The following is a 56,785-nucleotide window of genomic DNA, read 5'->3' on the forward strand; positions in this document are numbered from 1 at the left end:
CGGACTTCTTCCGCGTCGTCGTGGAGGACCTGCTGGCACACGGCGAGATCCACCTGGCCGACGACTCCGGCGTCGTCCTGGTCGTCCCACCCGACGCCCCGGACCCCACCCCGGGCGAGCTGCGCCGCCATGAGAGCCGGTTGCGCGCCGCCACTGCGGAGTGCGGTGACCGGGCCGTGGCCATCGCCCGGCTGCTGGACGAGCACCATCCGCGCGACCGTGCCCACTCCTATGTGGTCTTCAACGCGGTACGCCCCGCCCGCCAGGGGCGCGGGGTCAGCAGCGCGATCCTGCGCCAGGTCACGGCCCTCGCGGACGCGGTGGACGCGGGCTGCTATGTCGAGTGCAGCAGCCCGGAGAGCCTGGAGCTGATGGTCCGCCATGGCTTCGCCCCGCTGCCGGTGGTCCCGCTGCCCGGCGGTCCGGTGCTCCGCCCCGCGTGGCGCGAGCCGCTGCCGACCGGGCGGCCCACGGCGGCACAGACAGCGAAAGAGGCAGCGGCCCAGACGGCGGCAGAGGCAGCGGGGCAGCCGGCCGAGGCGGTCGGATGAGCACGGCCGTGCGGTCGGCGCCGCAGACCATCCGGGACTGGTCGCGCGCCGTGGACGGCATCGGACCCGGCAGCCCCGCCCCGGCGTTCCCCTTCGCGGAGGCGACGGCCGCCGTCCGGGCGCACGGCACCGCCGAGCTGCCCGCAGAGCTGGCCGAAGCCCTGGTGGACGCCGCCCGGACGGCGCGCACCCGCGCCGGGGAGCCGCCCGACGAGAGCTGGTTCACCGACCGGTGGCTGCGGTCCGCCACCATGACGGCCACCGCCACGCAGTCCTATGAGGCGTACACCATGTGCGGCCTCTTCGAGCAGTACTGCCGGTCCGGCCCTGCCGGGTACCAGCAGCACGCACGCCTGCTGAGCGCCGCCCTGACCGCCGACCTGATCCGCCATGAACTCGACGCGGCGCCCAGCGACCGACCGGACGCCCGCACCGCCGCCGCCACCCGCCTGACCGGCGACCTGTGCCAGGCCATCCGCCCCGGGGGCGCACCGCCCCGGCCGCTCGGCCACGACGCGGCGCTGCGGCTCTGCACCCGGCTGATCCACCGGCTCTGCCGCACTCAGCCGCCCGTGCTGCGCCGCATCGTGGACTGCACTCCGCTGCCCGCCACGACCGAACCGGACGAGTACCTGTTCACCCGGTCGGTCCAGATCATGGAGGTGCTCTCCGCCGTGGCGGCCGAGCAGGCCGGCGAGGCGCGGAACCGGGGCCCGCACCAGCCCTCCGGCCTGCCGCCCCGGCTGCACGCCCTCGCCGACACCCTGCGCCATGCGACCCGGCTGTTCCACCTCCTCTGCACCCTGGACGCCGGGCAGTTCGCGCATATCCGCGACGCCACCTACGGCACCGGGGCGTTGCAGTCCCCGGCCTTCGCCGCGCTGGAGCGGTGCTGCCGGGGCGAGCAGGCGCTGCGGCCGGAGACCCTGGAGGCGGTGCCGCTGGACCGCTCACCGCTGCCCGAGATACCCCTGCGGCAGGCCCTGGCCGCCCTGCGGACCCGGCTGGACCCGGAGGCCGCCGCCCGGCTGGACGAGGCGGTCACGGCCGTGGACACCGCCTGGGTGCGCTGGAAGCGCACCCATCGCGGGGTGGCCCGGCGGATCATCGGGGACGTCCCCGGAACGGGCGGAACCGACGGCCTCTCCTATCTCAACCGGCATCTGGACACCCCGCTGCTCACCCACCACGACTGACAGGAGGCACCGGGTGGACCACATGAGTCCTCAGGAGTTCCGGCAGTTCGGCCATCGCACGGTCGACTGGATCGCGGACTACTGGGAACGCCTCGAATCCCTCCCGGTGGCGCCGGAGGTCGCGCCGGGACAGGTACGCGGCCTGCTGCCCCGGCACCCGCCCGAGCACGGGGAGCCGTTCGAAGCGCTGCTGCACGACCTGGACGGCATCGTCGTCCCCGGTCTGCTGCACTGGCAGCACCCCCGGTTCCTGGGCTACTTCCCCGCCAACACCTCCGGCCCGGCCGTCCTGGCGGACCTGCTCTCGGCGGGCCTGGGCGTCCAGGGCATGACCTGGTCCACCAGCCCGGCCTGCACCGAACTGGAGCAGCACGTCCTGGACTGGCTGGTGGAGATCCTGGGGCTGCCCGACCGCTTCCGCTCCGACGGCAGCGGCGGCGGCGTCATCCAGGACACCGCCTCCAGCGCCCTGCTGGTCGCGCTGGTCTCCGCGCTCCACCGGGCCGGGAAGGGGATGGTCCGCCGCGAGGGCACCGGCGGTCGGCGGTTCGGCCTCTATGTCACCGGCGAGACGCACTCCTCGGCGGTCAAGGCGGCGATCATCGCCGGGCTCGGCGAGCAGAGCGTACGCCAGGTGCGCACCGACCCGGCCACCCTCGCGCTCGACGTCTCCCACCTGCGGACCCTGGTCATGCGGGATGTGGCCGACGGCGTCACCCCGCTGCTGGCCGTGGCCACGGTCGGCACCACCTCCACCACCGCCGTCGATCCGGTGGCCGCCATCGGCGAGGTCTGCCGCCGGCACGGGATCTGGCTGCATGTGGACGCCGCCTACGCGGGCGTCGCCGCCGTCTGCCCCGAACTGCGCTGGCTCAACGAAGGCGTCGCCGAGCACGCCGACTCCTACTGCACCAACCCGCACAAGTGGCTGCTGACCACCTTCGACTGCGATGCCTTCTGGGTCGCCGACCGGGCCTGGCTCACCGAGGCGATGACCATCCTGCCCGAGTACCTGCGCAACGCCGCCACGGAATCGGGCCTGGTCACCGACTACCGCAACTGGCAGGTCCCGCTGGGGCGCCGGTTCCGCGCGCTCAAGCTCTGGGCGGTCATCCGCTGGTACGGCGTCGAGGGGCTGCGCCGGCACATCCGGCAGGGCATCGGCCTCGCCGCCGAGCTCGCCGAGTGGATCCGCGCCGACGAGCGGTTCGAACTCGCCGCGCCGCACCCGCTCTCCCTGGTCTGCTTCCGGCTGCGCACCCCGCCCGACGCCGACCCGGACACGGCCAACCTGCGGCTGCTGGAACGCGTCAACGCCTCCGGCACCACCTTCCTCACCCACAGCCGCATCCACGACCGGGTCGTGCTGCGGATCGCCGTTGGCGGCACCTTCACCCAGCGCCACCACGTGGAGCAGGCCTGGCAGTGCCTGGCCCAGGAGGCATCACGCATCCTCCGCTCCACCCCGGCCTGACCGCGCCGGCACGTGGAGCACTATGCAAAATGAAAATCACGATGCAGGAAACGAAACACCGTCGAACGAGCAATCAACAGGCTCAAGCAGCCGCGGGCCGTGGCCACTGATGCGACCTAGCCGCCGCGCGGTCCTGCGGGCTGCCTTGCCCGCAGGGCCGCGCCGGGGCAGGTGGTCAGGCGGTGGGCCACTCATGGGCCAGCACCGACCAGACCTCCTTGTCGTGGCGGACGCCGTTGTGGGGGAAGTACTCGCGCAGCACGCCGTCGCAGGTCATGCCGACCCGCTTGGCCACATTGCCGCTGCGGGTGTTGGCGGTGGAGGAGAGCCACTGGACCCGGCTCATGCCGCGCACGGTGAACGCCCAGTCGATCAGGTGCCGGACGGCCCGGGTGACCAGCCCCCGGCCCTCGCCGGCGGCCTCCGTCCAGACGCCTATCTCGCAGACCCCGCTCGCGGCGTCGAAGGTGACGAACATGACGCCGCCGACCAGCACCCCGTCCAGCCAGATCCCGTAGATGCGACCGCCGTCGGCGGCCTGGCTGTCGGCGTACCGCTGGAGGGTGGCCCGTGCGGAGTCCAGGTCGGTGGAGCGCGACGCCCAGGGGATCCACGGGTCCACGGTCGGCCTGGCGCGGTCGATATGGGCCAGAAACTCCGGCGCCTGCCACGGCTCCAGCGGCCGGAGCTGGGCATGGTCGTCGAGCGGGATGGCGAACACGGGCAACCTCCGTACGTAACAAACGTTCGGTATGTAATCTAGCGCCATGCCGCCCGCGAAGACAGACCATGCCGCCCGCCGCCGCGACGTCTCCGAAGCCGTCTGGAAGGTCATGGCGTCCCAGGGCTTCGGTGGACTGACCCTGCGCGCCGTCGCCGCGCAGCTGGGCGCGTCCACCGGCCTGGTGACGCACTACTTCCCCAGCAAGCAGGCCCTGGTCGCCCATGCGCTGGCCATCCTGGAGGAGCGCACCGAGCAGCGCCCCCGGCGCGTCCCCCCGGCCGAGGGCATCGCCGCCCTGCGGACCGCACTGCTGGACATCCTCCCGCTGAGCGCCCCCGACACCGTCAGCAACCGGATCTGGGTCGGCTCCTGGGACACCGCGCTCGCCGACCCGCAGCTCGGCGCGGACCAGGCGGCCCGCGACGACCGCTCACGAGCCCGGCTGCGCCGCCATGTGGAGGCGGCGCAGCAGCGCGGCGAGCTGCCCGCCGACGCGGACCCGGAGCGGCTGGCGGTGATGGCCCTGGCCTTCACCCATGGCCTGGTCGTCCAGGCACTGTTCAGCCCGGCCCTCTTCCCACCGGAACGGCAGCAGCAGCTGGTCGACGACTTCCTCGCCGCACTGCGCGCCCAGGCGGTGCCCGGCGCGGGTTCCGCCGGTCAGGGTCCGGAGATGATCTCCCCGTTGTAGCGCCCGCCGAAGCAGTACGCGAGCCCCTGCGGGGAACCCATCACCTTGCCGCCGCCTTCGACGCAGATATGCGCCGGTACGGTCGTCGGCGCCGCCGGGACGGTCGGCTGGGCGGTCGCGGGGACCGCACCGAGGCCGAGCAGGGCGGCGGAGACCGCCATCGGGCCCAGAATTCGTCGGATCCGCATGGTGACTCCCCTGGTAGGCGATGCGTGTCCAACACCTTCACCGTATTCGCGCGCACGGCGGGATGCGATGCGGGCCTGCTCGGCGGTGAGTGCGACCCAGGCGGCCGTGGGGCAGGCTGGGAGGGGAGAAGGCGCGCGAGCCCGTCAGTCATGCAAAGGTCGAGTCCATGGCCCAGAACGAGGAGCCGCCGGAGCCGCTACCGGGCACGCCGGAGCTGTACCCGCCCCTGGACCCGCATCTGCTGGAGATCGCCGAGCAGCTCCAGGAGCTGGCGCGCGCCCAGGGCAGGTTGCAGTCCCTGCTGGCCGCGATGCTCTCCATCAGCCGCGACCTGGACCTCCAGATGGTGCTGCGGCGGATCGTCACGGCGGCGATGGAGCTGAGCGGAGCCCGCTACGGCGCCCTCGGCGTGCTGGACGAGACCGGCGAGAAGCTGGTCGAGTTCATCCCGCTGGGCCTGAGCGAGCAGCAGCGGGCAGAGCTGGCCGGGGTCGACCTGCCGCACGGGCGCGGTCTGCTGGGACATCTGATCCGCCACCCCGAGCCGCTGCGGGTCGACGACATCGCCCACCACCCGGAGTCGGTCGGCTTCCCCGTGGGCCACCCGCCCATGCACACGCTGCTGGGCATCGCCATCAGCGTCCACCACCGCGTCTATGGAAACCTCTATCTGTCCGACCGGCGCGACGGCCAGCCCTTCGACGGCCAGGACGAGGCCGTGGTCGCGGCGCTGGCCGGCGCCGCCGGCGTCGCCATCGAGAACGCCCGGCTCTTCGAGCAGGCCCGGGCCAGAGCCGAGCAGTTCCAGCGGCTGCTCCTGCCCAGGCTGCCCGACCTGCGGCCCTTCACCGCCGCTGCCGCCTACCGGCCCGCCACCAGGCCCAACCACCTCGGCGGCGACTGGTACGACGCCCTGCTGCTGCCCGACGGAGCCTGCGCGGCGATCATCGGCGATGTCGTCGGCCATGACCTGGAGGCCGCCGCCGCCATGTCGCAGACGCGCAATATGCTGCGCGCGCTGCTCTACGACCGGGGCGCACCGCCCAGTGCGGTCCTCGCCCAGCTCGACCGCACCCTGCACTCCATCACCGAGGACCCGGTCACCACCGCCTGCCTGGCCCGCATCGAACCCGACGGACCGGCCTCCTGGGCGCTGCGCTGGAGCGTCGCCGGGCACCTCCCGCCGCTGCTGCTCACCTCCGACGGGCATGCCCGCTACCTCTTCGCCGATCCGGACGTCCCCCTGGGGGTGGACACCGCACGGCCCCGCCATGACCACACCCACCCGATCCCCGCCGGGGCCACCGTCATCCTCTTCACCGACGGCCTGGTCGAACACCATGACCGCGCCATCGACGCCGGTCTGTGCACCCTTGCCTCCCTGGCCGCCGCCCACGCCGACCAGCCTCTCGACCGCCTCTGCGAGGCGCTCGCCGACCAGCACCCCAGCGACGGCCATGACGACCTGGCCATCCTCGCCCTGCGCACCCCCGGACCCGGGTGACCACCCGCAGCGGCCGACGATCCCCGTACAGCGCGAAGACTTGACGGCATGTCCATGCCCTGTAAAGTCACAGCCTAAATTATGCCGTGAACAAAGGGGGGCGTGCCTCCGTCGTCCTGTCAGGAGCGTGACGTTCCCTGCCATCCCATGCCAAGGCCCGGCTTCCGGCATGCCCGGCTTCCGGTGTGCCCGCGCGCACCGGAGCGGCCCTGCCGACCCTGACCCGGCCCGCATGGGACGGCCCGGCCGTCCCGCTCCGACCTGCGGCGGAGGCATCCCCGACGCCCCCTCACCTCGGGCTGTCGACGAGGTCGTTCACCGCCCCGTACGCCCGGCGCCCGCTCCCCCTGCGGGGCGCACCCGGGCGTCCTCAAGCAGAAACGGATTGTGAGAGCCCATGAATCGGACCCGAGTAGCCCTGGGCATCGGGGTGGCCTCCCTGGCTGCTGCCACGGTGACGGCGCTGCCCGCACATGCCGCCGACCCCACCGGCCAGATCACCGGGTACGGCGCCAAGTGCGTGGATGTGGCCGCCGGGAGCAGCGCCAATGGCACGGCGGTGCAGCTCTACGACTGCAATGGCACCACCGCGCAGCAGTGGACGGTCGGCTCCGACGGCACCCTGAAGGCGCTGGGCAAGTGCCTGGATGTCACCGCCGCCGGTACCGCCAATGGCACCAAGGTGCAGCTGTACGACTGCAATGGCACCGCCGCGCAGAAGTGGACCGCGAGCGGCGGACAGCTGGTGAACACCGGCTCGGGCCGCTGTCTGGACGCCACCGGGCCCAGCTCGGACAACGGCACCCGGTTGCAGATCTGGGACTGCACCGGCGGCTCCAACCAGAAGTGGACCCTGCCCACCGGCGGCGGCACCACCCCGCCACCGGCCGGCGCCATGGCGGTCGCGCCCTATCTGTACAACGGCTGGGGCAACCCGCCCGACCCGACCACCATCATGTCCGCGACGGGCGTCAAGTGGTTCACCCTCGCCTTCGTCCTCAGCAACGGCTCCTGCAACCCGCAGTGGGACGGCGGCCGACCGCTGACCGGCGGCGTCGACCAGACCACCATCAACAGGATCCGCAGCGCGGGCGGTGACGTCATCCCGTCCTTCGGCGGCTACAGCGGCAACAAGCTGGAGTCCTCCTGCACCAGCGCCGCCGCGCTGGCGGGCGCCTACCAGAAGGTCATCAGCGCCTACGGCCTGAAGGCGATCGACATCGACATCGAGGCCGACGCCTACAGCAACGCGACCGTGCAGCAGCGCACCGTCGACGCGCTGAAGACCATCAAGGCGAACAACCCCGGCATCACCGTCTACGTCACCTTCGGCACCAACCAGTCCGGCCCCGACAGCAGCCTGGTCAAGAAGGCCGCCGCCGCCGGTCTCACCGTCGACAGCTGGACGATCATGCCGTTCGACTTCGGCGGCGCCGGCAAGAACATGGGCACCCTCACCCAGCAGGCCGCGGAAGGTCTGAAGAACGTCCTCAAGAGCGCCTACGGCTACACCGACGACCAGGCGTACCGGCACAGCGGCATCTCCTCGATGAACGGGATCACCGACGACAAGGAGACCGTCACCGTCGCCGACTTCCGCACCATCACCGGCTACGCCCAGCAGCACCACCTGGCCCGGCTGACCTTCTGGTCGACCAACCGGGACCGCCCGTGCGCCGCCGGCTACCCGAACGACGACACCTGCTCGGGCGTCTCCCAGCAGGCGTGGGACTTCACCCGGGCACTCACCGCCTACACCGGCTGACCGGCGCATTTTCCCCGTGGTCCCGGCGCAGCCGCGCCGGGACCACGGGGCGCTCATGCGCCGACCCCTCACGCGCCGATCCCCTCACGCGCAGATTCCCCTCACACCCAGGAGGACCCTCTCCCATGCTCCGGACCAGCACGGCAGGCTCGCTGCCGCGCATGCTGACCCGACTGCTCGCGCTCTGCGCGCTGCTGCTGGGGCTCGCCGCGGCCCCCGGCTCCGGCACCGCCCAGGCCGCCTCGGCCTTCAAGGTCATCGCCTTCTACAACGGCACCTATGACGCGGCCCACATCAACTTCGTCCAGGAAGCCAACCGGTGGTTCCCCCAGGCCGGCGCACAGTACGGCTTCACCTACACCGCCACCAACAACTGGGACCAGCTCAACACCGCCAACCTGAAGAACTACCAGGTGGTGCTCTTCCTCGACGACGCGCCCCACTCGGCCGCCCAGCGGTCCGCGTTCCAGCAGTATGTGCAGGGCGGCGGCGGCTGGATGGGCTTCCATGTCTCGGCGTTCACCACCGACCCCGGATCGTGGTCCTGGTACTACAACGACTTCCTGGGCACCGGCTCGTTCAAGTCCAACACCTGGGGACCGACCTCGGTCACCCTGCGCACCGAGGACCGCACCCATCCGGCGACCTCGGACCTTCCCGCGACCTTCACCTCCTCGGTCAGCGAGTGGTACAGCTGGACCAAGGACCTGCGGCAGAACCCCAACATCGACATCCTGGCGTCCATCGACCCCTCCAGCTTCCCGGTGGGCACCGACCCCAACCAGTCCTGGTACAGCGGCTACTACCCGATCCTGTGGACCAACCGCGCCTACCGCATGCTCTACGCCAACTTCGGCCACAACGCGATGGACTACGGCACCAACACCGGGCTGTCGTCGACCTTCGCCAGTGACACCCAGAACCGCTTTGTGATCAACGGACTGCGCTGGCTCGCCCGCGTCGACACCACCACCCCGCCCGGTGGCGGCACCGCGCGGACCGGTGCCATCACCGGGTACGGCGCCAAGTGCGTGGATGTGGCCGCCGGGAGCAGCGCCAATGGCACGGCGGTGCAGCTCTACGACTGCAACGGCACCACCGCGCAGCAGTGGACGGTCGGCTCCGACGGGAGCCTGAAGGCGCTGGGCAAGTGCCTGGATGTCACCGCCGCCGGTACCGCCAATGGCACCAAGGTGCAGCTGTACGACTGCAATGGCACGGCCGCGCAGAAGTGGACCGCGAGCGGCGGACAGCTGGTGAACACCGGCTCGGGCCGCTGCCTGGACGCCACCGGGCCCAGCTCCGCCAATGGCACCCGGTTGCAGATCTGGGACTGCACCGGCGGCTCCAACCAGAAGTGGACCCTGCCGGCCTGACCCCGCCGACGCCCGACCGCGTCGACGCCCGACCGCGCCGGGGGCCGGTCAGCCCCCGGCGCGGTCCAGCGCGGCCAGCTGCGCCGGGCGGGCCTGCCCGATCGACCCGGCCAGCGCCCTCACCGCCGCGTCGCCGCCCGCCTGCTGCTCGGATTGGGCGAGCCGGGCGGACTGCTCCAGGTACTCCCGCAGATTGCGCAGCACCAGCTGGTCGAACTCCGGGCCGGTCGCCGCCCGCAGGGCGCGCTGCTCCTCCGGGTTGAGCATGCCGGGCATGTCATGGCCCTCGTGCACATTGGTCTCCGGCAGCCCGGTGCGCCGGAACAGGGTGCGCAGCCGGTCCAGTTCGGAGGCGCAGTCGGGGGCGAGCCGGGCGGCCAGCTTCCGGACGCCGGGGTCGGCGGCCCGCTCGGGGGCGAGCGCCAGCATCCCGCCGATCTGGTCGTCCATCGGCATCATCAGCTGGACCCAGGCGAGGTCGGTGGGGCTGAGCCCGCCCGGCCCGGCCTCGGCGGAGGCGTCCTGCGTGGCCTGCGTTGGCTGCGTGGCCTCGGCGGCCTCGGCGGCCTCGGCGGGCGGGGGAGCCGGGGTGCCGCCGTCCGCCGAGGCCGCGCAGCCCCCGGTGGCGGCGGCGAGCAGCAGCACCGCTGCGGCGACGGCCTTCATGTCCATCCTCTCCACTGGTCCATTGGTCCACCGGTCGACGCGGGGTGGGACCGGGTTCGCCGGTCCCACCCCGCCGGGTGGCTCGGTGCCACCGGGGCTTACGGGTTGCCGTTGGCCCCGCACTTGATGATCGGGTTGATGCAGTTGCGCACCCGCCGCTCCAGTTCGTCGGTCGGCCACGCATTGAAGAAGTCGCCATGCATGGTGTAACCGGGTCCGGAGGCGAGCCGGAACCGCGACGGGTCGCCGTTCACCGGGTACCGCAGCACCTGGCGGAGCTTGGGCACCGGGACGGGGTGGGTCGCCGGGCAGGTGCCGTTCACCGGGTAGGCCATGTGGCTCTGGTGGTCCGGCGAGTCCAGGTCACGGCCGTTCCAGCACTGCGGGAAGTCCAGGTACGACTCCAGCATGGTGCCCGCCGGGCAGCGGACGAAGTCATGGGACGCCCCCGCCTCGTTGGCGTGCAGGCAGGACCAGCGGGAGATGGTGCGGTCGTCCGGTCCGGTCGCCTTGGCGTTGCCCGCGACCACCCGCAGGCCCTTGGGGAAGGGCTGGATCTGCGCGATGACGTCGTCGCGGACACCTTCGCCCAGGTAGTAGAAGGTGGTGCCGGTCGGCTCGACGGGCTGGTTGTCGACATAGAGCGTCGGCACCCAGTACGAGGAGAGGTCGATCACCGGATCGCAGGTGCTGGAGGCCTTCTCCAGGTCACCGAGGTTGGTCGCCGCATTGGTCACGGTGTTGCCGAAGAAGCTGTGCATATGCGAGGCGCCGGGCAGGTTCGGGAAGACGATCGGGTCGTCGGGCAGCCGGTGGGTGAACGGGCACTCGGCGAGGAACTCCGCCACCCGCACCGCACCCGGTGGCACGGTCGGGGGCGGTGTGCCGGTCTGCTCGCCGTAGACCTGGAACTCCCAGAGCGAGATGCCCCACTGGGTGGCCCGCTGGGTGGCCAGCAGCCGCACGTAGCGACCGCTGCCCGAGACGTCGAGGGTCTGGTTGCCGCCGGTGCCGTCGGTGACGGTCCGGATCGTCGTCCAGGAGGAGCCGTTGCCGGAGGTCTGCAGCTGGAAGCCCTTGGCGTAGGCGGTCTCCCAGTTGAGCACCACCTTGGTGATGGTGGTGGTGGTTCCCAGGTCGACCTGGATCCACTGGTTGTCGCTGGGGGCGCTGGACCAGCGGGTGCCCAGATTGCCGTCGACGGCCGCGGCTGCGGGCGTGCCGGCGTTCTCCGTCGAGGAGACGGAGACATTGCGGCCCTGCGAGACCAGGGTCGGGGCGGCCTGCGCCGCCGTGGAGCCGCCATAGAGCATGGATGCGGTGAGACCGGCCAGAGCGAGGCCGGTCAGCAGGTTGCGCCACCGCCGTGTCGAGCCACGGCGGCGTGCGCGGAATGGGGTGATCACAGCTCTCCTTCGGGTGGGGTGGAGGCCAGGAGCCACAGGGGTGAGAGCGCTCTCTCAACGGACGGTAAAGGGGTCTCCAGGACCCCGTCAAGTAGCTGGGCGAAGGCTCCTGAGAGCGCTCTATCGAACCCTGGTGTTCAACTACCGTCCGGCGGCCGGGTCGCCGCTGCCCGCCGCCCGCAAGGTGATGCGCGCGGCGTAGTCGGGCATCCGCTCCTGCGGCCGGGACGCGGGGGAGCGGTGGCGGTCGGGGAGCTGCCCGCGCGGGACGCGGGTGACGGCGATGGCCGCCGCGTCGTCGGTCAGCTGTCCGCGCACATGGGCGAGGACGTCCTCGCGCAGGCGCTCCAGAAGCTGGTCGGGGGCGCAGCCGTGCCAGTCGGCGAGCCGTTCGGCGAGGGGGTAGAAGGCGCCGGAGTCGTCCCGGGCCTCGATGATGCCGTCGGTGTAGAGCAGCAGCAGGTCGCCGTCCTCGAAGGCGAACGCGTCCAGGGGGTAGTCGGGGTCGGCGAACTCGCCCAGACCGAGCGGGGGCGCCGGTTCCCGGTGGGCGAGCGGGATCACCGTGCCGTCGTGCAGCAGCAGCGGAGGAGGGTGTCCGCAGCTGATCAGGTGGATGTGCCGACCGTGGTCGGGGATGTCGAGCAGCGCGGCGGTGATGAAGCACTCCTCGTCCTCGTCCAGTCCCCAGCGGACACTGGCGTCCAGGTAGGTCATCAGGGCGGGCAGGGCCGCCTGCTGGTGGGCCGCTCCATGGAAGGCGCCGAGCAGCAGGGCGGCATCGCCGACGGCGGCCAGCCCTTTGCCTCGGACGTCGCCGATGAGCAGCCGGCTGCTGGTGTCGGTGCGGGTGGCCGCGTAGAGGTCGCCGCCGATGTGCGCCTCGGCCTCGGCGGCCAGGTAGACCGAGGCGATCTGGAGCGGGCCGATCCTCGGGGGCAGCGGCCGCAGCAGGACCTGCTGTGCCGCCTCGGACACGGAGCGTACCTGCTTGAGGACCCGGGCGTGCCGGTCGCGCAGCACGGTGAAGATCACCACCACCGTCGAGGCGGCGGCCAGGGCGGCGATCTCGGCCTGCCGGCTCTCCGTCCCGAGGACGCCGTGCAGGATGGCGACGATGATCCGGGCGGCAACGGCCAGCGCGCTGATGCAGGCGGTCAGCCGGGGGCCGGCGAAGGAGGCGGTGACCGCGGGTGCCACGACCAGCAGGGGGCCCAGTTGGATGTCCGGGCCGGTGAGTGCGTCCGCGATGGAGATCGCCGCGATCAGCGCGAGCGGCAGCGTCGCCAGCGCGTGGGCCGGTCGCCATCGCGCTCGCATGCCTTCAAGGCCCCACGACAGATACACGCGCTCGCATACCCCCACCGCCGTCGGCACATGCGGCAGCCGTACGGTCGCGCTGACCACCAGTGGTCCCGGGCCGGGCCTCCTGCGTGTCGCGGTCACCGGCCGGGGCGCCCCGAAGCAACCGGCCGCTCGCGGCTGTCCGGGTGGGCTCCGCCGGCCGGTGCCGGGCCTTTCCGGCGGCGGTGTCCAGGCCTTCCGGGAAGGCGGCGGCACCGCGCCGACCAGCGCCTTCCGCGCCGCCCGGCCGTGACCGGACCGGCCCCGCAACAGCGGCGGCGGTGGCCGGAGGCCGGGCAGGTGTGCGGCGAAGCGACGACGTCGGCCGGGTCGCGGACGGGCCATGATGGACGGATGACCACGCGCCGCGAACCGAACCCGGATGCCACCGGACCGTCGCTGTCGCAGCTCCTGCGGCTGATCGACCCCGGGATGCTCGACGTGCTGGCGGCGCCGCGCGGCACCGACATCCCCGTGGCCGACGTGGTGCTGCACGATCCCGGCGAGGACCGGGACGAGGACCGGGCGGCATCCGGCCTGGTCCTGCTGGTGGTCGGGGTGGAGGCCGCCTCGCCCGACGCCGAGGACGTACTGCGCGCCGCCGACCGGGCCGGAGCCGCCGCCGTGGTGATGCGGCGCGGCACCCGTGGACCGAGGGCGGCGCTGGTCGCGGCCGCCGAGAGCGGGCGCACCGCGCTGCTGACCCGGCACCCGGACCGGGACTGGACGGAGGTGCTCGGCCGGCTGCGGACGGCTCTGGCGCACAACGCCGCTTCCGGTTCGGCCGCCGTGGCCGGGCTGCGTCTCGGCGACCTGTCCGGGCTGGCCAACACGGTGGCGGACCTGGTCGGAGGTGCGATCACCATCGAGGACCCGCAGTCGCGGGTCCTGGCGTATTCGCGGATGGACCACGAGCCGGACCCGATGCGCAGGCTGACCATCCTGGGCCAGGAGGTACCCCGCTGGAGGGTCGCGGAACTGCGCGAGAGCGGCTTCTTCCAGGCGCTGTGGAGCACCGACGACGTGGTGCGGCGACCCGCCGACGACCGGTACGCCGAGCGGCTGGCCATCGCGGTGCGCCACGGCAGCGAGGTGCTCGGCTCGCTCTGGGCCGCCGCCGACGGCCGCCCGCTCGCCGAGGGGGCTGCGGCGGCGCTGCGCACGGCGGCCCGGGCCGCCGTACCGCACCTGGTGCACCACGAGGCGTGGGGGCGGGCGGCGGCCCGGCGGCGGGAGGAGGCGGTGCAGGCCCTCCTCGAAGGGCGCCCGGACGCGGAGCAGGCGGCGCGCACCGTCGGGGTGGCCCCGGACCGGCCGCACACGGTGCTGGTCGCGGAGGCGTACGACACCCGGGCGCTCGACGCGGCAGCCGCCCCGGCCGCCGACGGGGCGGCGGAACAGCGCGTGCTGGATGTGCTCGCGCTCCAGGCCGCCGCCTACCGGCCGGGGTGTGTGACCGCACGCTCGGGCCGCCGCCTCTTCGTGCTGGTCCCTGCGGGCGGCAGCGCGGGCGGCGGCGCGGGTGGCAGCGCGGTCGAGCCCGCGCGCCAACTGGTGGCCACGGCCCGCTCGGTGCCGCACACCGTGGTCTTCGCGGGCGTCGGACCGGTCGCGGCGAGCCTGTCTGAGCTGCCCGCCTCGCGGGAGGCGGCGGAACTGGTGGTGCGGGTCCTGCGCGGACGCGCCTCGGCGGTGGGGGCCGCGTCGGCGGTGTCGGCGTCTGCGGTCTCCGACGACGTCGCCTCGGAGGTGGCCCTGCTGAAGGTGCTCGACCGGGTCGAGCCGTTGTGGCAGGCCATGTCGGGGCCGGTGCACGCGATGGTCGCGCACGACCGCGCCCACGGCTCGGAGTACGGCGCGTCGGTCACCGCGTACCTGCACGCGTTCGGCGACACCGGCGCGGCGGCGCAGCGCCTGAATGTGCACCCCAACACCCTGCGGTACCGGCTGCGCCGCGCCCGTGAGCTCTTCGGCGTCGATCTCACCGACCCCACCGGCCGACTGCTGGCGGACATCGGGCTGCGGCTCGCCCCTCGCCTGGAGTGAGACCGGGGGAGTCCAGGAGGGCGAGGCACTGGTGATCGTTTTGCTGTCCGGGCCGCCAAGCGTGCTGCCAAGGCCTGGTCGCGCCGGATGAAGACGCACCTCCCTCCGCACGGTGAAGCTGTCCTTACCGCTCGCAGCAGCAGGCACCGCCCAGGGCGCGCGGGCTGCGGACGCTCCCTCCCGACCGATGTATGAGGTGTGGTTCACATGAGTTCCGGTTTGGCCCAGCGGCGGCGTACGGCCCGCGAAGCGGCGCTGACCCGCGCTGTCGATGACGGTCTGCTGGGCCCGCAGTCGCCCCTGATCGGCCTGCTGGACGTGGACGGCGTACTCGCCGCAGTCGACGCCCTGCACCAGGCGTTCGACGGACCGGCCCCGGTGCAGCACACGTTCGCGGCCAAGGCGTGCGGCCTGGTTCCGGTGCTCCGCCTGCTCGCCGAGGCCGGCATGGGCTGCGAGGTCGCCTCCCCGGGCGAACTGGAAGAGGCGCTCGCGGCCGGCTTCACCGTCGACCGGCTGGTCTTCGACAGCCCGGCGAAGACCGTCGAGGAGCTGGAGTTCGCTCTCGCCCACGGCATCGCGATCAACCTGGACAACTTCCAGGAACTGGCCCGGGTCGACCGCCTGCTGACCGGCCGACCGGCCGCCGGACCGGTCGGACTGCGGGTGAACCCCCAGGTCGGGGCGGGTGCCATCGGGGCGATGTCCACGGCCACCAGCACATCGAAGTTCGGTGTCGCGCTGCGTGACCCGGGCGCGGTCGAGGCCGTGGTCGAGGCGTTCGCGCGCCGCCCGTGGCTGAACCGGCTCCATGCGCACGTCGGCTCCCAGGGCTGCCCGCTGCCGCTCATCGCCCAGGGCATCCGCGCGGCCTACGAGCTGGCCGAGCAGATCAACACCACCCTGGGCCGCCGCCAGGTGACCGGGCTGGACATCGGCGGCGGGCTGCCGGTGGACTTCGGCAGCGACGAGGACCGGCCGACCTACGCGGAGTACGTCGCCGAACTGCGCGCCGCCGTGCCCGACCTCTTCGACGGCCGCTACACCCTGGTCACCGAGTTCGGCCGCTCGCTGCTCGCCAAGAGCGGCACGATCGCCTCCCTCGTCGAGTACACCAAGTCGGCCGGCGGACGCCGCATCGCGGTCACCCACGCCGGCGCCCAGGTGGCCACCCGTACGGTCTTCATGCCCGACGCCTGGCCGCTGCGGGTCGGCGTCTTCGACGCGGCGGGGCGCCCCAAGCAGGGTCCGACCGAGGTCATGGACATCGCCGGACCGTGCTGCTTCGCCGGGGACCTGACCGCCGTGGGACGGGAACTCCCGGCCGTCGAACCCGGCGACGTGGTCGCGCTCTATGACACCGGCGCCTACTACTTCTCCTCGCACTTCTCCTACAACTCGCTGCCCCGCCCGGCCGTGTACGGCTACCGGGTGGACGCCGCCGGACAGGTGCGCTTCGCGCCCGTACGCGACGCGCAGACCCTGCGCGAGGTGGTCGAGGAGAGCGGCGCCGCACACGTCGACGCCCTGGTGGCCCTGCTCCCGGGGAACGGATCGCTCCCGGGGGACGGATCGGACCGGTCGGCGGAGGCGACCGCGTGACCCGTGTCCTGATCTCCGCCGACATGGAGGGGGCGACCGGCACGGTCTCCCCGGCCGACCGGAACGGGCCTGCGCCCTGGCCGGGGTGGTCATGGCGGCCCCCGCACCGTACGCCTGGAGGCCCCCGACGCCCGCGAGGCACTGCGCCGCTTCCGCGCCCGCTGCTACGTCATCATCGTGGCCGTCGAGGCGGTTGCGGGCGCCGCGATCCTGCACGCCTGGATCGGGCTGCCGCTCTGGGTGCTGGCGATGGGTCTGATGGCGATGATGACCGCTACCAACCTGCTGTCGGTGCGGTCACCGTTCTTCCCGTATCCGACCTGGGTGGTGATGGCCGGCTTCGCCGCAGTCCTGGTGGCCATGGCGGTCATCGGCGACCAGCGCACCCAGCTCTTCACCAGCCTCGGCAGCCTGGCCGTCGTCCTGCTCGCCTACACCGTGCGCCGCGCCCGGGGCCCCCGGCCCGAGCCGACCACCGCCGATGACGCCGATGACACCGGCGTCGCCGATTCGACGGTGAAGGCCGTCGCCGACTCCTGACGGAGGTGTCCGGGGGCCGCACCGGCCCCCGGCGCGGGTGATCTCGTCAGGTAGCGGTGGCCGCCCCGCGCCGACCGGAGACGGGGATGAGGGGCACGGCCGCGTGCCCCTCATCCCCACCGGCCGGACCGGAGCCGCTACGGCTGTGCCGCGCCTGCGGCCGGTGCCGTGGCACGGCCTTCGGCAGCGCCGTCCGCAGGCCCGTCGGTCTGGGCGTCGCTGAAGGACATCACCGGCGGCCTGCGGCTGAACAGGCGGGTGAGGAAGAGCAGATAGAGGAATCCGGCCCCCATCCAGCAGAGCCCCACGGCGAAGGTGACACCGGTCAGGCTGGTCCACAGCCAGAGGGTGAGGACGAACCCGACGAGCGGTAGCACCCCGTAGGAGAGCAGGTCGCGGCGCGAACGCCGCCCCTGGTCGACCAGGTAGTGCTTGACCACGCTCAGGTTGACCACCGAGAAGGCGATCAGGGCACCGAAGTTGACCATCACCACGGCGTTGTCGAGGCTGATGAAGAGCGCGACCAGCCCCACGGCGGAGACCACGGCGGTGGCCGTGACCGGGGTGCGGAAGCGCGGGTGCAGGGCGCCGAACACCCGCCGGGGGAGGACCCCGTCGCGGCCCATCGAGTAGAGGATCCGGGAGACGCTGGCCTGGGTGGTGACGGCGGAGCCGAACGCGCCGGCCACATAGACCGCCACAAAGAACGAGGTGAAGGCGGAGCCGCCCAGCTTGGCCATGATGTCCAGGCCCGCGCTGTCGGGGTCGGCGAAGGACGGGTCGGGGTGGACCAGCGCGCCCATCCAGGAGACCAGGATGAACAGCAGACCGCCGACGACCGTGGTGAGCAGGATCGCCCGGGGGATGGTGCGGCGCGGGTCCTTCGCCTCCTCCGACATGGTGGAGACCGCGTCGAAGCCGAGGAAGCTCAGGGCGAGGATCGCGGCCCCGGAGAAGGCCGCCCCCATACCGGCGCTGCCGGGGACGAAGGACCCGAACGGCGCGGCGGCGCCATGGCCGGAGACATGGTGGACCGAGAGCGCCACGAAGACGACGACCAGGATCCCGGCCAGGGCGACGACCAGCATGCTCAGCCTGCTGATGGAGTCGACCCCCAGCACATTGAGGACCAGCGCCAGCACCAGCGCGGCCAGCACGAAGACCTGCTGCGGCACAGCGGGGAACTGGCTGTGCAGATAGATGCCGATGAGCAGGAAGTTGATCATCGGCAGGAAGAGGTAGTCCAGCATCAGCGTCCAGCCGACCATGAAGCCGACATGCCCGCCGAAGGTCTGCTGGGTGTAGGTGTACGCCGACCCGGCGGTCGGGAAGGCGCGCACCATCCGGCCGTAGCTGAAGGCCGTGAAGAGCATCACGACCAGGGCGATCACATAGGCGGCCGGGAGGTGGCCGTCGGTCACCCCGGTGACGGCGCCGTACGTGGTGAACACCGTCACCGGAGCCAGGTAGGTCAGGCCGAAGAGCGTCAGCCCCGGCAGCCCCAGCACCCGCTTGAGTCGGGGCTGGGCGGTTGTGCTGGTACCCGTCATGGACGGTTCCTTCCAGGGGGGTTTCGGATTGCGGGGTGCCGGTGGTGCGGGTCGGGCGGTCATGAGTCCGCCGCGTGGGTCCGCTCCCCGGCCAGCCAGGTGCCGAGGACGGCGATGTCCGGTACCTCATGCGGATCGCAGGCCCGGGGGTCGCGGTCGAGCCACACCAGGTCCGCGACCTGACCGGGGGCCAGGACGCCCCGGTCGTCGGCCATCGCCTGGTGGGCGACGCCCGAGGTGTAGCAGCCGAGCGCCGCCTCCATGCCGATCCGCTCCTCCGGCAGCCAGCCGCCGCGCGGCTCCCGCTGCGGCGTCTGCCGGGTGACGGCGACCGGCAGCCCGGCCAGCGGCCGGTGGTCGGTGACCGGCCAGTCGCTGCCGAACGACACCCGGGCGCCGCTGCGCAGCAGCGATGCCATCGGGTACTGCCGGTCGCTCCGGTCGGCGCCCAGGCGGGGCATGGTGAGGTCGCGCATCACCGGGTCGGCCTGGAGCCAGAGCGGCTCGACATTGGGGATGACGCCGAGTTCGGCGAAGCGAGGCAGGTCGGCCGGGTCGACCAGCTGGACATGGGCGATCACCGGGCGGCGGTCCCGGGGGCCGTTCACCTCGGTCAGCTGGGCGAGGGCGTCCAGCGCGGTGCGGGTCCCGGCGTCGCCGATCGCGTGCAGATGGGCCTGCATGCCCAGCCGGTCGACCTCCACCAGCGCCTCGCGCAGGTCGGCGGCGGGCCAGACCGGCATGCCCCTGGTGCAGGGGTCGTCGGCGTACGGGGCGAGCAGCGCCGCCGTGCGGTTCTCGATGATCCCGTCGACAAAGAACTTGACCGTGCGGGCCGTGAGCCGGGGGTGCCCCGCCGCCTCGACCCGGTCCCGGTCGGCCGCGAACTCCGCGAGCTGCCCGCGCCACCGGGACGGGTCGGCCCGCAGGGCCAGATTGACCCGGGTGGCCAGTGCGCCCCGCCGGGCCGCCTCCAGATACCCGTCGACCGCGTCGTGCTCGACCCAGGCGTCCTGGATCCAGGTGACACCGGCGGCGGCATAGGTCCGGGTGGCCACGGTCAGCGCCCGTACCCGCTCCTCGGTGGTGCGGGCGGGGGCGGCGTCCAGGACGGCGTCCACCGCGTCCCACTCCACCATGGTGCCCAGCAGGGTCCCGTCCGGGCGGCGGGCGAACCGGCCGCGTGCGCTGTCCTGTACGGAGTCGTCCAGACCGGCCCGGCGCATCGCCTCGGTGTTGCACCAGAGCGTGTGGTAGTCCCAGGCGCGGAGCGCCACCGGCCGGTCGGGCACCGCCTCGTCCAGCCAGCGGGCGTCGAAGAGGCCGTCGGGGGCGAGGGTGGAGTCATAGCTGCCGCCGAGGATCCAGTCGCCGTCCGGGTGCTCGTCCGCGTAGCGGCGGACCTCGGCGACGATCTCCGCCACGCTGCGGCACGGCCTGATCCGGGGGCCGAGCGATTCGAACCCGCCCTGGTCCGGGTGGCAGTGGCCGTCGCCGAAGGCGGGCATCAGCAGCCCGCCGCCCAGGTCCAGGACCTCGTCGGCCGCGTCGGTCAGCGCCTCCGCCGCCGCGCCCAGGGCGGCGATCCGGCCGTCCCGTACGGCGAGTGCGGTCGGTCTCGCCGCGTCCCCCGGCAGGCCGGCGGGACCGCCCGGACCGGTCTGGCCGGTCTGGCCGGTCTGGCCGGTCCAGAGGGTGGCGTGGCGGAACACGGTGATGGGCATGGGGTGGCTCCCGAAGCGAATGCCATTCGTTTTAGTGGACGCAGGCTAGACTCACGGAGCGACGTTTGGGAAGAAGGGTGCGGCACATTCGATGAGCGCCGGCACACGAGGGGTGGGACGCCCGAACACCCCCGTGCTCGACCGCGGAGCGATCGTGCGCGCCGCGCTGGACCTGCTGGACGAGGCGGGGGCCAAGGGGTTCTCGATCGCCCTGCTGGCCCAGCGGCTGCGGGTGCGGCCGTCGTCCCTGTACAACCACGTCAAGGGCAAGGACGACATCCTGGCGGGCGTCCGCGAGCTGGTGACCGCCCCGATCGACGCCGGGGCGTTCGAGACCCTGCCCTGGGACGAGGCCCTGGTGAGCTGGGCCAGGCTCTACCGGGCGGCCTTCGCCGCCCATCCGCAGACCATCTCCCTGCTGGCGACGATCCCCGTCTCCGGTGCGCACCGCACCCTGCGCATGTACGAGGCCGTGGTGCGCGGACTGGAACGCGGCGGCTGGCCCACCGAGGCCGTCATCCCGGTCCTGGTCGGGGTGGAGTCCTTCATCCTGGGCTCGGCGCTCGACCTGGTCGCGCCGCCCACCATGTTCGACCCCGGCCCGGACTCCCCCGAAGTGCCCCGGTTCACCGCCGCCGTACGCGCCCGCGACCAGGCCGCCGACGCCCAGCGGCGGCCGGCGGCCGACCTGGCCTTCGAGGTCTCGCTGCTCGCGCTGGTCCACGGCCTGCGGGCACGCCTCGCCGGGGAACGCGCCGACCGCACCGCCGACGGCGGCGCACCGCCGCTCGGGTAGCACGTCGGCCGCCACCACCGCTGCCCGGCATACGATCTGACGGGCAGTCGGACCGGGCCGAGTGGACGGCCCGGACGGCAAGGCCCGCACCCGGAGGGTCCCCGATGTCCACCGAACCCCTCGCCACGGCGATCGAACGGCTCCCGCTCGTGGACCACCACGTCCACGGCGCGCTGCGCCATGACGTCGACCGGGCGGCGCTGGAGCTGATGCTCACCGAGTCCGACCGGCCCGGTCCGCCGGGGACCACCCAGTTCGACTCCCAGCTCGGCTTCGCGGTCCGGCGGTGGTGCGCCCCCGTACTGGGCCTGGAACCCCACGCCGCACCCGAGGCATACCTGGCACGGCGCGGGGAGCTGGGAGCCGAGGAGGTCACCCGCCGGCTGCTCGCCGCCGCCGGCGTCGCCCAGTACCTGCTGGAGACCGGCTACCAGGCCGACGACCTCCTCGGCCTCGACGGCATGGCCCGGGCCTCCGGGCGCCCGGTGGGCGAGATCGTCCGGCTGGAGTCCGTACTTGAGGACCTCGCCCGGACCGGGGTCGCCGCCGCAGACCTCCCCGCGCGGTTCCATGAGGCGCTGGCCGTACGGACGGCGGACGCCGTGGGCCTCAAGAGCATCGTCGCCTACCGCCATGGCTTCGACTTCGACCCCGAGCGGCCCACCGACCGCCAGGTCGTCTCAGCGGCCGGCCCCTGGCTCCGCGAGGTCGAGGCCACCGGCACCGCCCGGGTGGCCGACCCGGTGCTGCTCCGCCACCTCCTCTGGGCGGGCGTCGACCGGGGCCTGCCCCTCCAACTGCACGTCGGATACGGCGACCCGGACGTCGAACTGCACCGCTGCGACCCGCTGCTGCTCACCCGGTTCATCAAGAACGTCGAACCGTACGGCGTCGACCTGCTGCTGCTGCACTGCTACCCGTTCCACCGCAACGCCGGCTATCTGGCCCAGGTCTTCCCGCATGTCTACTTCGACGTCGGACTCGGTGTGAACCACACCGGGATGCGCTCCGACGCCGTCGTGGCCGAGTCGCTGGAGCTGGCACCCTTCGCCAAGATCCTCTTCTCCTCCGACGCCTGGGGCCCACCCGAGCTGCACCACCTCGGTGCGCTGCTGTGGCGCCGTGGGATGCTGCGCGCCCTGACGCCGTGGGTCGCCGGCGGTGAGTGGGCCGCCGCCGACGCCGTCCGGGTGGCCCGCCTGATCGGGCATGACAACGCACGGCGCGTCTACCGGCTGGCAGATGACGGGTGATCACGGCCGTCGGCGGCCCGGCGCCGCCCGTCGGTGAGGTCGGCGGGCGGCGCGGGGTGGGGTGGTGGGGGTGTGGGGGTTCAGCAGGTGAGGTTGGAGCCGGGGGTGGTGCCGAGGATCTGGGTGAAGCGCTGGTAGGCGTCGATGCGGCTCTGGACCTGGGCGGGGTTGCGGCCGTTGCATTCCAGGGAGCCGTTGATGCTGCGGATGGTCTCGCCGAAGCCGCGGCCGTTGACGATGGCGTTGTGGGGGGTCATGGTGCCGGGGCCGGTCTGGGTGTTCCAGTACCAGAGGGCGGTCTTCCAGGCGACGGCGGAGTCGGTCTGGACGAGGTTGGGGTTGTGGAGGAGGTCGATGCCGAGGGCGTCGCCGGCGGCTTTGTAGTTGAAGTTCCAGCTGAGTTGGATGGGGCCGCGGCCGTAGTAGGCGGCTTGTCCGGCGGGGCAGCCGTAGGGTTGGCCGGTGTCGCAGTAGTGGGGGTAGTTGGCGGTGTTCTGCTCGACCACGTAGACCAGGCCGCCGGTCTCGTGGCTGACGTTGGCGAGGAAGGCGGCGGCCTCCTGCTTCTTGACGGTGTCGCTGCCGGTGGTGGCGAAGCCGGGGTAGGCACCGAGCGCGGCGGTCAGGCCGCTGTAGCTGTAGAAGGAGTTCCGACCCGGGAACATCTGGTTGAACTGCGCCTCGCTGACCACAAAGCCGCTGGGGTTCGGCGGCGTGCCGCCGCCCGAGGGTGCGCGCCACTTCTGGTTGGCGCCGCCGGTACAGGTCCAGATCTGGAGCCGGGTGCCATTGGCGGAGCTGTTGCCGGTGGCATCGAGGCACTTGTCGGCCTGGGGGTTGACGATGTCGTTGGCGGCGGTGACAACCCACTTCTGGTTGGCGCTGCCGGCGCAGTCCCAGAGTTGCACGGTGGAACCGTTGGCGGTGCCACGGTCGGTGATGTCGAGACACTTGCCGAGGGCCCGTATGGTGCCGTCGGAGGCGAGGGTCCACTGCTGGGCGGCGGTGCCGTTGCAGTCGTAGAGCTGCACCGGGGTGCCGTTGGCGCTGCTGGCGGCAGCGACATCCACGCACTTGCCTGCGATGCCGGTGATCTGCCCGGCGGGGTCGGCCGCGGCAGCCGGCACGGTGGCCAGCGCGGAGGAGAGGAGGGCTACCGCGAGCGCGGCTCCGGACCGGAGCGTGAGGCTCCTGAGGGGGGTCTTGGTCATCAGTCTGTGATCCACTTCTGATCAAGCGTTAATTCGAGGCTTGATTCAATGCGCGACGCCCGCTGTTTGTCAAGGATCTGTCAACCTCTGGCTCAAGGGCCCGAAGCCGCCGCATACAGGAAGTCCGCTGCACGACCGAGAGCCCCGCGACCACCGCCCCCAGCACCACCCAGCCCGCCGGACCGGCAGCCATCACCACCCCGGTCAGCAGCGGCGGCCCGGCGGACTTCTGGATGGACTGGGACATCCCGGCCACCCCCAGATAGGAGGCGCGGGCACCCTCGGGCGCCAGCAGGACCGCCAGCTCCCAGGAGCTCACCGAACGCATCAGCTCCGCCAGGGTGACCAGCAGCGCGGCGGCGAGCAGCACGGCCGTGGCCACCCGGCTGCCGCCCCGGGTGGCCGCCGCCATGGCCGTGCAGCACACCAGCATCGTCACCCCGGCCAGCAGCACCGCCCGGGTGGCCCGGCGCGGCCCCTCGGCCCTCGCCGACACACTCAGCTGGAGCACCACCACCAGCACGGTGTTGATGACCAGAAAGGCCGGGACGAGGGCGTGCGGCGCCGAGGTGCGGCTCACCAGCCAGAGCGGCAGGCCGACATTGAGGACCGAGTCGTCGAGGTTCATCGGGATGTCCAGCAGCACAAACGAGAGATAGCCGCGATCCCGCCATGGGCTCGCCCGACGCTCGCGCGGCTGCTTCCCGTCCACGGTCGCCGCCAGGGGAGCGGCGCCGTCGGACCGCGCCACCCGGACGCTGCTCTCCCGGGCCTCCCGAGTGCGCCACACCAGCGCCGCAGCGACCGCAAACGACAGTGCGTTGCCCAGGATCAGGGCCCGGTAGGCGTCGCGGGTCCCCACCGCCAGGCCGAAGGCCGCGATCCCCGCGCCGACGCCGTAGCCCGCGTTGGCCGCGCTGCGCGACAGCGCCTGATAGGCCGCGCGCCGCTCACCCGCCGCCCGGGTGGCGAACAGCATCTCCAGCGTCTTGGCCGCCCGGTCTCCCAGATAGGTGACGGCGACGACGGGGAGCAGCGCGTCAAAGCCGGTGCAGACCTGGAGCAGGCTGAGCGTCCCCAGGCGGAGCAGATGGCAGCCGATCAGCAGCGAGCGCACCGGGAAGCGGCCGGCCAGGCGCCCGGCCAGCGGTGAGCCGACGATGCCCGCCACCCCGGCCGCGCCCAGCAGCACACCGATCTGTTGCGCACTCAGATGCGACACCAAGGTGAAGTACAGGACCGAGGACGCGGCCCACAGCCCTGACCCGGTCCGGTCCACGGCCAGGGCGAGCAGCATGATCCGCGCGTCGCGCCCGCCCGGGGGATTGCGCAGCTGCGCTATCAGTCCCTGCCTGCCTCCGGTGCTGCGCCGCATCGCCTGTCCCCTCGGAAATATCTCGACGTCAAGAGACCAGGGGGCAGCCTGCCGGGAAATATTCTCGATGTCAAGATACTTGATGTCGACATACCTGGGCGGTGTGGTCAGCGGATGGCTCCCAGGCGGGTGGAGATCTCATGGGCGGCCGCGATCACCAGGGGTGCCAGCTCCGGCACCTTCTCGCTCGGAATGCGCTCTGCGGGCGCCGAGACACTGATGGCGCTTGAGCACGCCCCCGACTGGTCGAAGACCGGGGCCGCCACGCAGCGGATGCCCTCCTCGTGCTCGACGTCGTCAACTGCGTAGCCCTGCTTTCTGATCCTGCTCAGTGCGGCCCGCAGGCCCTCGGCCGTGGTGATCGTCCGGGGGGTGCGCGCCGGCATGCCGTTCTCGATCACCAGGTCGACGGTCTCGGCTGTCGCGTGGGCCAGCATGGCCTTGCCGACGCTGGTGCAGTACGCGGGGGCGCTGTGCCCGATCCGGGAGAACATCCGGACCGGGTGCGCGGTGTCCACCTTGTCGATGTAGACGATGTTCGGATAGTCGGCGACCACGAGGTGCACGGTCTCCCGGGTCTGCGACGCGAGCTTCTGAAGGACGTCGTGCATGCTGCGGGGGAGGTCAAGGCCCGCCAGATAGACATTGCCGAGCTGGGCGTTGCGCCACCCCAGGCGGTAGCGGCCGTTGGGGAGCTGTTCGATGAAGCGGGCCTCCAGGAGCGGCTGGACCAGCCGCAGCAGCGTGCTCTTGTTCATGTCCAGCTCGGCGCAGAGTTCGGCGACCGAGTATCCGGTGCCGTCGGTCGCCTCTCCCAGCTGGAGAAGGATGGACAGCGCTCGGCGCAGCGACGCCGAATTGTTGCGAAGCCCCGGGGTCGGGCTCAGCTCCGGGCTCACCTGGGGTGTTCCTCTCTTCTCGGGGTGCGGCCGGCCTTGGGCGTACGGCTTCGCCGAGGCCGCTGGACTATACGTGCCCCGCGCTCCGGGCGTTCACCGTCGACGCTTTCCCACCTGCTGGCTGGGCCTTGACAGCACTATGACGCGTCGGTAAGCATTCTGCAATGCATCTCGCTGGATTGCAATGCAGAACGCGCCTCGGATCAGCGGAACGCCGAGCCAACCACCAGAGGTTCAGATGAAGAAGCAGCACGACCATGTCTTCCGCTCTGCCGCAGCAGTCGTGGCCTGTGCGACGGCTGCGACGGTCGCGGTGGGGTGCTCCCCGCCCAGGAGCAGCGCGACCGCCAAGGGCATCACCGTGGCGGAGACCTCCGCGCCCACCACGCTCGACCCCCAGGGGTCGAGCTACTTCTCCGACCGGTTCGCCTGGCAGCTCTCCTACCAGTGCCTGCTGACCACCACCCCCGAAGGGAAGGTCGAGCCGCAACTGGCCACCGGCTACAAGCGGTCCGCCGACGGCCTCACGTACACCTTCGACCTCAGACCGGGCGTCAAGTTCCAGAACGGGGAGACGCTGACGGCCGACGATGTCGCCTACACCTTCGACCGGCTGAAGCGCAGCCCCGACGGGATAGCCGAGGAACTCTTCCCCACCCTGGAGAAGGCCACGGCGGCCGGCGACTCGACCGTTGCGTTCCACCTCAAGCGCCCCGACGCCGGCTTCGTCAACAACATGGCCAACCCGCTGGTCTGGGGCTGCGCCGTGATGAACAAGAAGGCCGCCACCTCCGAGAACATGGCGACCCGGATGGTCGGCACGGGCCCGTGGGCGCAGGAGTCGTACCGCCCCAACAGCGAACTCAGGCTCAAGCGCTTCACCGGCTACTGGGACCGGAAGACGGCGTCGGAGAACCTCTCCATCCTCTATGTCCCGGGCGCCTCCACCCAGGTCAGCGACCTTCAGGCCGGTGCGGTCGACCTGATCTTCACCGGTACGTCAAGCGCCAGGACGCTCTCCGGCTCCGACAAGTTCGACGTCAAGAACGTGCCGACGGACTCGACGATCTTCCTTCAGGTGAACAACCTCACCAAGCCGTTCGACAATGTGAAGGTCCGCCAGGCCCTCGCCCTGGCCCTCGACCGCGACAGCCTCGCGGAGCAGGCGTACAGCGGCGGCGGCGCCCGCGCCAGCGTCTACATCCCCGGTGGGGAGTCCTGGGCGCCCGCCCCGGCCGATGTGCCGTACTCCACCCCGAACATCGCCAAGGCCAAGGAACTCCTCAAGGAGGCCGGCCACCCCGACGGCTTCTCCGCGCCCCTGATGTACATCAGCGGATACGACCCCGGGACCAACGACCTGGTCGCCGCCGTCCAGAACCAGCTCGCCAAGGTCGGCATCAAGATCCAACTGGACCCGCAGGAGCGCGGCACCTGGGGCGACAAGCTCACCAGCGCCCAGTACGCCCTCAGCTGGAACGCCCAGTCGTACTACTCCAACCCGTACCAGTATGTGCAGCCGGCCGAGGGCCGTCAGGGACCCGTCCCGGACGCGCTGCGCAAGCTGCTGGAGGCCGCCCAGCACGCCGGCGACCAGACCGCCTACCAGCAGGCGCTGATCGCCGTCGAGAACTGGGAGGCCGAGAACGTCTACCCCACCCTCACACTGCTCGCCACCAACACCCTGGTCGCGTACCGGAAGGGGCTGAGCGGGGTGGAGATGCCGCCGAGCCAGAGCCGCGCGTTCCTGGCCCAGGTGAGCCGTGGCTAGCACCCCGGAGCTGGACCAACCCCCGGCCGACGCGGCGGCCCGGGCCGTACCGGAGCCGGAGCCGCTGCTCACCGTCGACGGACTCACCGTCCGCTACGGCTCGGCCGAGCGGGCCGCCGTGGACGATGTCTCCTTCGGCATCCGGCGCGGCGACCGGGTCGGGCTGGTCGGCGAGTCCGGGTCCGGCAAGTCGACCCTGGCGGCGGCCATCCTGCGCCTCCTTCCGCCCGCAGCCGCAGTCTCCGGCCGCATCGAGCTGGACGGCCTCGACCTGATGGACCTCAAGCCGTCGGAGCTGCGCGCCCTGCGCAGCACCCGGATGGCCCGCGTCCCGCAGGACCCGCTGGGCAACCTCAACCCGGTCTTCACCATCGGCCGGCAGCTGTCCGACGTCGTCTCCGCACACCGGTCGATCGGCCGCCGCGAGCGCACGGCGACCGTCGAGGACGCCCTTCGCCGGGTCGGCATCGGCGACGCCGAGGTGAAGCGCCGCAGCTACCCGCATGAGTTGTCCGGAGGCATGCGGCAGCGCGTGATGATCGCGATGGCGCTGCTGAACCATCCCGATCTGCTGATCGCCGACGAGCCCACGACGGCGCTCGATGTCACCGTCCAGGCGCAGGTCGTGGAACTGCTGCGGGAGCGGGTGGCCGGCGCCGGCATGACGCTGCTGCTCATCTCGCACGACGTCGGCGTGATCTCCGAACTCTGCACCACCGTGATGGTGATGTACGGCGGACGCATCGTGGAGACGGGCGCGGCCTCCGAAGTCCTGACCCGCCCCACCCACCCATACACCAGGTCCCTGCTCCGGGCCGCCCGAGGCAGGGTCGCCGGCCACGGGGACGACCCGAGTGAGGTCGTGGCATGACCGAGAACCAGACACCGGCCGAGGAGCCGCAGGACGTGGTGCTCGACGTCCGTGGCGCGGTCAAGCACTTCCGTATGCGGCGCACCAGCCTGAAGGGAAAGCGCCCGGTGGTGCACGCCGTGGACGGCATCAGCGTGCGGCTGCGCGCCGGACGCACCCTCGGCCTGGTCGGGGAGTCGGGCTGCGGCAAGTCCACGCTCGGGCGGCTGATCACCGGCCTGGAGGCCCCGACGTCCGGCTCCGTGCTGGTCGGACTCGACCGGCGGTCCATCACCACCAGCGTCGGCAGCGGAAAGGTACAGGCCGTCTTCCAGGACCCCGCGAGCGCGCTCGACCCACGGATGACGGTGCGGGCCAGCGTCGCCGAGGCGCTGGGCGGCGTCCCCAAGCCCGAGCGGGAGAAGCGCGTGGACGACGTCTTCGCGGCCGTCGGCCTGGTACCCGAACTCGGGACCCGCTATCCGCACCAGCTCTCCGGTGGCCAGCAGCAGCGCGTCTGCATCGCCCGCGCGCTGGTCGCCGAACCGGACCTCATCCTGCTGGACGAGGCGGTCAGCTCCCTTGACGCCTCCTTGCAGGCCCAGGTGCTGGACCTGCTGGAGCGGTTGCAGCGCGAGACCGGCACCGCCTATGTGTTCATCTCTCACGACCTGCGTGCGGTGCGTCAGATCAGCCACTCCATGGCGGTCATGTACCTGGGGCAGATCGTGGAGGAGGCACCCGCCGACTCCTTCGACCAGGGCCTGCTGCATCCCTACTCCGTGGCCCTCCGCTCCACCGAGCCCAGGATCTTCCAGGACGACACGCACCCCGAGCGCATCGTGCTGCGGGGCGAGCCGCCGAGCGCGGTCGACCCGCCGACCGGCTGCCGGTTCGCGCCGCGCTGCCCGATCGCCGACGACCACTGCCGCCAAATCGCGCCCGCACTCGAGGAAGTGACCACCGCTCACCGGGTGCGCTGCCACAAGCCGGGCGAACTCACCCTGACACCAGCCGCGCCCCACCGATCCGCCACGATGGCGGAATCCTAGGAGGAGAACCTTGATCCTCTACCTGGCAAAGAAGCTCGCCGGGGCCGTCGGCGTCCTGCTGGTGCTCTCGGCGCTGGTGTTCTTCGCCGGTCGCGGGCTGGTGCCGGGCAACCCCGCGGTCGTGATCGCCGGGCCCAAAGCCTCCCCCGAGACGCTTGCCGCCATCGAGCACAAACTCGGGCTCGACCAGCCGATCTACCGCCAGTACCTCGACTGGCTCACCGGCGCCCTGCACGGTGACTTCGGGGTGTCGCCCATCTCCGGCCAGAACAACCTGCATGTGATCGCCCAGCAGGCGCCGATCTCGATCGAACTGGCGCTGATGGGCCTCATCACGGCGGTGCTCATCGGCCTCCCGGTCGGCGTGATCGCGGCCAACCACTCGGGCAAGGGCACCGACTGGGGCATCCGCATCCCGCTGCTGGTGGTGTTCGCCTTCCCCGGATTCGTGTCGGGCTCCGCCGCGCTCTACCTGGCAGCGCACTACCTGACCAACCTCTACTCGGCGAGCTACATCCCCTTCTCCGACAGCAGCATCGGCAACCTTCAGACCATGCTGCTGCCGGCGCTCTCGGTCGGCATCCCCACCGCACCCCTGGTGGCCCAGATGACCCGGTCGTCCATGATCGAGGTGCTCGCCCAACCACACATCGCCACGGCGCGCACCAATGGCATCGCGGAGTGGCGCATCAGGTACGTCTACGCCCTGCGCGCGGCCCTGCCACCGGTGCTCACCCTGATCGGATTCATCTTCGGCTTCCTCGTCGGCGGTCTCTTCATCGTGGAGGAGATCTTCAGCCTGCCGGGGATCGGGCGCGGGGTGCTCGCCTCCATCTCCAACCGGGACTTCTCCCAACTCACCGCGCAGGCACTCGTCGTGGCCGGCGCCTTCATCCTCGGCAATCTGCTGGTCGACCTCGCGCTGCCGTTGGTCGACCGGCGCATCATCCACAGATAGGAAGCGGGAGTCAGCGTGACCAACACCGCCGTCCGCCCATCCCGGCCCGCCCCCGCGCGCTCCCGCCGCTGGCCGGTGCGCGGGCTCGTCGCCAACATCGCGCTCCTCCTCATCGCCGGATACATCCTGCTGGCGATCTTCGGCTCCGCCATCGCGCCGTACGGCCCCAACGACGTCGGCGCCGGTCCGCGCCTGACCCCGCCGTCGTCGGCCCACTGGCTGGGGACGGACGCCCTCGGACGCGACCAGCTCTCCCGCATCGTCGCGGCGGCCCGCCCGGCGCTGCTGTCGGCGACCTACGCGGTGCTGTTCGCCGTGGTGATCGGCACCGGGATCGGCATCGCGGCCGGGTTCCTGGGCCGCTTCTGGGACGGAGCCCTGTCGCGCATCGTCGACCTGCTGTTCGCCATTCCGGAGTACCTGCTGGCGATCCTGGTGATCGCGGTGATGGGCAGCGGCCTGCTCAATGCCTCGCTCGCCATCGGCATCGTGGGCATCCCGCGCTTCGCACGCATCGCCCGGGGATCGACGCTGGAGGTCGCACGGCGCAGCTTCGTGGACGCGGCCCGCCTCTGCGGACGCGGTCGGCTCTGGATCGTGTTCCGACACATCCTGCCCAATATCGCCTCCCCGCTGGTCATCATGACCGCGATCAACCTGTCGACCGCAGAGGGGGCGTATGCCGCACTCAGCTTCCTCGGATTCGGCGTCCGCCCTCCCGACGCGGACTACGGCAGCATGATCTCGTCGTCCCAGCAGTACCTGCTCACCGACCCCTGGGTCGTCGCGTTCCCCTCGATCGCGTTTGTGCTGCTCGTCCTCGCCTTCAACCTGCTCGGCGACGTCCTGCGTGACCGACTGGACCCCCACACCCGCACCGCAGCCGGTGCCTGACACACCCACCCTCACCCACACCGCAGGAGAACCACCACCGTGTCCGACTTCACCGCCGTGCTGGACGGCCGAGTCCCCGAGATCCTCGCCCGGCACGGCGTGCCCGGAACCGCCGTCGGCATCATGTCCGGCGACGAGACCACGCTGCTCGGCTACGGCGTCACCAATGTGGCGCACAGCCTCCCGGTCGACCCCGACACGATCTTCCAGGTCGGCTCGATCTCCAAGACGCTGCTCGGCTTTGTCATCGGGCGCCTGATCGACCGGGGCCAGGTCGAGCTGGACCACCCCGTGGCACCGCTCTTCCCCGCCGGGACCGGCATCGACCAGCGCATCACGCTGCGGCACCTGATCACGCACACCTCGGGCATCGACGCCCAGAACATGATCGCCGACGCCCCGCGCCTCCTCGCCGACCACGCGGACGACTCCATCCAGGCGTCGCTGCCCCACTTCGTCCGCCGGCCGCTGCTCTTCGCACCGGGCACGGACTACTCCTACAGCGGCCCGGGGATCATGCTGGCCGCCGCCGTGGTGGAGCGCGTCACCGGTCGGCACTATGCGGACGTCCTCCAGGACGAGGTACTCGACCCGGCCGGCATGTCGGGGACCTTCACCACCGCCGACCAGGTCGTGACCCGCCGGGTTGCCGCACCGCACGGCCGCGACCGGCAGGGCCGGCCGACGCTGCTGGTGGACCAGGGATGGCAGCGGCACTGGCAGCTCCCCGGGTGGGACGTGCCCGGCGGCGGCGTCCTCAGCACCGTGCGCGACCTCATGCGGTACGCCACCCAGGTGACCTCCGCTGAGGCACCCGGCGGTCTCTTCCAGGTCCAGGCGCACCGCAGCGCGGGCCGCGACATCGGACTCGCCTGGATGCTGGAGCAGGTCGCGGGCAGACCGGCCATGCTGCACGACGGACTGACGATCGGCTATGCGACCCGCCTGCTGCTCATCCCGTCGGAGCGCTTCGCCTGCGCGATCCTGACCAACTCGCTGGAGGGCGCGGCCGCGGTGGAGGAGATCGAGCGGCTGATCCTCACCGAGGCGTTCGGTGAGCTGCCGCCCAGGGAGCTGCGCCCCGTCGACGCCGAGCTGGCCGACGCGCTGCTGGGCACCTATGACTGCGGCTTCTACGGCACGATCACCCTCGTCCGGGGCGCCGCCGAAGGCGAGATGCGCATCATCGCGAACCCGGCTCCGGCCGACGCGGACGGGTACCTCATCGCGCTGGACTCTCCCGACCGGCTCGTCCTGGCCCCGCCGGACACGCTGGTCGCACTCGGCCCCGACGGCCCCTTGGGCGATGCCGTCTCCTTCACCCGGGAGCCCGACGGCACCGTCCCGGCCCTGCGGTACCACGAACGGATCGCCCACCGGGTCTCCTGACCCCGCGCCACGGCGAGCCACCCCGGGTGGCTCGCCGTGGCATGTCCGGTCGGTGCGCTCGCCGTCCCGCAGGGCCCTTCGGCGGTCAGCGGCGGGCGCCCAGCCGCCGGGAGATCTCCTCGGCGGCGGCGGCCACCAGCGCTCCCAGCTCCGGCACCCGCTCGGCGGTGACCCGCCCGGCCGGCCCGGAGACGCTGACCGCGCAGGCCGCAGCGCCGGCGTGGTCGAAGACCGGCGCCGCGACGCAGCGGATGTCGGGCTCGTTCTCGATGTCGTCCACCGCGTAGCCGCGCCGGCGGATCACCGCGAGGTCGGCGCGGAGCGCTGCCTCGGTGGTGTGGGTGCGCGGGGTGCGCTGCGGCAGGCCGTGCGCGATCACGGCGTTCACCGCGTCGGCGTCGGCGTGCGCCAGCAGCGCCTTGCCCACGCCGGTGCAGTGCGCCGACTGGCGGCTGCCGATCCGGGAGTACATCCGCACCGGTTGCAGGCTGTCGACCTTGTCGAGGTACACCACCTCCGGCAGGTCGGCGATCACCAGATAGGTGGTCTCCCCGGTGTCGGCGGTCAGCTGCTCCAGCACATCGTGCGCCGTGTCCCGCAGGTCCAGCCGCTCCAGGTAGGTCTGCCCGAGCTGCGCCGTGCGCCACCCCAGCCGGTACCGGCCGGTGTCCGCGTCCTGCTCCACCAGCCGCACCTCGCAGAGCGGGGCCAGCAGCCGCAGCAGCGTGCTCTTGTTCATGCTCAGGCCCGACGCCAGCTCGGAGAGGGTGGCCCCCCGTACGGCGTCGTCCCCGCCGAGGTGCAGCAGGATGGCAAGCGCCCGCCGCAGGGAGGCGGAGTTGTTGCGCGCCGCCGTGGCCTTCTCGTCGGTCGTGGTCATGCGTCCTCCCCCCGCCGTAGCCCGCGCCCCGGCCTGGCCCCGGTCAGCGCCCGGTCGCGCAGTACGAACTGCCCACCGACCAGCACATGGTCGACCCCGTCGGCCGGGCGGCGCGGATCGGCGTACTCGGCACGGTCGGTGACCCCGGCCGGGTCGACCACGGCCAGGTCCGCGACCAGGCCGCTGCGGACGATCCCCCGACCGGCCAGCCCGAACCGCCGCGCCGGATGCCCGGCCAGGTGCAGCGCCGCCTCCCCCCAGCTCCAGTCGGCCAGTTCGCGGGTGTGCCGCCCCAGCAGCCGTGCGAAGGTACCCCAGCCGCGCGGGTGCGGGCGGCTGCCCAGCAGGATGCCGTCCGACCCGGCCATATGCGCCTCGTGCCGCAGCAGCGTCCGCATGTCGGCCTCGGTGTTGGTGGGCGGCTGGGCGAAGACGCAGCCGGCCCCCAGGGCGCTCGCCGACACCAGCTCGCAGACCAGCTCGCCGGCCGCCAGCGACGCCTTCCCGGCGGCCTCGCGCAGCGGCAGTCCCTCCGCCCAGGCCCATGCGTCCGCCCCCACATAGGAGAGCGTGATCCGGTCCAGTACGTCGTCGATCGCCGGGAACCACTCCCGCGCCAGCCGGTTGCGGACCTCCGGGTCGGCGAGCTGCGCCAGCGTGTCCTCCGGGCCCCGGCGCTGGACGTCGGCGGGCAGCGCCACCATCGCCAGGATGCTGCTGCCCCGCAGATACGGATAGGCGTCGAAGGTGACGTCCAGCCCCTCCCCACGGGCGCCGTCGACCAGCCCGGTCAGCATGTTCGCCGGGCCGTGGTAGTGCGACACATGCGTGGCCACCGCCGAGCGGCGCGCGATCTCGGCGACCTCGGCCATGCCGCGCCAGGCGTCGGCCTCGTAGCCGCGCATATGGGTCACGTAGACGCCGCCCGCCGAGGCCACCGGCGCGCAGAGCGCCGCCACCTCCGCCGCATCGGCGAACCGCCCCGGTACGTACTCCAGCCCCGTCGAGAGCCCCACCGCGCCGTCGGCCAGCGCCCGTTCCACCATCCCGCGCATCGCCGCGAGCTGCCCGGCATCCGCCGCCGCGTCGGAGAACCCCATCACCTCGGCCCGGATGGTGCCCGCCGGCGCCAGATAGGCCACGTTCAACGCGGTCGCCCGGTCGTAGTGCGCCAGCAGGTCCGCCACCGTGCAGCCCTCGGCCAGCGCCGCCGGGCACGGCCCGTTCACCGGCCCGAAGTACCGCGACACCGCCGCGATCGTGGGTGCCGAGGCCGGCGCGAACGACAGTCCGTCCTGCCCCAGGACCAGCGTCGTCACCCCCTGCCGCAGCGCCGCCAGCTGGACCTCCTCGCTGTCCGCCAGCGCGTCGGCGTGCACATGCGCGTCCACGAACCCCGGCATCACATACCGGCCGGAGACATCCACCTCGGACGCCCCGGCGACGGCGTCCAGCCGTCCCACCGCCGCGATGCGCTCGCCGGCGACCGCGACATCGGCCCGGAACGGCGGCGCCCCCGTACCGTCGACCACCCAGCCGCCGCGCAGCACCACGTCGAACACGGGCAGCACCTCCCCATCCAGTCACGGCAGTGCGGGCTGCGGCTCTGGACGCCGCACCCACCCCTGCCCGGCTGACGCCGCATCCACCCTGCCATCAACCTCCGCGCGATTGCAACATATGACTTTGCATAGCAAAACTACAGGCGCGATGTCGGGTTGACGCTCCGTCAGGAGCCAAGCGTACGCGGCAGGGCGGCGGTGAAAGCGCGGGCCCTGCGGGTGATGCCGGTCCAGTCGCCGGCGGCCACGGCGGCGGGCGGGACCACCTCGGTGCCGGCGGTCACGGCGGTGGCGCCGTGCTCCAGATAGTCCGCCGCGTCGGCCGCACTGACCCCGCCGGAGGCGACGAACGGCACGCCGGGGTAGGGGCCGTGCAGGTCGCGCAGATAGCGCGGGCCGAAGGTCCGGGCGGGGAAGAGCTTGACCGCGGCGGCGCCCAGGTCCACCGCTGCGGCGACCTCGGTGGGGGTCAGCGCGCCCAGGACGACCGGGGTGCCGGTCCGGTGGGCGACGGCGGCGACCTCGGGCCGCAGCCCCGGGGTGACCAGGAATCCGGCACCGGCGTCCAGGGCTTCCTCGGCCTGGGCGGCGGTCAGCACCGTGCCGGCGCCGATCCGGCAGCCGTGGTCACCGGCGGCGGCGCGTCGCAGGTGTCCGGCGACGCCGGGGGTGGTGAAGGTGAACTCGACCCACCGGATGCCGCCTTCGGCGAGGGCGGCGCAGAGGGCCGCCGCGTCCGGGATGGCGGGGGCGCGGACGACGGCGATGGCGCGGTCGGCGGCCAGGCCGGGGAGGGGGGCGGGAGGGGTCACAGGGCTCGGTCTCCGTTGCGAGTGCGGCGCGGGACGTCGGGCGACGGGCCTTGGAACGCGCTGATTCCCCGCGCCGGGAGTGGCTTCTACCTGCTGCGTTGCAACATATGCAACGAGCGTTGCATAATCTCTCTGGGTTGATTTAACCTCAGGCCCTGGCGGCGGTCAACGTTCCCCCGAGGCTGGACACGGGAGCGCCGACCGGACGGAACCGACGCAGTCGGGGCAGTGAGGAGCGGCACGAGTGACAGTCGGAACACACGCGAGCGCCCAGGGGCCGCCACGGCCGCCGGCCGCCGTCTGCGTCGGCGAATCGATGGTGGTCCTGGTCGCCGACCGGCCCGGCCCCCTGGAGGACGTCCCCTCCTTCCGGCGCGACGCGGGCGGAGCGGAGTCCAATGTCGCCTGCGGCCTGACCGCCCTGGGGATCCCGGCCGCCTGGATCAGCCGGGTCGGCGACGACGGCTTCGGCCGCCACCTCACCGGCGCCCTGGCCGCCCGAGGAGTCGATGTGAGCGCGGTCGCCGTCGACCCGCTGCGGCCGACCGGGCTGTACGTCAAGGAGATCGGCGGCGACGGCAGCCGCCCGCACGACCTGGGCCCCGGCGTCACCCGCATGCACTACCGGCGCAGCGGCTCGGCCGCCGCCGCCCTCGGACCGGAGCTGCTGGCCGACCCCTCCGCCGCCCGGCTGCTGGACGCCGCCCCGCTGATCCACCTCAGCGGCATCACCGCGGCGCTGTCCGACAGCTGCCTCGCCCTGCTCCGCGAACTGCTGACGCTGCGCCGCCCCGGCCGGGCCGTCAGCTTCGACCTCAACTGGCGCCCCGCGCTGTGGCACGGCCGCGACCCCGGTGTGCTGCACGGCCTGATGGACGCGGCCGACCTGGTCCTGCTCGGCGCGGACGAGGCCGAATCCGTGCTCGGCACCGGCGACCCCCGCGCCCTGCGGACCCTGCTCCCCGGACCGCAGACGCTGGTGGTCAAGGACGCCGGGCACACCGCGACCGCCGTACACCGCGACGGCACCACGGTCACCGAGCCCGCCCTGCCGGTCGAGGTGGTGGAGGCCACCGGCGCCGGCGACGCCTTCGCCGCCGGATACCTCGCGGGCGTCCTGCGCGGTCTGGACGAACAGCGGCGCCTGCGGCTCGGCCATCTGTCCGCCGCCCTTGTGCTGACCGTCCCCGGCGACCACGGCGCCCCGATCCCGCCCCCGGTGGTCGCGGCGCTGCTCACGGCGGACCCCGCCGCCTGGGCGGCCACCCGGGTCACGGCGCGCGGCATCGAGTCACCCGTACTCGCCGCCGTGGACGCACCGCCGAACGGGAGCGGAGGGTGGGCAGCGGAGTGAGCCAGACCGTCGATCGCGCCATGCGGCTGCTCCAAGAGCTGGGCGAAGGCGAGCGCACCCTGGACGAACTCGCCGAGGTCGTCGGCGTGCACAAGAGCACGGTGCTCCGGCTGCTGCGGCCGATGGAGGACGCGCGCATCGTCCAGCGTGACGCCGACCACCGCTACCGCCTCGGCCCGCAGCTGTTCGCGCTGGCCGGTGCCGCCCTCGAACAGCGCGGCATCCGCGCCGTCGCCGCTCCCCAACTGCGCGCACTCAACCACGACACCGGCCAGACCGTGCACCTGGCCGCCTATGAGGGCGGCGACGTCGTCTACATCGACAAGTACGACTCCCACCAGCCGGTGCGGATGTACTCCCGCATCGGCCTGCGCGCACCGCTGCACTGCGCGGCCGTCTCCAAGGTGCTGCTCGCCGACCTGCCGGAGGCGGAGCGCCGCCGGGTCGCCCGCCGCATCACCTACACCCCCTTCACCCCCAACACCCTGACCACCCCCGAGGCGCTGCTCGCCGAGCTGCGTACGGTCGCCGACCAGGGCTGGGCCCAGGACCGCGCCGAGCACGAGGCGTTCATCAACTGCGTGGCCGCGCCCATCCGGGACATCACCGGACGGGTCGTCGCCGCGGTCTCCCTCTCCGTGCCGGACCTGGTCCTGCCCTACGAACGCCTCCTGAACCTGCTCCCCAGGCTGCGCCAGGCAGCCGACGCGGTCTCCGCCGACTGCGGCCTCGCGCCCTCGTGAGGACCCTCCTCCCCCCACCCGGACAGACCGAAAGGCCCGCACCCGTGACCACCCCGTACACCGAAGTCCGCACCACCGACGCACCCGCCCCCGCCTGGTCCTTCTCCCAGGGCGTCCGCAAGGGCCCGATCCTCCAGGTCTCCGGCCAGGGCCCGCAGGACCCGGCCACCGGCGCCTACCTCTACCCCGGCGATGTCGGCGCCCAGACCACGCGCACGCTGGAGAACGTCCTCGCGGTCCTCCGCGCGGGCGGCGCCGGGGTCGACGATGTGCTGATGTTCCGCGTCTACCTCACCAAGCGGGAGGACTTCGCGGCCATGAACGACGCCTATGCCGCGTTCATCGAGAAGCACCTCTCTCCCGGCGGCGTGAAGCCCTGCCGTACGACCGTCTTCGTCGGCCTGCCGCAGGAGCCCATGCTGGTCGAGATCGACGCCCAGGCGATCGTCCTGTCCTGACCGTGCGCCGTCCAGGCACCCCCACGCACAAGCCCTCCAGGATGTCCGCAAAGGAACGCCATGGCCCCGCTGCCCGACCCTGCCCAGATTCCCGATCCTGCCCGGACACCCGATCCTGCCCAGATACCCGATCCTGCCCAGGCAACCCGTTCCCTCAGCGCCGCCGCACCGGCCAGGGACGACGGTGCGGCCGGCCGCCACTTCCGTGCGCTGCCGCCCTCGACGGCCCAGCTGACCCTCGGACAGGTGGCTGCGGCGGGTCTGAACCTGTTCGAGTCGGACTTCGAGTGGCCGGTCATGGTCCTGCGGGAACGCAGCCTCGGGGCCAATATCGCCGCCATGGCGGACTACTGCGCCCGGCACGGGGTGTCGCTGGCGCCGCATGGCAAGATCGCCCTCTCCCCGGACCTGTACCGCCGTCAGGAGCAGCTCGGCGCCTGGGGGGTGAGCGTCGCCACGCCCTACCAGGCGCGGGTCTTCCGGGCCGGCGGTGCGCGGCGCGTCCTGCTCGCCAATGAACTGGTCCACGGCGGCTTCGCCGCCTGGATCCAGCGGGAGCTGGCCGCCGACCCCGGCTTCGCCTTCCTCTGCTATGTCGACAGCGTCGCAGGCGTACGCCTCCTGGAGCAGGCGCTCGACCCGGACCTGCCCGCCCTGCCGGTACTCGTGGAGATCGGCCACCACGGCGGGCGCACCGGATGCCGCACACCCGACGCCGCCCTGGAGGTGGCCGCCGCCGCCCACGGCACCGCCGCGCTGAGCGTGGTCGGCGTCGCCGGCTACGAGGGCAGCGTCAGCCATGGCCGCGACTCCGAGGCGCTCGCCCAGGTGCGCGCCTATCTGCACACGGTGCGGTCGGCACTCGCCCTGCTCGCCGAGGCGGGGCTGCTGGACCCGGACGCCCCGGAGTACGTGGCCAGCGCGGGCGGCTCGCTCTACTTCGACCTGGTGGCCGAGGTACTGAGCGGATGGGACCTGGCCCGGCCGGTACGCACCGTGCTGCGCAGCGGCGCCTACCTCACCCATGACGACGGCCTCTACGCCCGGCTGTCACCGGGAACCGGAGGGCCGTTCCGCCCGGCCATCGAGGTCTGGTCCCAGGTCCTCTCGGTGCCAGAGCCGGGTCTGGCGCTGCTGGACGCCGGCCGCCGCGACCTCTCCTTCGACCAGGGGCTGCCGGTCCCGCACACCCACCGCACCGCCGACGGCCCGGTTCCGGTACACGGCTGGACGGTGGAGGACCTCAACGACCAGCATCTCTTCCTCCGCACGGCGCCGGGGGCCGAACCCGGCGTGGGCGACCTGGTCGGCTTCGGCATCTCCCACCCGTGCACCGCGCACGACAAGTGGCAGCTGGTCCCGATCGTGGACGACGACTACCGGGTCGTGGACACCGCACGCTGCTACTTCTGACAGAGGGCGGGTGCCTTTGCGCCTACGCTCCGCCATTCGGGTGACCTTATCGGCCAACTGATTGTGTCGTAGGTACTCCAGGTGCGTCACTGAGATATCTGAACCGGTGGGCCGCCCATCCCTCTCCGGGGGAGCGCGGCAACCGGCCTGCTCGCCGACTGTCCCTGCCTGTAGGGACGCAGAGCGTTCAACGCCATCCTGTCGCGATGGGCAACCCCTGAAGAGGGCCTGGATCCACCAGCCGGTGCCGTGTCGCGGCACCGGCTGGTGTGGCGGCTCCCGCCGCCCCCCGATGGGGCGGTGCGCGGAGCAATCGCGTACTTCGGGTATCCGCCGAGGCCACGACCGTGGCCCTCGCCTCTACGACACGTGGCGCGGCATTTCCCGCCGCCGGCGACCGGCAACACCGGCGACCGGCAGCCGCGCCACCGCCGGCACCACCTTCATGTCAGCGGTACAACGAGGAGGACCACCATGCCCATCAGCCCCAACCAGGGATCCACCGGAGGCGGCACCACCGTCACCATCACGGGCACCAACCTCACCGGCACCACCGCGGTGACCTTCGGCTCCAAGCCGGCCACCGCCGTCACCAACGTCTCCCCGACGGAGGTCACCGCCGTCTCCCCGTCCGGCTCCGGCACGGTCGGCGTGACCGTGACCACCCCGGGCGGGACCAGCAACCCGGTGTCGTTCTTCTACGTCGGCGCCCCGTTCAAGTCCAGCCTCAGCCCGACCTCGGGCACCAGCGCGGGCGGCAACACCGTCACCATCGCCGGTACCGGGCTGTCCACCGCCACCAGTGTCTCCTTCGGCGCCAACGCGGTCACCCCGACCGTGGTGTCGGACAGCCAGATCACCGCCGTCGTGCCCGCGGGCGCGACGGCCGGACCGGTGTCCGTCAGTGTGACCACCGCCGGCGGCACCAACAACGGCCTCTCGTACACCTACATCGACGCCCCCACCATCACCGGGCTCACGCCGACGTCCGGCCCGACCTCCGGCGGTACTGCGGTGACCATCACCGGCACCAACCTGGACAGCACCAACCAGGTCACCTTCGGCGGGACGGTGGCACCGTTCTCGGTCATCAACGCGACCACGGTGTCCGCCGTCACCCCGCCCGGAACCGCCGGCGCGGTCGACGTCACGCTCAGCAACCCCGCAGGCACCGCCACGGACGCGGGCGCCTTCACCTACGTGGCGGGCCCCGGCATCTGATCCACGCCGGTATCCCGTCGCGCACCGTTCACCACCGTCCGCCCGGCCCGGGCAGCGTGAGGCTCGCGGCCGGGCGGACCCATCGGCCCTGAACCGCCACCACCGCCCGGCACCGGGTTCCGGCCGGTGCCCGGGTCCAGGACCATCCTCGTGACCCCGGACCATCCTCGTGACCCACGACCATCCTCGTGAGGAGAACGGCTGTGGAGGCATCCGACAGCTCACCGCCCACCCCCGCGCACCCGTTGGCGGCGCTGGTCGCCCCTGTGATCAACCTGAGCAGTCCGTTCTCGGGGACTGCCGGGACCCTGGTCACCCTGACCGGCACCGGATTCACCGGCGTGACGTCGGTGACCTTCGGGGGCGTGCCCGCGACGTCGTACACGGTGGTCTCCCCGACCCAGATCACCGCAGTCGCCCCGGCCGGTTCCGGGACCGTACAGATCGTGGTGACCACCACGGGCGGCGTCAGCAACGGCATCAACTTCATGTATGCGACCCCCACCCCGGTGATCAGCACGGTGGCGCCCAACCAGGGACCGGTCACCGGCGGCAACAGCGTGACCCTGACCGGAAGCGGCTTCACCGGGGCCACCACCGTCCACTTCGGCGCGGCGAACGCCGCCTTCACCGTGGTGTCGGGAACCCAGGTCACCGCGTTCGCCCCGGCCGGTACCGCCGGAACGGTCAATGTCACGATCACCACACCCGGTGGCACCAGCGCGGGCGTCGCCTACACCTACGTCCCCGCCCCGGCCCTCGGCTCCGTGGCACCCAACCAGGGCCCCCTGGCGGGCGGAACCACCGTCAGCCTGACGGGGAGCAACCTCACCGGAGCCACCGCAGTCCTCTTCGGAGCCAACGCGGCGACCTCCTTCACCGTGGTGTCGGCGACCCAGATCACCGCCGTCGTCCCCACCGGGACCGTCGGAGCGGCCACCGTCACCGTCACCACGCCGGGCGGCACCACACCCGGCGGCGTCTTCTACTACTACCTCGCCACGCCGGTCCTCACCGGCGTCGCCCCCGGTTCCGGGCCCACGGCGGGCGGCACCACCGTGACCCTGACCGGCTCCGGCCTGGTCACGGCCACCGGCGTGGCCTTCGGCGCCACGGCCGCAGCCTTCACCGTCGTCTCCGACCTCCAGATCAACGCGGTCGCACCCGCAGGAGCGGCGGGGACGGTCGCCGTCACCGTCACCACACCCGGCGGAACGAGCAACCCCGGCGGGTACGCCTATGTCGCCCCGCCGACGCTGAGCGCGGTCGCACCGAACCAGGGCCCCCTGGGCGGCGGCAACACGGTGACCCTGAGCGGGACCAGCCTGACCAGCACCACGGCCGTGCGCTTCGGCACCGTGACAGCGGCCTTCACCGTCGTCTCCGACACCCGGCTGACCGCCACCGCCCCGCCGGGCGCCGCCGGAACGGTCAATGTCACCGTCACCACCCCGGGCGGCACCAGCACCGGCGTCCCCTACACCCGCCTCGCCCCGCCCGGGATCTGAAAGCCCGGACACCGGCCGATCGCCGCCCCCCGATCCCTGCCACCCGGTCGCCGAGCGGCGGGCCAGGGGACCACCCCGGTCCCGTGGCCCGCCGTGGGCCACCCCCGCCTAGGCGGGGCGGGGGGCACGGGCCGTGTGGACGGTGATGGCGGTGAGGTAGAAGGCGTCCGGGCGCGACCGGATGCCGGTGCGGGCATCGCCGTCCACCAGGAGGTCCAGGGTCTCGCGGTCCTCACGGTCGAGCCGGTCGCCGAGGCGGTCGCGCAGCCGGGAGAGCTGGGCGTACAGGTACTCGCGGGCCGGCCGGCCCAGGGGGGCCGGGAGGTCGGTGAGGAAGGTCCGCGTCCCGCTGGGCATGAGACCGGCCCGGGCCAGCATGGCAGGCCAGTCCTCCACCGTCTCGGTCGATCCGGGCAGTTGGGCGCGCATGGTGCCGAAGAGCTCCTCGTTGGCGGCGTCCAGGCGGGCTTGCAGGCCGGGGCGGCCGATGCCGATGTCGCGGGGCAGAAAGCGCGGGGGCAGTCCGCGTTCGGCGACGGCGAGCAGGCCGCCGGGCCGCAGCGAGGCGGCGAGGGCGGCCAACGCCGCCTGCTGGTCCCCGAGATGGTGGATCGCATTGCCGGACCAGATCAGGTCCGCCGAGCCCAGCGAGTCGAACCCGCTGGGCAGATCCGTCCGCAGGGTGGCCACCCGGTCGGCCAGGTGCAGCCCGGCCGCCCGGGTACGGACCCGCTCCAGCAGGCCGGGAGCCTGGTCCACGGCGACGACCTCGGCGTCCGGGAAGGCGGCGGCGAGCAGGCAGGCGGCCACCCCCGGCCCGCTGCCCACGTCGAGAACACGGCTGACGCGGGTCTGCCCGCCGCCGTCGAGGCCCAGCAGGTCGCGCAGCCAGTGCGCGGCCTCGGTGACGGCGGGGATGTGCAGTTCGGCTTCGCGCTCCAGCTGGTCGCCCAGGGCCTCCCAGTCGTGGTCGGAGCCATGGCTGTGGGTATGCGTGTGGTCGTGGGTGTGGGCGTGCGGCTGATGCACGGTTTCCTCCATGCCGGGGTTCGGAGTACGTGGTCTCGGCCCTGAGGCCGACGGCACCACAGCCTGCGTCCGCCGTTCCGCTCCCCGCAATCTTTGTTGCCGTTTCCGGGACCGGTGCGGTGCAATGGGCGGCATGGAGCAGTCCACCGCCATCGCCCGGGCCCTGACCGAGGTCGGCCCGCGCCTCAGAAGCCTGCGCACCCAGCGGGGGGTGACCCTGGCGGCGCTCGCCGAGGCCACCGGCATCTCCAAGAGCACCCTGTCCCGCCTGGAGTCCGGCCAGCGCCGTCCCAGCCTGGAACTGCTGCTCCCCATCGCCCAGGCACACCAGGTCCCGCTGGACGAACTGGTCGGCGCCCCCGAGGTCGGCGACCCCCGCGTCCGGCTGAGACCCCAGCGCGTGAACGGCACCACCGTGCTGCCCCTGACCCGGCAGCCCGGCCCGCTCCAGGCTTTCAAGCTGGTCCTCCCGGCGACCCGCAGCACACCCCAGCCGTGCACCCATGAGGGCTATGAGTGGGTCTACGTCCTGGCCGGACGCCTGCGGCTGACCCTGGCCGACCAGGACCTGGTGCTGGGCTCGGGCGAGGCCGCCGAGTTCGACACCCGGCTGCCGCACTGGTTCGGCAGCACCGGCGAGGGCCCCGTCGAACTGCTCAGCCTCTTCGGCCGCCAGGGCGAGCGCATGCACGTACGCGCCCGCCCCGGCGGCCGACCCGGCCCCGGTGCGGTGGCGGGTGCGGGCGGGGCATAGCCGCGCAGGACGAAGTCGATGTCGAACTCCCCGTTCCCCCATGCCTGGCCGTCGCGGCTGCGGGCTTGCCCCGGGACCGGCGGTGGGGGAGTCTCAGCGGTGCGTCGTCAAGGACCGCCTCCCGCCCCCGGCCGCCCGCTCGGCGCCCCGGCCTGGGAAACTCGTGCACAGGTAGGCAGTTCCCGTCCCGCCGCCATGGAGAATCTCCGTTGATCCGGCAACTGGTCGCTCATCACCCCCGAAGCGGCCGGCGGGACGACTCCAGCGGCCGCACCGCCGCACCCCCCGACCCGCTTGCGCCCCCGACGAACGGCCCCCTGCCATGAGCACCCCTCGCCCCGCTCCCGCCCCCACCGCGTTCGCGCTGGCCACCCCGCACGCACTCGCCACAGCCGCCGGCGAGGAGGCCGTACGCGACGGCGGCAACGCCGTCGACGCCGCCCTCGCCGCGGCCGTCGCGCTCACCGTGGTCTACCCCCACCAGTGCGCCGTCGGCGGCGACCTGATCGCCCTGGTCTCCCGGCCCGGCGGCCCGGCCGTCGCGGTCAACGGCAGTGGAGCGGCACCGCTGGCCGCCGATCCCGACACCTTCGGACGGCTCGGGCGGATGCCGGTCACCGGCCCGCTCAGCGTCACCGTGCCCGGCGTCGTCGCGGGCTGGGCCACCCTCTCCCGGACCGCCGGGCGGCTCCCCTTCGCCCGGCTCTTCACCCGCGCCGTCGACTATGCCCGCGACGGCGTGCCCACCGCCCCCGGCGTCGCCGCCGCCCTCGCCGCCGAACAGGGCCTGCTCGCAGCGGACGAGGGCATGCGGGAGGTCTTCTTCGCCGCAGGCCGGCCGCTCACCGCCGGTCAGCCGCTCGTCCAACCGGCCCTGGCGCGGACCCTCGCCGCCCTCGCCGAGGACGGCCCGGACGCGCTCTACCAGGGCGGCATCGGCGCGTCGCTCGTCGCCCGCCTCCGGAGCCTCGGCTCCCCGATGACCCGCGACGACCTCGCCCGGCACCGTACGGAGACCACCGCCCCGCTCACCGGGACCTTCCGTGGCGAGCAGTACCTCACCGCGCCGCCGAACTCCCAGGGCCTGCACCTGCTCCAGATCCTCGCCGCCCTGGAACGCCTTGACCCGGCCCTGGACCTGCTCGGTGCCGACGCGGCCGTGCTCGCCCGCGTCTTCCGGCTCGCCGCCGACGACCGCGACGCCTTCCTCGCCGACCCCCGGCACACCCCCGTCCCCGTCGAGGAACTGCTGGGCGCCGCCCGTATCGCCCGGATCGCCGAGGCAGCCGCCGACCCGGCTGCCGATCCGAATGTCCGCCTGGCCCCGCAGACCCCGGCCGCCGCCGCCCAGGCCGCCCGCCCCAGCGGTGACACCGTGGCGGTGGTCGCCATGGACGCCGACGGCACCGCCGTCTCCCTGATCCAGAGCCTCTTCCACAGCTTTGGCTCGGGCATCCTCGACCCGGCCACCGGTGTGCTGCTGCACAACCGGGGCTCGTACTTCAGCCTGCTGCCCGGAGCACCCAACCGGCTGCGGGGCGGCAGCCGCCCCGCCCACACCCTGATGCCGGTGCTGACCCGCCGGGACGGCACCGTGACGGGCGCGCACGGCACCATGGGCGGCAAGGCGCAGCCGCAGATCCACGCCCATCTGGCCATGCGCCTGCACGCCGGGGACTCCCCGGCCGAGGCCCTGCGCCGCCCCCGATGGGTGGTCGGCGGCATGGGGGTGGACGCCCCGGCCGACGCCGCCTTCGCCGAACCGGGCGTCCCCGCCGCCGCCACCGCCGCCCTGCGCTCCGCCGGCCTGCGGCTCCGGGTCGGCGACGCCTCCGACGAGGAGGTCGGCCACGGCCAGCTGGTCCGGGCCCACCCGGACGGCACCCTGCACGCCGCCGCCGACCCCCGCAGCGACGGAACCGCCGTCAGCCACCCCTGAGCCTCGGACGGCGGCGGCAAACTGCGCCTCCCCGCAAGCCGGGGCTGGACCACGGCCGCGTCGACACCCTCGCCCCGGACCACCGGCGCGTCCTCAGGCCCGTCCGCACCACTCCTGGCCCTCCACCAGCCGGGCGAGGTTGGCCAGGGCCATGCGGGTGCCCGTCGCATTGTCGGCGGCGGGCACAGCGTCGGGAATCCCCTCGTGCACCACCAGGACATCGGTGCCGCCGTCCGCGTCGGTGAGCGTGGTCGTCATCCTCATCGTGCCGCGAAGCGCGGGGTCCGAGGTCTCGAACTCGAATGTCTCGACCACCTGCTCGTTCGGTACCAGCTTCACGAAGCGGCCGTGGTACGTGTCGGTGTGCAGGGCCGACTTGCCGGTGCCGACCGGCGCGTCATAGGTCAGCGAGACGCGGAACGCCCCGCCTTCGCGGGGATCGAATGCGTGCACATGGCTGCTCATACCGGTCGGCACCCGCCATGCGGCGATGGCGTCCGCATCCAGCAGCGCCCGGTAGACGGCCGCCCGCGAGGCACGCACATGCCGAGAGACCCGCGTCGAGTACATGGGGGTCAACCTAGCGCCGCCGTCCCGGTGTGCAACGTGACATTGTATGCTCGGCTTCGTATAGATGTACGAAGGAAGCGGGCATGGCAGAGCAGCTCCAGCGCGACGCGGTCCTGGTCCACCAGCGCCTGCGCGACCAGGTGGCGCAGGCGCTGCGGGCCGCGCTGATCGCCGGTGAGCTGCGCCCCGGAGTCGTCTACTCCGCCCCGGGGCTCGCCTCCCAGTACGGAGTCTCCGCCACCCCGGTCCGGGAGGCGATGCTCGACCTGACCCGGGAGGGGCTGGTCGAAGCCGTCCGCAACAAGGGCTTCCGGGTCACCGAGATGACCGCCCGCGACCTCGACGAGTTCACCGAGGTCCGCACCCTCATCGAGGTGCCCACCGTCGGCCGGGTCGCCACCGCCGCCACCGCGAAGCAGCTGGAAGCGCTGCGGCCGGCCGCGCTGGAGACCGTGGCGGCGGCCCACGCCCACGATGTGCTGCGCTATCTGGAGGCCGACCGCCGCTTCCACCTCGACCTGCTCTCGCTGGCCGGCAACACCCACCTGGTCGAGGTGGTCGGGGACCTGCGCCGGCGGTCCCGCCTGTACGGCCTCGACCATCCCGACCACCCCGACCATCCCGACCGGACCGGGCGGACCGGGCGGACCGGGCGACTGGTCGCGTCGGCGGAGGAGCACCTCGAACTGCTCGACCTGCTGCTGGCCGGCGACCGCGAGGGCGCGGAGCGGTGCATGCTCCGCCACCTCTCCCTGGCGCGCTCCCTCCGGGCCGACGACCGGCCGGCCACACCCCCGGCCCCGGCGCTGCGCCTGGGTTGGCGCTGACGCGGCGCCCCCACCCGGCCCGCCCGGCTGGTGGTAGGCCATCGGCGAAGACGGCCGGGAGCCGCCGCCGGCAACGACAACGGTGCGCGCAGGCGACGCCGGAATCGAAGACCAGCGGTCAGGCGGTCCCCACCGCCAGGACGTTGCCCTCGCTCACATATCCGTCCGGGAGGGTGAACGGGCTCTCGGGACGGGCGGGGTCGAGCAGCGCGTCCCCGCCGGCCGAGGTGAGGCCGAGCTTCTTGGCCTGTGCGGCCAGCTCGGCGAAGGCCGGTGCGTAGTAGGCCCGCACGTCGGCGGTGAAGGGGGCGAAGTGCTCGATGAGCACCGTCCGCTGACGGACGGCGTTGATGCCGGCCTCCCGCATCCACCGGTACAGGTCGCGGGTGCGCAGCACAGTGCTGATCCGCGCTGCCTCCGAGCCGCATCGTCCGCCCGGCGGCCCGCGTATGTGCGGGGTTGCCGGGCAGGCGGCGGCAGCCGAGGCCGTGCGACGGCCGTGCGACGGCCGGGCTACCGACCGGGTGCGCCGGGTGAGACCAGGCCCGTCTCATAGGCGAGGACGACGGCCTGGGCCCGGTCACGCAGGGTCAGCTTGGCGAAGATGCGGGCCACATGGGTCTTCACCGTCGCCTCGCTGAGCGTCAGCTCGTGGGCCAGTTCGCTGTTGGACAGGCCCCGGCCCATCAGCGTCAGCACCTCCCGCTCGCGCGGCGTCAGCGCGGCGAGATCGCGATGGACCGCCGGGGCCACAGGACTCCGGGCGGGCATGGAGGCGCCGGACGCGAAGCGTTCGACCAGGCGGCGGGTGATCGAGGGGGCGAGCAGGGCGTCCCCGGTGTCGACCAGGCGCACGGCGGCGGCCAGATGCGCGGGGGTGACGTCCTTGAGCAGGAAGCCGCTGGCCCCGAGGGCGAGTGCGGCGTAGACGTACTGGTCGAGGTCGAAGGTGGTCAGCATGATCACCCGGCAGTCCGGGACATGGCCGAGGATACGGCGGGCGGCCTCCAGGCCGTCCATGACGGGCATCCGGATGTCCAGCAGGACGACATCGGGGCGCAGTCGGCGCACCGCTGCGACGGCCTCGGTTCCGTCGGCGGCCTCGCCGACCACATGGATGCCACGGGCGGTGAGGATCAGGCGGAAGCCGGTGCGGACGAGTTCCTGGTCGTCGGCGATCACCACCCGGGGCGTGGGCTCGGCGGGCGTCGTCATGGCCGGTCCAGCGGGATCCGGGCGCGGACCCGGTAGCCGCCGCCGAGTCGGCGGCGGGCGTCGAGGTCGCCGCCGTAGACGGCCACCCGCTCGCGCAGACCGAGCAGACCGTGCCCCGCACCCCCGGCCCGGACCGTACCCGGGCGGCGGTCCGGGGCCTCGGCGCGACTGCCCTGGCCCTGGCCGTGCAGGACGCTCGGCCCGCTGTTCAGCACCTCGACTCGCAGATAGTGGCCCGAGTAGCGGACGGTCACCTCGGCCTTCGCACCGTCGCCGTGCCTGAGGGCGTTGGTCAGCGCCTCCTGGATGATCCGGTAGGCGGTGACGTCGATCCCGGTCGGCAGCGGGCGGGGCGTGCCGGAGATCCGGACCTCGACGGGCAGACCGGCGAAGGCGATCCGGTCGATCAGCGGGCTGAGCCGGCTGAGGCTCGGTTGCGGGGACAGGTCCAGGCCGCAGGGCTCGTCCTCGCCGTTCTGCGCGGGTGCGAGCAGGCCGAGCAGGTGGCGCAGCTCGGTCATCGCATTGCGCCCGGCGGTCTCGACGGCGCTCATCGCGGCGGCGGCCTCGTCCGGCATGGCGACCAGCACCTCGCGGGCGGCCCCGGCCTGGACCACCATCAGGCTCACATTGTGGCTGACGATGTCATGGAGCTCGGCGGCGATCCTGGCCCGCTCGGCGTCGACGGCGGTCCGCGCCGCGGTCTCGCGCTCGCGTTCCAGCAGCCAGCCGCGCTCCTCGATGGCCTTCCGGTACCGCTGCCGGGTCCGCACCAGCGCCACGCCCAGCCAGCCGACGGCCGCGCATGCCAGCGCGGCCGAGCCGATGGCCAGCCAGACCACTTCCGATGAACTTCCCACGCGGTCAGTCTCGCAACCGACGCCGTGATCCACATCATGCCGGAGGTCCAGCCGCGTACATCCCCGGGATGACGGGCACGGACGGTTACACCCGGGGAGGGACGCGGCACCCGCCGCCTCCCTCCTACGTTCATGGCATGACCAGTGATCACGACAGCGCACGGCAGACGATCGTGCGGCTCGACGGTGTGCACAAGGAGTACGGCGACGCCACGGCCCTGGACGGCGTCTCCCTGGAGATCCAGGCGGGCGAGGCGGTCGCCGTGATGGGGCCCTCGGGCTGCGGCAAGTCCACGCTGCTCAATATGGTGGCCGGTCTCGACCGCCCGACCTCGGGCACCGTCCAGGTGCACGGCCAGGATCTGGGACGGCTGAACGAGACCGGGTTGGCCCTCTTCCGGCGGCGGCACATCGGCGTGGTCTTCCAGTTCTTCAACCTCATCGACGACCTGCCCGCGCTGGACAATGTGGCGCTGGCCGCGCAGCTGACCGGGACCCCGGCCCGGCAGGCCCGCCGCCGCGCCCTGGAACTCCTCGACGAACTCGGCATCGCCGACCGCAAGGACACCTACCCGGCCGCCCTCAGCGGCGGCGAGCGCCAGCGGGTCGCCGTGGCCCGGGCGCTGATGAACCGTCCGGCGCTGCTGCTGGCCGACGAGCCCACCGGCGCGCTGGACAGCCGCTCCGGCGAACAGGTGATGGACCTGCTGATCGACCTCAACCAGATCGGCCAGACCCTGCTGATCGTCACCCATGACCCGCACCTCGCCACCCGCTGCGCCAGCCGCCTGATCGAGTTCGCCGACGGCAGGGTGGCCCGCCAGAGCGCGCTGGAGCCGACCGCATGAGCGCCGTATGGGCAGCCTCGCGCGCCGCCGTCAAGCGCCGCAGACTCCAGACGACCGCCATCGGACTCGTCGTCCTCTGCTCCACCACGACGGTCCTGCTCGCGCTGTCCGTGCTGGCCGCCGTCGCGGCCCCCTTCGACAGCGCCTTCACCCGGCAGCGCGGTGCCCATGTGGTGGCGACCTTCGACGCGGCCAGGACCTCGGACGCGCAGCTTGCCGCCACCGCCCGGCAGCCGGGTGTCCAGGCTGCCGCCGGGCCCTACGGCGAGGCCGTCGTCGAGCTGCCCACCGAGTGGCTAGGGCGGCCGCCCGGTCCGCTGACCGTGGTGGGCCGGGCCGATCCGGGGGGCCCGGTCGACCGGGTCGAGCTCAGGTCAGGCCACTGGCCCGCCACCGCCGGTGAGATCGTCGTCAATATGCCGAACGGTGGCGACTCCGCGAACCTGCTGGGTACAGAGCTCACCCCCACCGGGGCACCGCCGCTCACCGTCGTCGGCTTCGCCACCAGCATGAGCAAGTCCGCCGGCGCCTGGGTCACCCCCGAGCAGCTGACCGCACTGCACCCCACCGCCCTGCAGATGCTCTACCGCTTCCCCACGGCCTCCGACGACCGCCAGATCCGCCAGGCCATGGCCACGGTGACGACGGGGCTGCCCGCGGATTCGCTGACCAGCGCGCAGTCGTACCTCACCCTCAAGCAGGCATTCTCCGCACAGGCCAACTCCTACCTGCCGTTTATGACGGTCTTCGGCATGCTCGGCCTGCTGCTCTCCGTGCTGATCGTCGGAAATGTCGTCAGCGGGGCGGTCGTCTCCGGATACCGGCACATCGGCGTCCTCAAGGCCCTCGGTTTCACGCCGAACCAGGTCGTCGCCGTCTACCTCGCCATGGTCTCGGTACCTGCGGTCGCCGGGTGCGTCCTCGGCGCCCTGCTCGGTACCGGCCTGACCCGCCCCATCCTCGGGGTCGCGTTCACCGGGATCGAAACCGGCACCGCTGCCATCGGGACCCCTGCCTGGGTGCCGGTCGTCTGCCTGCTCGCCATGCCCGCCCTGGTGGTTCTCGCGGCGCTGCTCCCGGCGCTGCGCGCGCACCGGCTCTCCGCAGCCCAGGCGATCACGGCAGGCAGCGCGCCACGGGCCGGGCGCGGGCTGCGGGTCCAGCGCGCGCTCGGTGGTACCCGGCTGCCGCGCTCGGTCAGCCTCGGCCTGGGACAGCCGTTCGCCCGGCCGGCACGCACCGCGCTGAGCATGGCGGCCATCGTCCTGGGGGTCACCACCGTGACGCTGACAATCGGGCTGACCAGCACGATGCTCGCGGCTGCGGGCACGGGTCGGAGCGACGGGGGCGCCGAGGTCCAGGTGGCGGTGGGCTCACCCGCCGAGCAGCGGACCGCGCCCAAGCTCAGCGACTCCCAGACCGAGGCCCTGCTGCGGTCCCTTCCCGGGGCCCGCCAGGTGACCGTCCGTGGGCTGGTCCGGGTGGGCCTGGTCGGCTACACCCAGCCGGTGTTCGGCGACTTCTACGGCGGGGACGACTGGGCGAGCCAGGCCCGGGTGGTCAGGGGACGCCCGCCGACCGGGCCCGACGAGGTCGTGGCCGGACCGGCGTTCCTGAACCAGCACGGGCTGAGGCTCGGCGACCGGCTCACGCTGTACCTCGACGGCAGGCAGCTGCCCGTGACCATCGTCGGCGAGCCCCTTGCGGGCAATGCCCAGGCCCTGACGTCCAACTGGCAGACCCTGGCCAGGCTCGTCCCGGACCCGCACGCCGGCGAGTACCACGTCCGGCTGGCTCCCGGCGCCGACGCCAAGGCATACATCGAGGCGGTCCAGGCAGCCGACCCCGGCCTCCATCCGTCCCTGCCGGCCCCGGACGGCGGCGGCCCCACCGTGGCCGTCGTCGGCTTCTCGACGGTGTTCACCGTGCTGCTGACCGTCGTCGCGGCGCTCGGCGTCTTCAACACCGTGCTCCTGAACATCCGGGAGCGGCGCCGGGACCTGGGCATGCTGAAGTCGATCGGAATGACGCCGCGTCAGGTCGTCGCGATGACGGTCACCTCCGCCGCCGGGCTGGGCGCGGTCAGCGGACTGCTCGGAATCCCCCTGGGGATCGTCGCGCACCGGCTGATCGTCGACCACGTCGAAGTACTGGTGTTCGCGGAGTCCATGAAGAACGTCTGGCACGCCCCGCACCTGGCCGGGCTGGCCCTGGCGGGCGTCGTGATCGCCGTCCTCGGCGCGCTGCTCCCGGCCCGCGCCGCCGCCCGCCTCACCATCGCCGAGGTCCTCCACAACGAGTAGCCCGTCCCGCCGCATCCGGGCCGTGGCAACCGGCGCCCCCCAGCGCCCCCCGGCGGCCCACGGGTCGAGCTGCTTCCCGGGGACCGCATCGACGGAGTGCCGCATACACCGGCGGGCCGCCGCCCTCAGCCTCTACGGTGGGTATCCGGGGTGGACGGCCGAGGGGGGCCCGAATGCTGAAGGGTGCGGTACGCAGTGCCCGGGCGCGCCCGGTCGCGCTGCTCTGCCTGCTGGTGGTCGCGGTGGGCAGCCCATGGAGCCAGAGCCGGCTCGCGGACCTCGATCCGGAGGGGGAGTCGGCACCCGGGTGGGTCGTCCGGTGGCTTGCGCACGGCATTCTGTGGACCCCGGCCTGGCAGCTGTCGGCGACCGGTCCGGTCGGCCGGACCTGGGCCGAGACCGGCGCGCAGGCCGCCGTCGTGGTGGGCATCCTGGTGGGGATCGCGGTCCTGCTGCCCCGGGTGCGGGGCAGCGTGGTGAGCGGCGGTGCCCGTACGGCCGCCACCGTCGGCGCCTGCGTGCTCACCGTGGTGCCCGCAGGCGCGCTCGGCTGGGCCGTGCTGCGGCTCTTCGGGCCGGACTATCCCGGGATGGGGGAGGCACTGGTCGTCCGCCTGGAGCACGCGGCCTGGTTCGGTCTGCTGCTCGGCCTCGTCGGCGCGGTCCTCCTCGCCGACAGCGGCGGCCCGCACACACCGGCGGCCTGGCGACCCACCGCGACCAAGGGCAGGGGCATGGGCAGGGGCATCGGCATGGGCAGGAGGGGACGGATGGCCGGCATGGGCACTCCGCTGCCGCAGCTGGAGGCGCAGGCGACCACCGGGACGGCACCCGGCGACGTCACCCGCTACCTCTGCGCGGCCGCGTACACCGACGAGGTCTTCGCCCGCCGGGTGGTGGAGGAGGTCCTGGCCGACGAGTTCAGCGCGGTCGCCCCGTCGGTGGGCGTCGACCTTGAGGCGGTGGCCCGCCACTGCCTGGCCGCCCGGGAGCTGCGCAACCGACGCGACCTCAGACTGGCGGCCGCGAGCGCGGCGGTGCTGCTCTTCGGTCCGCTGTGGCTGCCGCTCGGCGCACTCGCGGTGAACGCCGCCGCCAGGATGGCGGCCAGGGAGTCCGATCGGTCCTCCACCCGGGGGGACAGCGGGCAGGCCGGCGTCGCGGCCCTGGGCCGGGCCGGCGTCCTGCTGGCGCTGCTTCTGCTCCTCGGGGCCTTCGCCGGTGCCGGGCTGTCCTCGGTGCCGATGCCCGCCGTCCTGCGCTGGCTGACCGGCAGCTACCTGCTCGGCCTGCCCGCGCTGCTGGTGCTCTGCGCGGCGACCGCCTCGGCACTGCGGGTCCTGGTCGACCACACCTTCACCATCGACCGGCTGCTGCGCACCTCCCTGCGCAGGGAGGTGTTCTCAGCGGCGGACGCCCCCGCGCCCGCCGCCCGGAAGACCTGGGTCACCGAGCGCCTGGCCGCCGTCAGGCGGGCGCAGGACGGCAATGTCACCGTCTACAGCGGATACACGCCGTACATCGGCTTCGCGGCGGCCCAGTCCAGCTGGTCGCTGGCGGTCCCGATCCTGCCGCCCGCCGCACCCGGGGGCCTCGGCGGGCCGCGCGACGACGTCACCGACTTCACCGTTGTCGACCTCCTGGACCACCTGCGTACCCGGCTGCGCGACATCGCCGACCGGCATGGCGCCCTGCCGCTGCCCGAGGGAGGTGCCAGGACCGCCGAACTCCTGGTGGAGGACCGGGTGTTCGTCAATGGCGCGACGCTCGCCGACGACGACCGGTTCTTCGAGGAGGACCAGGTCATCCCCTGCGCCCGGATCGCACCCGAGATGGTGTCCGACATCGCGCTCCACCCCGACGGCACCGCCCGGCACCACTTGGGCGTGCACGTCCCGCTGTGGGGCGGGGAGGTCGTGCCGAGCGTCTTGCTGCACCTGTCCGCGACGGAGCAGACCCTGCACCTGCGGTGCGGGACCCATGTGGTCGGGCCGGTGCCCGCCGCCTACCGCACCGTCGACCGCCTGCCCGCCCGGTCCACGCCGCAGTGGCGCCGCCGGCTGCTCGTCCAGGCCCTCGGCCAGGCGGGCGGCGCGCTGCTCGCCGCACTGCCGGCCGCCTGGCGCCACGCCAGGTTCGAGGCCCGGCAGGCCCGGCGGGCGCTGCGCGACCTGCGTGCCCTCCAGCAGGACCCGGCCTTCGACTACGGCGCGCGGTACAGCATCAGGGAGCTGGCGCTCAGCACCGAGTACCACAACTACTTCCAGGTGGTGGACGGCGCCCGGGTCATCGCGGCGGTCGAGCGCCATGTCCTCGCGGGGGTCCGCGACTTCCTGGAGGAGCACGGCGTGGACACCGCCGACTTCCGGGCCCAGCAGCAGACCATCCTCAACCAGGGCGTCATCCAGCAGGGCGGGGTGAGCGTGGTCGGCAACCAGGCCGTCGGCCAGGGCGCCAGCGCCATCCGGAACCAGGCGCCCGCCGACTCCCCTTCCCCCACCCGATAGGCTTCCCCCACCCGATAGGCGGCGTCCGATGTCCGAAGGCACCCCCCGTCCCCCCGCCGTCAACCAGGGCGTGCAGCAGTCCGGCGGCACCAGCTACACCGGCAACCAGGCCGTCGGCTTCCAGGCCCAGGCGGTCACCGGCAGCGTCGGCTTCCAGACGCCCGACGCCGCGCCGCGCATGCGGGCTGCCGAGGCGCTTGACATCGTCGCCGGGCTGCTGGAGGAGCACCGCACGGCGCTCCCCGACGCAGCCGCCGCAGTGGCGCAGATCCGCCGACTGCGCGAGGAACTGGACGAGGAGCAGCCGGAGCCGCGTGTGCTCAGCCGGGCCCTGGAGCGCCTGACCGCGTTCGTCCAGCCCGTCACCCCTCTGGTGACGGCGGTCGCCCAGCTCACCCAGGCCGTGCAGGGCGCTCTCGGCCACTGAGGCCCCCGACGCCGCCGGGGCCGCCGGGGCCGCCCGGCCCGCCCGGCCCGCCCGCGCGCCGAAACGGCGCGAGGCATTCGAGTGACGCGCCGGGGACCGGAGTGGGCCGAACCGGCCAATGTCGTCCATGCCGCCCCGAGGCTCTTCGTACACGAGCAGTCGAGAGTTAGTGTGGAGACTAGTTGCCTGGGAAAACCAACCGCTCCCCCTCTCACTCACCGAAGGCGTTCCGAGATGAACCTGAAGGTGACCATCGACCGAGACCGCTGCTGCGGCTCCGGCCAGTGCGTACTGACCGTCCCCGCGGTCTTCGACCAGAGCGAGGACGACGGGCTGGTCCTGCTCCGCCGGGACCAGCCGGAGCCCGCGCTCCACCCCGATGTCCGGTTGGCCGCCGCCCTGTGCCCGGCAGGTGTGATCGCCGTGCACGACGAGCCCGCCTGACCGGCTCCCGCCCTTGGTCCAGGCCCGGATCGCCGAGCCCGGCCCGCGCGTGGACCCGTGCCGCGTACCACCCGTACCGCGTATCGCCTCTCGCGCTACCCGCATGCGAAGGAGTACCGCACCCATGACTCCCGCCACCGCCGCCGACGGCACCAGCCAGTCCCTCGTCCTGCCCGCCTCCCGGGCCACCGGCTGTCCCTTCGACCCCCCGCCCGCGTACGACCAGGCCCTCCGGCATGAGCCGGTGCGCCGGGCGAACCTCTGGGACGGCACCTCCTGCTGGCTGCTGACCGGCTACCACCAGGTCCGCTCCGT

At 72.9% G+C, this 56,785-nt stretch carries 50 protein-coding genes and 2 pseudogenes (2 of these 52 running past the window's edge); 33 read left to right on the forward strand and 19 right to left on the reverse strand.

The window, feature by feature from the left end:
- The 3 genes in view from C7M71_RS29505 to C7M71_RS29515 are tightly spaced (at most 22 nt apart) and all read left to right on the forward strand, a layout consistent with a single transcriptional unit that may run on beyond the window.
- Positions 1–551 carry the 3' portion of a GNAT family N-acetyltransferase gene (locus C7M71_RS29505; RefSeq protein ID WP_111490698.1) on the forward strand. 193 nt of this gene lie to the left of the window's left edge, so 551 of the gene's 744 nt are visible here — the last part of the coding sequence; its start codon lies off the left edge, out of view; the stop codon is at positions 549–551.
- Positions 548–1,747, forward strand: a complete 1,200-nt coding sequence (locus C7M71_RS29510) for a tryptophan 2,3-dioxygenase (RefSeq protein WP_111490699.1) — start codon at positions 548–550, stop codon at positions 1,745–1,747. Before C7M71_RS29505 ends, C7M71_RS29510 begins: the two co-directional genes overlap by 4 nt.
- A gap of 22 nt (positions 1,748–1,769) precedes the next feature.
- A complete protein-coding gene (locus C7M71_RS29515; RefSeq protein WP_111490705.1) occupies positions 1,770–3,221 on the forward strand; it encodes a pyridoxal-dependent decarboxylase in 1,452 nt (483 codons plus the stop codon).
- A gap of 175 nt (positions 3,222–3,396) precedes the next feature.
- Here the strand turns inward: C7M71_RS29515 and C7M71_RS29520 are convergent, their stop codons facing one another.
- Positions 3,397–3,942 carry a GNAT family N-acetyltransferase gene (locus C7M71_RS29520; RefSeq protein ID WP_111490700.1) on the reverse strand — a complete coding sequence of 182 codons (546 nt, stop codon included), beginning with the start codon at positions 3,940–3,942 and terminating at the stop codon, positions 3,397–3,399.
- A 46-nt stretch (positions 3,943–3,988) separates the two neighbouring features.
- Between C7M71_RS29520 and C7M71_RS29525 the strand changes: the two genes are divergently transcribed.
- A complete protein-coding gene (locus C7M71_RS29525; protein WP_111490701.1) occupies positions 3,989–4,636 on the forward strand; it encodes a TetR/AcrR family transcriptional regulator in 648 nt (215 codons plus the stop codon).
- On the opposite strand, the gene C7M71_RS29530 is transcribed toward C7M71_RS29525, so the two are convergent.
- Positions 4,606–4,824 (reverse strand): hypothetical protein, encoded by a 219-nt coding sequence (locus C7M71_RS29530; protein WP_162824468.1) that lies wholly within the window; start codon positions 4,822–4,824, stop codon positions 4,606–4,608. The two genes, C7M71_RS29525 and C7M71_RS29530, sit on opposite strands and share 31 nt — an antisense overlap.
- Positions 4,825–4,991: 167 nt before the next feature.
- Between C7M71_RS29530 and C7M71_RS29535 the strand changes: the two genes are divergently transcribed.
- From C7M71_RS29535 to C7M71_RS29545, 3 genes are all read left to right on the forward strand, one after another.
- Positions 4,992–6,329: a PP2C family protein-serine/threonine phosphatase gene (locus tag C7M71_RS29535; protein ID WP_111490703.1), complete on the forward strand. Its 1,338-nt coding sequence runs from the start codon at positions 4,992–4,994 to the stop codon at positions 6,327–6,329.
- 397 nt (positions 6,330–6,726) lie between these two features.
- Complete coding sequence (locus tag C7M71_RS29540) at positions 6,727–8,094, forward strand: chitinase (protein WP_114914635.1); 1,368 nt, start codon at positions 6,727–6,729, stop codon at positions 8,092–8,094.
- Positions 8,095–8,219: 125 nt separating this feature from the next.
- Positions 8,220–9,470, forward strand: a complete 1,251-nt coding sequence (locus tag C7M71_RS29545) for a ThuA domain-containing protein (protein ID WP_111495160.1) — start codon at positions 8,220–8,222, stop codon at positions 9,468–9,470.
- A 48-nt stretch (positions 9,471–9,518) separates the two neighbouring features.
- Here the strand turns inward: C7M71_RS29545 and C7M71_RS29550 are convergent, their stop codons facing one another.
- The 4 genes and pseudogenes from C7M71_RS29550 to C7M71_RS29560 form a co-directional block, all read right to left on the reverse strand.
- Positions 9,519–10,142: a DUF305 domain-containing protein gene (locus tag C7M71_RS29550; RefSeq protein ID WP_114914636.1), complete on the reverse strand. Its 624-nt coding sequence runs from the start codon at positions 10,140–10,142 to the stop codon at positions 9,519–9,521.
- Positions 10,143–10,234: 92 nt separating this feature from the next.
- A pseudogene (locus C7M71_RS33315) lies at positions 10,235–10,996 on the reverse strand (DUF1996 domain-containing protein); the annotation flags it as partial.
- A gap of 111 nt (positions 10,997–11,107) precedes the next feature.
- Positions 11,108–11,449: pseudogene (locus C7M71_RS33320) on the reverse strand (discoidin domain-containing protein); the annotation flags it as partial.
- A gap of 234 nt (positions 11,450–11,683) precedes the next feature.
- Complete coding sequence (locus C7M71_RS29560) at positions 11,684–12,862, reverse strand: PP2C family protein-serine/threonine phosphatase (RefSeq protein ID WP_111495030.1); 1,179 nt, start codon at positions 12,860–12,862, stop codon at positions 11,684–11,686.
- Between the two features lie 378 nt (positions 12,863–13,240).
- Between C7M71_RS29560 and C7M71_RS29565 the strand changes: the two genes are divergently transcribed.
- The 3 genes from C7M71_RS29565 to C7M71_RS31140 all read left to right on the forward strand — a co-directional run bounded on the left by C7M71_RS29565 (position 13,241) and on the right by C7M71_RS31140 (position 17,074).
- Entirely contained in the window at positions 13,241–14,932 is a 1,692-nt protein-coding gene (locus C7M71_RS29565; protein ID WP_114914637.1) for a PucR family transcriptional regulator, read from the forward strand.
- Positions 14,933–15,139: 207 nt separating this feature from the next.
- The gene (locus tag C7M71_RS29570; protein WP_111493481.1) at positions 15,140–16,534 is read left to right on the forward strand and encodes a type III PLP-dependent enzyme domain-containing protein; all 1,395 of its coding nucleotides are present in this window, start codon (positions 15,140–15,142) and stop codon (positions 16,532–16,534) included.
- Positions 16,535–16,711: 177 nt separating this feature from the next.
- Positions 16,712–17,074: a hypothetical protein gene (locus C7M71_RS31140; protein ID WP_175607762.1), complete on the forward strand. Its 363-nt coding sequence runs from the start codon at positions 16,712–16,714 to the stop codon at positions 17,072–17,074.
- Between the two features lie 137 nt (positions 17,075–17,211).
- Here C7M71_RS31140 and C7M71_RS29580 read toward each other — a convergent pair whose 3' ends face one another.
- Positions 17,212–18,624, reverse strand: coding sequence for an APC family permease (locus C7M71_RS29580; protein ID WP_111493479.1), 1,413 nt, complete (start codon positions 18,622–18,624; stop codon positions 17,212–17,214).
- 59 nt (positions 18,625–18,683) lie between these two features.
- Positions 18,684–20,348 (reverse strand): amidohydrolase, encoded by a 1,665-nt coding sequence (locus C7M71_RS29585; RefSeq protein WP_111493477.1) that lies wholly within the window; start codon positions 20,346–20,348, stop codon positions 18,684–18,686.
- A gap of 154 nt (positions 20,349–20,502) precedes the next feature.
- Here C7M71_RS29585 and C7M71_RS29590 point away from each other — a divergent pair, with 154 nt between their 5' ends.
- Both C7M71_RS29590 and C7M71_RS29595 read left to right on the forward strand, forming a co-directional pair.
- Entirely contained in the window at positions 20,503–21,144 is a 642-nt protein-coding gene (locus C7M71_RS29590) for a TetR/AcrR family transcriptional regulator (RefSeq protein WP_229758999.1), read from the forward strand.
- A 104-nt stretch (positions 21,145–21,248) separates the two neighbouring features.
- The gene (locus C7M71_RS29595; RefSeq protein ID WP_111493473.1) at positions 21,249–22,397 is read left to right on the forward strand and encodes an amidohydrolase family protein; all 1,149 of its coding nucleotides are present in this window, start codon (positions 21,249–21,251) and stop codon (positions 22,395–22,397) included.
- A gap of 80 nt (positions 22,398–22,477) precedes the next feature.
- Here C7M71_RS29595 and C7M71_RS29600 read toward each other — a convergent pair whose 3' ends face one another.
- The 3 genes from C7M71_RS29600 to C7M71_RS29610 form a co-directional block, all read right to left on the reverse strand.
- Positions 22,478–23,608 (reverse strand): glycoside hydrolase family 19 protein, encoded by a 1,131-nt coding sequence (locus C7M71_RS29600; protein WP_114914638.1) that lies wholly within the window; start codon positions 23,606–23,608, stop codon positions 22,478–22,480.
- Positions 23,609–23,636: 28 nt separating this feature from the next.
- Complete coding sequence (locus C7M71_RS29605; protein ID WP_229759000.1) at positions 23,637–24,983, reverse strand: MFS transporter; 1,347 nt, start codon at positions 24,981–24,983, stop codon at positions 23,637–23,639.
- Positions 24,984–25,090: 107 nt separating this feature from the next.
- Positions 25,091–25,882: an IclR family transcriptional regulator gene (locus C7M71_RS29610; RefSeq protein ID WP_111490273.1), complete on the reverse strand. Its 792-nt coding sequence runs from the start codon at positions 25,880–25,882 to the stop codon at positions 25,091–25,093.
- A 238-nt stretch (positions 25,883–26,120) separates the two neighbouring features.
- On the opposite strand from C7M71_RS29610, the gene C7M71_RS29615 reads away from it, so the two are divergent.
- From C7M71_RS29615 to C7M71_RS29640, 6 genes are read left to right on the forward strand one after another with little or no spacing between them, the layout of a single operon-like run.
- Positions 26,121–27,653 carry an ABC transporter substrate-binding protein gene (locus C7M71_RS29615; RefSeq protein WP_111490272.1) on the forward strand — a complete coding sequence of 511 codons (1,533 nt, stop codon included), beginning with the start codon at positions 26,121–26,123 and terminating at the stop codon, positions 27,651–27,653.
- On the forward strand, positions 27,646–28,524 hold the full coding sequence (locus C7M71_RS29620; RefSeq protein ID WP_111490271.1) for an ABC transporter ATP-binding protein: 879 nt from the start codon (positions 27,646–27,648) through the stop codon (positions 28,522–28,524). The genes C7M71_RS29615 and C7M71_RS29620 overlap by 8 nt, the downstream gene beginning before the upstream one ends.
- Positions 28,521–29,555 carry an oligopeptide/dipeptide ABC transporter ATP-binding protein gene (locus C7M71_RS29625; protein WP_229759001.1) on the forward strand — a complete coding sequence of 345 codons (1,035 nt, stop codon included), beginning with the start codon at positions 28,521–28,523 and terminating at the stop codon, positions 29,553–29,555. The genes C7M71_RS29620 and C7M71_RS29625 overlap by 4 nt, the downstream gene beginning before the upstream one ends.
- 10 nt (positions 29,556–29,565) lie before the next feature.
- Positions 29,566–30,513, forward strand: a complete 948-nt coding sequence (locus C7M71_RS29630; protein WP_111490270.1) for an ABC transporter permease — start codon at positions 29,566–29,568, stop codon at positions 30,511–30,513.
- A 15-nt stretch (positions 30,514–30,528) separates the two neighbouring features.
- Positions 30,529–31,407, forward strand: coding sequence for an ABC transporter permease (locus C7M71_RS29635; RefSeq protein ID WP_111490269.1), 879 nt, complete (start codon positions 30,529–30,531; stop codon positions 31,405–31,407).
- A 39-nt stretch (positions 31,408–31,446) separates the two neighbouring features.
- A complete protein-coding gene (locus tag C7M71_RS29640; protein WP_111490268.1) occupies positions 31,447–32,796 on the forward strand; it encodes a serine hydrolase domain-containing protein in 1,350 nt (449 codons plus the stop codon).
- Between the two features lie 85 nt (positions 32,797–32,881).
- Here C7M71_RS29640 and C7M71_RS29645 read toward each other — a convergent pair whose 3' ends face one another.
- The 3 genes from C7M71_RS29645 to C7M71_RS29655 form a co-directional block, all read right to left on the reverse strand.
- Positions 32,882–33,676, reverse strand: coding sequence for an IclR family transcriptional regulator (locus tag C7M71_RS29645; protein ID WP_111490267.1), 795 nt, complete (start codon positions 33,674–33,676; stop codon positions 32,882–32,884).
- Entirely contained in the window at positions 33,673–35,238 is a 1,566-nt protein-coding gene (locus tag C7M71_RS29650; RefSeq protein WP_111490276.1) for an N-acyl-D-amino-acid deacylase family protein, read from the reverse strand. Before C7M71_RS29650 ends, C7M71_RS29645 begins: the two co-directional genes overlap by 4 nt.
- A gap of 167 nt (positions 35,239–35,405) precedes the next feature.
- A complete protein-coding gene (locus C7M71_RS29655) occupies positions 35,406–36,050 on the reverse strand; it encodes a bifunctional 4-hydroxy-2-oxoglutarate aldolase/2-dehydro-3-deoxy-phosphogluconate aldolase (protein WP_111490266.1) in 645 nt (214 codons plus the stop codon).
- A 244-nt stretch (positions 36,051–36,294) separates the two neighbouring features.
- Here C7M71_RS29655 and C7M71_RS29660 point away from each other — a divergent pair, with 244 nt between their 5' ends.
- The 6 genes from C7M71_RS29660 to C7M71_RS29685 all read left to right on the forward strand — a co-directional run bounded on the left by C7M71_RS29660 (position 36,295) and on the right by C7M71_RS29685 (position 42,747).
- Positions 36,295–37,404, forward strand: a complete 1,110-nt coding sequence (locus C7M71_RS29660) for a sugar kinase (RefSeq protein WP_229759002.1) — start codon at positions 36,295–36,297, stop codon at positions 37,402–37,404.
- Entirely contained in the window at positions 37,401–38,147 is a 747-nt protein-coding gene (locus C7M71_RS29665; RefSeq protein WP_111490275.1) for an IclR family transcriptional regulator, read from the forward strand. The genes C7M71_RS29660 and C7M71_RS29665 overlap by 4 nt, the downstream gene beginning before the upstream one ends.
- A gap of 44 nt (positions 38,148–38,191) precedes the next feature.
- A complete protein-coding gene (locus C7M71_RS29670) occupies positions 38,192–38,605 on the forward strand; it encodes a RidA family protein (protein ID WP_111490264.1) in 414 nt (137 codons plus the stop codon).
- A gap of 246 nt (positions 38,606–38,851) precedes the next feature.
- Positions 38,852–40,018, forward strand: coding sequence for an alanine racemase (locus C7M71_RS29675; RefSeq protein ID WP_229759003.1), 1,167 nt, complete (start codon positions 38,852–38,854; stop codon positions 40,016–40,018).
- A gap of 474 nt (positions 40,019–40,492) precedes the next feature.
- Positions 40,493–41,239 carry an IPT/TIG domain-containing protein gene (locus C7M71_RS29680; RefSeq protein WP_111490262.1) on the forward strand — a complete coding sequence of 249 codons (747 nt, stop codon included), beginning with the start codon at positions 40,493–40,495 and terminating at the stop codon, positions 41,237–41,239.
- Between the two features lie 203 nt (positions 41,240–41,442).
- Positions 41,443–42,747: a beta strand repeat-containing protein gene (locus tag C7M71_RS29685; RefSeq protein ID WP_111490261.1), complete on the forward strand. Its 1,305-nt coding sequence runs from the start codon at positions 41,443–41,445 to the stop codon at positions 42,745–42,747.
- A 108-nt stretch (positions 42,748–42,855) separates the two neighbouring features.
- Here the strand turns inward: C7M71_RS29685 and C7M71_RS29690 are convergent, their stop codons facing one another.
- Positions 42,856–43,788, reverse strand: coding sequence for a class I SAM-dependent methyltransferase (locus tag C7M71_RS29690; RefSeq protein WP_111490260.1), 933 nt, complete (start codon positions 43,786–43,788; stop codon positions 42,856–42,858).
- 121 nt (positions 43,789–43,909) lie between these two features.
- Here C7M71_RS29690 and C7M71_RS29695 point away from each other — a divergent pair, with 121 nt between their 5' ends.
- Entirely contained in the window at positions 43,910–44,530 is a 621-nt protein-coding gene (locus C7M71_RS29695; protein ID WP_111490274.1) for a helix-turn-helix domain-containing protein, read from the forward strand.
- A gap of 322 nt (positions 44,531–44,852) precedes the next feature.
- Positions 44,853–46,469, forward strand: coding sequence for a gamma-glutamyltransferase family protein (locus C7M71_RS29700; RefSeq protein ID WP_111490259.1), 1,617 nt, complete (start codon positions 44,853–44,855; stop codon positions 46,467–46,469).
- Between the two features lie 93 nt (positions 46,470–46,562).
- Here C7M71_RS29700 and C7M71_RS29705 read toward each other — a convergent pair whose 3' ends face one another.
- A complete protein-coding gene (locus C7M71_RS29705) occupies positions 46,563–47,039 on the reverse strand; it encodes an SRPBCC domain-containing protein (RefSeq protein WP_111490258.1) in 477 nt (158 codons plus the stop codon).
- An 83-nt stretch (positions 47,040–47,122) separates the two neighbouring features.
- Between C7M71_RS29705 and C7M71_RS29710 the strand changes: the two genes are divergently transcribed.
- Positions 47,123–47,866: a GntR family transcriptional regulator gene (locus tag C7M71_RS29710; protein WP_111490257.1), complete on the forward strand. Its 744-nt coding sequence runs from the start codon at positions 47,123–47,125 to the stop codon at positions 47,864–47,866.
- A 118-nt stretch (positions 47,867–47,984) separates the two neighbouring features.
- On the opposite strand, the gene C7M71_RS29715 is transcribed toward C7M71_RS29710, so the two are convergent.
- From C7M71_RS29715 to C7M71_RS29725, 3 genes are all read right to left on the reverse strand, one after another.
- Entirely contained in the window at positions 47,985–48,263 is a 279-nt protein-coding gene (locus C7M71_RS29715) for a hypothetical protein (protein WP_111490256.1), read from the reverse strand.
- A 116-nt stretch (positions 48,264–48,379) separates the two neighbouring features.
- Complete coding sequence (locus C7M71_RS29720) at positions 48,380–49,081, reverse strand: response regulator (protein ID WP_111490255.1); 702 nt, start codon at positions 49,079–49,081, stop codon at positions 48,380–48,382.
- A complete protein-coding gene (locus tag C7M71_RS29725; protein ID WP_229759005.1) occupies positions 49,078–49,941 on the reverse strand; it encodes a sensor histidine kinase in 864 nt (287 codons plus the stop codon). Before C7M71_RS29725 ends, C7M71_RS29720 begins: the two co-directional genes overlap by 4 nt.
- A 137-nt stretch (positions 49,942–50,078) precedes the next feature.
- Here C7M71_RS29725 and C7M71_RS29730 point away from each other — a divergent pair, with 137 nt between their 5' ends.
- The 6 genes from C7M71_RS29730 to C7M71_RS29755 form a co-directional block, all read left to right on the forward strand.
- Entirely contained in the window at positions 50,079–50,789 is a 711-nt protein-coding gene (locus C7M71_RS29730; RefSeq protein ID WP_111490253.1) for an ABC transporter ATP-binding protein, read from the forward strand.
- Positions 50,786–53,092 carry an ABC transporter permease gene (locus C7M71_RS29735; protein WP_111490252.1) on the forward strand — a complete coding sequence of 769 codons (2,307 nt, stop codon included), beginning with the start codon at positions 50,786–50,788 and terminating at the stop codon, positions 53,090–53,092. Before C7M71_RS29730 ends, C7M71_RS29735 begins: the two co-directional genes overlap by 4 nt.
- Before the next feature lie 173 nt (positions 53,093–53,265).
- A complete protein-coding gene (locus tag C7M71_RS29740) occupies positions 53,266–55,599 on the forward strand; it encodes a hypothetical protein (RefSeq protein WP_114914639.1) in 2,334 nt (777 codons plus the stop codon).
- A 28-nt stretch (positions 55,600–55,627) separates the two neighbouring features.
- On the forward strand, positions 55,628–56,026 hold the full coding sequence (locus C7M71_RS29745) for a DUF5955 family protein (protein ID WP_111495334.1): 399 nt from the start codon (positions 55,628–55,630) through the stop codon (positions 56,024–56,026).
- A gap of 234 nt (positions 56,027–56,260) precedes the next feature.
- Positions 56,261–56,470, forward strand: a complete 210-nt coding sequence (locus C7M71_RS29750; RefSeq protein WP_111495336.1) for a ferredoxin — start codon at positions 56,261–56,263, stop codon at positions 56,468–56,470.
- A gap of 124 nt (positions 56,471–56,594) precedes the next feature.
- Positions 56,595–56,785, forward strand: the 5' end (the start) of a protein-coding gene (locus tag C7M71_RS29755) for a cytochrome P450 (protein WP_111495338.1). The gene runs 1,027 nt beyond the window's last position; 191 of the gene's 1,218 nt are visible here — the first part of the coding sequence; its start codon is at positions 56,595–56,597; its stop codon lies beyond the right edge, outside the window.

Source organism: Peterkaempfera bronchialis (assembly GCF_003258605.2).
Lineage (GTDB): Bacteria > Actinomycetota > Actinomycetes > Streptomycetales > Streptomycetaceae > Peterkaempfera > Peterkaempfera bronchialis.

What these genes read in the sequence shown, in the direction of transcription:
- C7M71_RS29580 (WP_111493479.1), bottom strand. Translation starts at nt 18,624, where the DNA reads ATGACGGGTACCAGCACAACCGCCCAGCCCCGACTCAAGCGGGTGCTG.
- C7M71_RS29525 (WP_111490701.1), top strand. Translation starts at nt 3,989, where the DNA reads ATGCCGCCCGCGAAGACAGACCATGCCGCCCGCCGCCGCGACGTCTCC.
- C7M71_RS29585 (WP_111493477.1), bottom strand. Translation starts at nt 20,348, where the DNA reads ATGCCCATCACCGTGTTCCGCCACGCCACCCTCTGGACCGGCCAGACC.
- C7M71_RS29625 (WP_229759001.1), top strand. Translation starts at nt 28,521, where the DNA reads ATGACCGAGAACCAGACACCGGCCGAGGAGCCGCAGGACGTGGTGCTC.
- C7M71_RS29565 (WP_114914637.1), top strand. Translation starts at nt 13,241, where the DNA reads ATGACCACGCGCCGCGAACCGAACCCGGATGCCACCGGACCGTCGCTG.
- C7M71_RS29720 (WP_111490255.1), bottom strand. Translation starts at nt 49,081, where the DNA reads ATGACGACGCCCGCCGAGCCCACGCCCCGGGTGGTGATCGCCGACGAC.
- C7M71_RS29550 (WP_114914636.1), bottom strand. Translation starts at nt 10,142, where the DNA reads ATGGACATGAAGGCCGTCGCCGCAGCGGTGCTGCTGCTCGCCGCCGCC.
- C7M71_RS29545 (WP_111495160.1), top strand. Translation starts at nt 8,220, where the DNA reads ATGCTCCGGACCAGCACGGCAGGCTCGCTGCCGCGCATGCTGACCCGA.
- C7M71_RS29535 (WP_111490703.1), top strand. Translation starts at nt 4,992, where the DNA reads ATGGCCCAGAACGAGGAGCCGCCGGAGCCGCTACCGGGCACGCCGGAG.
- C7M71_RS29615 (WP_111490272.1), top strand. Translation starts at nt 26,121, where the DNA reads ATGAAGAAGCAGCACGACCATGTCTTCCGCTCTGCCGCAGCAGTCGTG.
- C7M71_RS29695 (WP_111490274.1), top strand. Translation starts at nt 43,910, where the DNA reads ATGGAGCAGTCCACCGCCATCGCCCGGGCCCTGACCGAGGTCGGCCCG.
- C7M71_RS29570 (WP_111493481.1), top strand. Translation starts at nt 15,140, where the DNA reads ATGAGTTCCGGTTTGGCCCAGCGGCGGCGTACGGCCCGCGAAGCGGCG.
- C7M71_RS29730 (WP_111490253.1), top strand. Translation starts at nt 50,079, where the DNA reads ATGACCAGTGATCACGACAGCGCACGGCAGACGATCGTGCGGCTCGAC.
- C7M71_RS29515 (WP_111490705.1), top strand. Translation starts at nt 1,770, where the DNA reads ATGAGTCCTCAGGAGTTCCGGCAGTTCGGCCATCGCACGGTCGACTGG.
- C7M71_RS29510 (WP_111490699.1), top strand. Translation starts at nt 548, where the DNA reads ATGAGCACGGCCGTGCGGTCGGCGCCGCAGACCATCCGGGACTGGTCG.
- C7M71_RS29705 (WP_111490258.1), bottom strand. Translation starts at nt 47,039, where the DNA reads ATGTACTCGACGCGGGTCTCTCGGCATGTGCGTGCCTCGCGGGCGGCC.
- C7M71_RS29595 (WP_111493473.1), top strand. Translation starts at nt 21,249, where the DNA reads ATGTCCACCGAACCCCTCGCCACGGCGATCGAACGGCTCCCGCTCGTG.
- C7M71_RS29680 (WP_111490262.1), top strand. Translation starts at nt 40,493, where the DNA reads ATGCCCATCAGCCCCAACCAGGGATCCACCGGAGGCGGCACCACCGTC.
- C7M71_RS29600 (WP_114914638.1), bottom strand. Translation starts at nt 23,608, where the DNA reads ATGACCAAGACCCCCCTCAGGAGCCTCACGCTCCGGTCCGGAGCCGCG.
- C7M71_RS29540 (WP_114914635.1), top strand. Translation starts at nt 6,727, where the DNA reads ATGAATCGGACCCGAGTAGCCCTGGGCATCGGGGTGGCCTCCCTGGCT.
- C7M71_RS29750 (WP_111495336.1), top strand. Translation starts at nt 56,261, where the DNA reads ATGAACCTGAAGGTGACCATCGACCGAGACCGCTGCTGCGGCTCCGGC.
- C7M71_RS29530 (WP_162824468.1), bottom strand. Translation starts at nt 4,824, where the DNA reads ATGCGGATCCGACGAATTCTGGGCCCGATGGCGGTCTCCGCCGCCCTG.
- C7M71_RS29745 (WP_111495334.1), top strand. Translation starts at nt 55,628, where the DNA reads ATGTCCGAAGGCACCCCCCGTCCCCCCGCCGTCAACCAGGGCGTGCAG.
- C7M71_RS29700 (WP_111490259.1), top strand. Translation starts at nt 44,853, where the DNA reads ATGAGCACCCCTCGCCCCGCTCCCGCCCCCACCGCGTTCGCGCTGGCC.
- C7M71_RS29645 (WP_111490267.1), bottom strand. Translation starts at nt 33,676, where the DNA reads ATGACCACGACCGACGAGAAGGCCACGGCGGCGCGCAACAACTCCGCC.
- C7M71_RS29740 (WP_114914639.1), top strand. Translation starts at nt 53,266, where the DNA reads ATGCTGAAGGGTGCGGTACGCAGTGCCCGGGCGCGCCCGGTCGCGCTG.
- C7M71_RS29560 (WP_111495030.1), bottom strand. Translation starts at nt 12,862, where the DNA reads ATGCGAGCGCGATGGCGACCGGCCCACGCGCTGGCGACGCTGCCGCTC.
- C7M71_RS29690 (WP_111490260.1), bottom strand. Translation starts at nt 43,788, where the DNA reads ATGGAGGAAACCGTGCATCAGCCGCACGCCCACACCCACGACCACACG.
- C7M71_RS29710 (WP_111490257.1), top strand. Translation starts at nt 47,123, where the DNA reads ATGGCAGAGCAGCTCCAGCGCGACGCGGTCCTGGTCCACCAGCGCCTG.
- C7M71_RS29605 (WP_229759000.1), bottom strand. Translation starts at nt 24,983, where the DNA reads ATGCGGCGCAGCACCGGAGGCAGGCAGGGACTGATAGCGCAGCTGCGC.
- C7M71_RS29735 (WP_111490252.1), top strand. Translation starts at nt 50,786, where the DNA reads ATGAGCGCCGTATGGGCAGCCTCGCGCGCCGCCGTCAAGCGCCGCAGA.